This is a genomic window from Daejeonella sp. (assembly GCF_030684675.1).
GTDB lineage: Bacteria > Bacteroidota > Bacteroidia > Sphingobacteriales > Sphingobacteriaceae > Daejeonella.
The window spans coordinates 1-57671 of sequence record NZ_JAUXXZ010000013.1 but is presented as its reverse complement, the minus strand read 5'-3'; the positions used below and the strand labels follow the sequence as shown (position 1 = coordinate 57671).

The window sequence follows — 57671 nt, the reverse complement described above, 5'->3', positions numbered from 1 at the left end:
TTTATTGCAAAATAAACCAGGTAGACAAAGCAAAGGAATGGAACGATATATGAAAAGTGAATGCCACTTGTATCAGCCAGAATTCCCTGTACCGGTGGAATGATTGCTCCACCCAATATCATCATGATCAGGAATGCTGAGCCCTGAGAGGTATATTTACCTAAACCCGTAATGGCAAGTGCAAAAATACATGGCCACATAATCGAACAGCAAAGTCCACCACTTAAAAACGCATAAATAGCAACCTGCCCTTCAGTCATTAGTCCGATGATCATTGCAATGGATCCCAAAACGCTAAAAGTAAGTAAGGTCTTTGCGGGTTTATCCTGACTATAAAAGAATCCGGCGATTAGAATCACAATACATACTCCGTAAATAAGGAACTGCTCAATAGATGCACCATTTAAATGATTTGCAAGCAGGATAACCGCAAAGGCAATAAAAGGAACGACTATAGTCAAAATAGTTTTCGTACGTTTTTCAAGTTTAAAGATGCTCACTGCACCTGCCCAGCGGCCAATCATCATACTTCCCCAGTAGAGTGAAATAAATGGTGCGATTTCAGATCCGGTCAGTCCGCCAAATTCGGGTAGCGCCAGTAAGGCTCCCATATTACTTTGAATCGTTACTTCCACCCCTACATAGGTAAAAATAGCGATCATTCCGAGAATAAGCTGTGGATAACCCATTGCACCCCAACCTGTTTTGTCCTTCCCTGCAGACCTAAGTGCTAAAAGTAAGGTAGCTACCATAATGAAAAGTGACAGATAAACAAATATATTCATGGCTATACCTGTCGCTGCGGCAATTGGATCAGCTGCTAAAATCAATAAGAAGGCTACAAAAATAACGAATAGTGGCATATTGGTCTTGCCACTTGATTCAACCTTTTCATCGCTGGTCACCTTAGGTAATTTTGCCATCCAGAAATACAATGCAACTGCCAAAAACAACCCTGCCAGGATATAGTATAGCATATTGATCGACTCTATTTCAACTTCTTTTGGAGCTGCACTTGTAGCTGTTCCGAAGAGAATAATACTGACAGCGATCGGACCTAAAATTCCACCCAGATTATTAACACCTCCGGCCAGATTTAAGCGATTGGCACCCGTTACAGGACTTCCAAGAGCAACCACAAAGGGGTTTGCTGCTGTTTGCTGAAGTGAAAAGCCAATTGCAACCACAAAAAAGGCAGCCAGAATGAAAGCAAAAGAACCTGAACCTACAGCAGGAATCATCAACAATGCTCCACCGGCAGATACAACAAGTCCGATAGCAATACTGTTCTTGTATCCCAGATAATTCAGAATATCAACTTTAATGATCTTGGATGCATAAAATAAAATAAGGGAACCTATAAAATACCCCCCATAAAAAGTAAAGTCAATCAATTGAGACTCAAATTGTGTCAAATCAAAATGTGTCTTACAAAAAGGAATAAAAATCCCATTACTGGCAGCCAGAAAGCCCCAAAAGAAAAACACTGTAATCAGTGTATATAAAGCCGAGGAATAATTTTTTTGCGAATTGTTATCCATAACAGGTTTCTATTGTTAAATAATTATCTAACATAAATTAAATTTCTCACATCTCTAAGTTTTAAATGTTTTTATCAATCTTACTATATATTTCTTTGTTTTTAGGTTAATTTGCGAAACTAACTTATAGGAATATATATTCGGAATGATAGAATCAATCGTTTCAGGAATAGGATTGGGATTTGTGCTTTCGTTTCTAACCGGACCTGTATTTTTTGCTCTGATAAAAACCAGTATTGAAAAAGGGTTTGCTGCGGGTGTTTCACTTGCAGGTGGTGTGGTTCTCAGTGATGTTTTTTATGTTGGCATCAGTTTGTACGGCACATCATTTATAGCACTTGAAAACACCTACCGACTTCAAATAGGAATTGCCGGCAGTACGATTCTGTTCGCAATTGGACTTTATTATCTTTTTAAGAAAGTAAAAGTGAATTATGAGCAGACAAGCTCTAAACGGAAAAACACTGGTTATTTTATCAAAGGATTTTTGATGTGCATTTTCAACCCGGCTATCCTGCTTTACTGGCTGAGCGTAACCAGCAGCGTTATATCGATTTCAGGAGAAATTAAATCATCTGAAATTATTCCATTCTTTGGGTCAATTCTGATCACTCAATTTAGCCTGGATGTGTTAAAGGCATACTATGCTAATAAGCTGAGATACAGGATTAAGGAAAAAAATATTGCCCGACTAAATCGTATTGCGGGAGTATTGATACTAATCTTTGCTGCCCGTTTGATTTATAATCTGTTGACAGGGCACTCACTTATTTAGTTGAGAGTAGAGTATTGAGTAGTTAGTATTGAGTATTGAGACTAAATTCGGGTTCAGCTAAAATTCCATTTTAAAGAAGCTTGTGAAAGAAAGAATCTTAATTTCAATTGAAAGAAATAGTTCTACTGAAGTAGTTTTATCAATTCTCAACTTTCAATTCTCAATTATCAACTTCTTTAGTATGCCCGTTGATTCTTCCCCTCCATCCAATTCATAAAGGCTTTATTTACTACCTTATTACCGCCAGGTGTTGGATAATTGCCAGAGAAGTACCAATCTCCAAGATGAGCTGGAATTGCTTTATGAAGATTGTCTAGTGTTTGGTAAATTACCTTTACTTCTGTTTTTATTTCCTTTGGAGTGATGATTTTGGCAATCCTGTCAGAAATTTCCTGATCAGTAAACTGGCTGTAAATTTCCTGAACAAAATTTTCAGTCTGCATATTCCCAAGTTTCTCAGATTCAATACAATTCTGATAAACCCTGTTAATAATATCTTCCCGGCCAGTTTCCCTCAAAAGTGAAATGGAAGCCTCAAATGCGACAAACTCACCCATTCTTGACATATCAATCCCATAACAATCAGGATACCTGATTTGAGGTGCTGAAGAAACAACGATAATTCGTTTAGGGCCTAGTCTGTCAAGTATTTTAAGAATACTCTGCTTTAAAGTGGTTCCTCTTACGATAGAATCGTCTAATACAACCAAATTATCAGCCCCCTTATTGATCAGGCCATAGGTAGTATCATAGACGTGTGCTACCATATCCTGCCGGTCGGCATCCTGGGTTATAAAGGTGCGAAGCTTTACATCTTTTATCGCAATTTTCTCGATTCTGGCCGACATGTTCAGCACTTCTTCAAGTTCGGCATCCGAAATTTTATCTGCCCGGTTTAAAAGAATATCCTTTTGATAATCCCTGAGGTATTTATGAACCCCTTCAACCATCCCATAGAAAGCAACTTCTGCGGTATTGGGAATGTATGAAAAAACGGTATTATTCAGATCATAGTTAATCTCATTGAATATTTGCGGACAAAGGAACAGTCCGAGTTGCTTTCTTTCACGATAAATGTCAGCATCACTTCCTCTCGAAAAATAGATACGTTCGAAGGAACATGATTTTTGCACTTCCGGTTCACGGAACTGCTCTTCAGTTACATTTCCGTTCTTTTTTATAATGAGGGCATGCCCGGGCTTAATCTCCTTTACCAATTCAAGAGGAATATTAAATGCGGTTTGTATGGCGGGGCGTTCAGACGTAACGATCACTATTTCATCATCATGATAATAAAAGGCTGGTCTGATACCAACCGGATCACGCATCACAAAAGCGTCTCCGTGTCCCAAAATACCACTGATGGTATATCCTCCATCCCAGGTCTTTGCTGAGCGGCGCAGGATCGACGCCACATCAATATGCTCAGCGATCTGGTGACTTATTTGCTCGTTAGAAAAACCTTCATTTTTATATTTATCAAACAACTCCTGATTTTCTGTATCAAGAAAGTGTCCAATCTTTTCGAGCACTGTAACAGTATCCGTTCTTTCTTTAGGATGTTGTCCCAGTTCAAACAACTGTTCAAGCAATTCATCAACGTTGGTCATATTGAAATTACCACTTACAACCAGGTTTCTGGTCATCCAGTTATTCTGACGTAAAAAAGGATGGCAGCTCTCAATACTATTTTTTCCATGAGTACCGTAACGTAAATGTCCCATCAATACCTCACCGGTAAAACTCACATGTTCTTTCAGCCAATCAGTATCCTGTAATAATTCGGGTGATTCATTGTGAACATCCGCGAATTTTTTTTGAACATATTCAAAGATCTCTGCTACTGCATTTGCGCCCATCGCACGATGACGACTTATATAACGCTTACCAGGCTGGACATCCAGTTTGATCGTAGCAATCCCGGCACCATCCTGCCCCCTGTTATGCTGCTTTTCCATCAGCAAATACAATTTGTTCAGCCCATAAAGTGCTGTTCCATATTTTTGCTGATAATAAGATAAAGGCTTTAAAAGACGGATAAGTGCAATACCACACTCATGTTTGATCGAATCACTCATAGTAAGTTCTGAGATTGCAAAAGTAGCTATTTAATACCTAAGAAGCCAATGAAATCATTCTTAAATCTTCAGGAAAATGCCATATTTACTAACATTGTACCTGAACTAAATAAGTTGCTCAAGCATTGAAGGAAAGACAATCAAAAGCAGGAGCAGAAAAGCCAGAAATATACCCATATATACTTTTGCAGACCGGATCGAAAGCTTAACCGGATCAGGCGATTCTCTTAAAAATGCATTCAGAGGAACCTTGAAATAATAAAACAGTGATACTACAGTGCTTAACGATGCTATCATGATCATGATCAGCAGAATTGCTGAACCTGACAAATTATAAGCCTCCAAAGCCGAAGAGAATACTAAAAATTTCGCCGTAAACCCAACTGTTGGTGGCAAACCTGTCAGCGATATCAGAATAATCAGCAAACTGATCATCAGTAAGCTATTCTGTTTCCCCAAACCTTTATATTCATCAATATTTTGCTTTCCTGTTTTTTCTTCTATTTCATCAACTATCATAAATGCAGCCATATTCATGATCACATAAATGGCCATGTAGAATATGATCGCTTTAAATCCACTGGTTGAAAAAATAAATAGCGCCATCAGCATGAACCCGGTATGACCAATTGATGAATAAGCTAACATGCGTTTAACATTATTCTGCCATATAGCTACAAAATTCCCGAGCAGCATACTCAAAATAGCCAGAAATGCAAGGATATAATTCAAATCCAGCATAGAAGAACTCAATGTCTTTGATCCCGGATCATAGAATATTTCCAAAAACTTAACCAGAACAGCAAATCCTGCAATTTTTGGTGCAGTTGACAAAAAAGCAGTGACCGGTGTCGGGGCTCCTTCGTAAACATCAGGCGACCAGAAATGAAGGGGTACGAGTGATAGTTTAAATGCTATTCCAATAAACACCATGATAAGGGCAAGGCCAGATGCCATTACAGGAACGCTATTCAATCCTGAAAGAAATGCTGGATCGTTTAAATAAAGTGTGCCCGTAAATCCATACAGCAATGACATTCCATAAAGCATAATGGCTGAACAAACAGCACCAAACAAGGCATATTTCATCGCAGCTTCTGTTTGCCGCTGCCCCGTAGAAAGATAGCCTACCATCAAATAAGATCCAAGAGATACCATTTCAAGGGATAGATATACCATCAGCAAATTTGCTGACATAGCCATCAGATTAAGTCCCAGATGAACAGCAAGCAGAATAGCATACATATCTCCAAAACCCTTATCATGATTCTGGAAAGCCCGGTTAAACCGGATAAATAAAACAAACAGTATACTGGCCAGACAAAAGAGAAGCTTAAATAGTATGGACAAATGATCCATAATGATCATTCCTCCGAACATCGGAGTGCTGTCAATTTTCAGAAATCCGCTGCTTTGATAGGCGACCAGTAATAAAGTAAGAAGTGCGAGGATAAAACTTAGCTGGGGATATCGTTTGCTAAAAAAGAGATCAGCAAGAATTACCAAAAGGAAACCCAAAATCAAACTAATCTCGGCGCTAAAAAAAGACAAACTTGCTAATGAATCCCTGATGGATGATGGAATATATGGAATCAGATCATTCATTATCCGGTAATTAACTGAACTAATGCCAGAACTGAAGCATTCATTTTATCAAATAGAAGGGATGGAAATATCCCCAAAAGCAGAGCAAGCACTGCCAGGGGTACCAATGCAAATTTTTCTCTTGTATTAACATCTACAAGCTGATCTTTCCAGGTATCTCCCCCCTTCAAACGGACCTGACCGAAGAACATCCGCTGCAATGTCCAAAGGAAATAGGCAGCACTGAGTAAAATCCCGACTGAAGCTCCTATTGCCATCCATCTTGGTAAAAGACCATTTACATCCTCTGATGTAAAAGCACCAATCAGGCTGAAAGCTTCGGCCATGAATGCAGAGAATCCCGGCAAACCAAGAGAAGCAAAGAAAGCAATCATCACAAAAAATGTAAATTGAGGCATCAATTCTGCTAAACCTCTGAAATTAGAAATTTCACGGTCATGAACCCGGTTGTAAATCATTCCTACGAGAAAGAAAAGCATAGCCGACAGCGCACCATGGCTAATCATCTGAAGCATCGCACCACTTAGTCCTTCGGTTGTTACCGAAGCAATACCAAGCAGAACAAAACCCATATGTGAAATAGAAGAATAGGCAATCAGTCGCTTTAAATCAGTTTGAGCCAATGCATTCATGGCTCCATAAATGATTGAAATAAGTCCGATCAGGCCAATCCACCAGGCCGATTGAATGGCGGCATCAGGAAAGATACTAAAGCATATCCTGAGGATACCGTAACCCCCTACTTTCAGCAGCAGACCAGCCAGAATAATTGAAACAGGGGTTGGAGCCTCCACATGGGCATCAGGTAACCAGGTATGAAGCGGAACGATAGGAACCTTGATCGCAAAAGCAATAAAAAGCACGATAAAAGCAAGTAATCTGGCAGATATACCCAAAATGCTTTGCCCTGCCATTGCTGAAAATACTGAACCATTGATGTAATTCCCCGGATCCATCATCAGCACCATGTTAAAAGTATGGTTGCCGGTAGCAGGATTCAATACAGAGAAGTACAATCCAATAATTACAAGCAGCATAAATACCGAACCGAAAAGTGTATAAAGGAAGAATTTAATGGCTGCATATTCTCTCCTGGCACCACCCCACATCCCAATCAGGAAATAAAGAGGTAAGAGCATCAATTCATAAAAAATATAAAAAAGGAAAAAGTCGAGGGCACAAAAAACTCCCATTACTGCCGTGTTCAGCAATAGGAACAAGGAGAAATATGCTTTTAGATTCGTTTTAATTTCCCAGGATGCCAGGGAGGCTACAAACATGACCAGGGCACTCAGCATTAAAAATGGCATAGATAAACCATCAATACCTAAGAAATAATCGATCTCCAGTTTGCCGATACTTCCAAGGTCGAGACGGATCCAGGGTAATTTTTCAATAAGTTGAAACTGTTCTTCCCTGTTTATTCCTGCTGCAGTGTTGTTGAAGTGGGTATAGATAAAGACACTTAATACAAATTGGATCATACTGACGCCAAGACTAATGTACTTAAACCTCTGCTGAAAGCCTGATGGAAGGACCAGAATCAGCAAGGCTGCTGCAATTGGCAGGAATATGAGTATTGAAAGCAGGTTCATATTGACCCTCCCCTTAGCCCTTTTGCGGAGATGAATAATTGAATTAATCTCATATCAGATAGCTTAAAATAAAAAATGAGAGCACAGCAAGCAACATTGTCGTAAGATAATGCTGTAATCTGCCCGATTGAAAATTTCTGAAAAACCGACCAATGTATTTTGAAAATGAGCCGGTAGCATTGACCAAACCGTCAATGATTTTTCTGTCAAACCAGTCGATAATAAAAGATATTGTTGTTGTTAATGTTGCCATACTGATAACCAAACCATCAATTACAGTACGGTCAAATCTATAAGTGAGCAGGGAAATCCTTTCAACAGATCTGATGAACATAAAATTATAAATCTCATTAAAATACCATTCCCGGTTTGAAATGCGATAAAACCAGGTTCCTTCGATTGATTGGAGTCCTTTATCAAGAACATAGATTTTGTAGGTGATAAAGATCAATACGAAAGATCCAAAATTCAATATCAAAGGAACCATCCAGTGAAAAATACTGATCTCTTCAATCACTGATACCTGGAAGCCTTTCCAAAGCCAGGACGACTCGAAAGAGGCAGGATTAAAAGCAAAGACAATAAAAGTGCAAAAAAATGAAAGTATGAGTAAAACATACGTCATCTGAACCGGCGAATCATTTAGGTGGCCAAGTTTATCCTCTTTAATCTCTCTGGATTCTCCAAAAAAGACTTTAAAAACCAATCTGAAAATGTAAAAAGCAGTTAACCAGGATGTTAATACCATTAGCCAGGGAAGGATCACAACTACCCCTTCACGTGTAGCCGCCCATTCAAAAGCTCTGATTAATATAGAATCTTTTGACAGAAAACCTGAAGTCAAGGGTAATCCAACCAGAGCCGCTGAAGCAAGACACATCCCCAAAAATGCAAATGGCATTCTTTTCCTCAAACCGCCCATCAGGCGGATATCCTGATAATCGAAATCATGACTATTTTTTTCACAATAATGGTGGATCTGATGAATCACAGACCCTGCGGCAAGAAACAATAAACATTTAAAGAACGCATGTGTAGTTAAATGAAAAATGCTTTCAGAATAAGCCCCGATTCCGAGAGCCATAACCATAAAGCCTAATTGCGAAATTGTGGAATAGGCCAATATCCGTTTAATATCATTTTGGGTTAAAGCAATTGTTGCAGCCATAAAGGCCGTAAAGGCACCAATCCAAACCATTACATCCAATACCAGCGGATCAAAAACAGGATAGATCCTGGCGATCAGGAAAACTCCGGCAGCAACCATTGTAGCGGCATGTATCAGCGACGAAACTGAAGTAGGCCCCTCCATCGCATCGGGAAGCCAGGTATGTAATGGGAATTGTGCAGATTTAGCCATCGCCCCCAGGAAAAAAGCGAATCCCGCTATACTTAGCCAGATTACCGGCATTTGTTGAGATCCGCTTATCCATAAACCATTTTCAACTGAAGAAGTACTTATCAGACCCCCATCTCCAAAAAGTCTGGCCAAATCAAGTGTCTGAAACTGGGTGTAAATGATCATTATTCCAGTCAGAAAACCCAAATCACCAATTCTGTTTATGACAAATGCCTTCTTAGCAGCCTGTGATGCTGCATGTTTGCTAAACCAGAAACCAATCAGGAGATAGGATGAAAAACCAACCAGTTCCCAGAAAAGATAGATCAATAATAAACTGTCTGAAATCACCAGGCCAAGCATGGAGAAGCAAAACAATCCCAAATAGGCCCAATACCTGTGAATATTGAGATCGCTCTTCATATACTCACGTGAATAAATATGAACCAAAACTGAGATTCCGGAGACCAGAACCATCATCAAAACGCTAAGATTATTCAAAAGTATCCCTGCATAAAACTGAACTTTACCAATCAGAAACCAGGACAATTGCTTATGCTCAGGCTCTGCATTCCAGACCTGTGAGAACAGATAAATTGACAAAAGGAAAGACAGTGAAATAGTTGACAATGCGAAGTTGGCACCCCCACCCTTTTTCGAAGCAAGAATAAAAACAAAAGAAAACAAGGGCAATATCGCAGCCAAAAGTGCAATCAAACTTCTATTTTCTGTAAAGTTTAGTCCTTCCATTAATCCCTCAATGTATCGGTTTTAGTCGGGTTTATCGACTTGAAATATTTATACACATTTAAAATGATCGCAAGGGCAACTGCAACTCCTGCTGCTGCAAGAACAATTGCAAATAAAGCAAACATCTGACCTCCACCTGATATTTTATCATACCTCCCAAAAGCGACAAAATTCAAAACTGCAGCATTGATCATAAACTCGATACCAATCAGAACCTGAATTGCATTTCTCCTGGTTAATACTGCGTAAAGTCCGATACAAAAAAGGCCTGCACTAATTAGCATAAAGTGAGAAATTGGAATCATGCCTTATTCCCCCTTCTGGCCAGATGTGCTGCACCAATCAATGCCATCATCAGAAATACCGAAAGTATTTCAAAAGGAAGCAGATAAGTTGTCATTGTATGGATACCTATCTGATGCGTTGTGTTATCACTTGCATTGATTGGCACCCTTTCCTGCATCCAGTCTAATTGATTGAAATCAATTTTAATTATAACAGTAAACAATATAAAAAGGAATAAAAGACTGATTAAAATTCCGGCAAAATGATTAATCTTAAAGCCTGAAGCTGTTGGTTTGAGACTATTGAGCAATTCCCTGTTGGATAACATGAAGGCAAAAAGCATAAGTACCAGTACTCCCCCGGCATAAATAACTACCTGAGCCAATGCAATAAAATCAGCCAGTGCAAATAAATAAAGAGCCGCAAGTGAAAATAGAGTTACAAAAAACAGAAAAATACTTCTGACCAGATTCTTCATAACTACCACACATAGCGCAGAAATGAGTACCGAAGCAGCAAAGAAGTAAAATATAATCTGTTCCTGTCCCATAATCAATTTTGAGTTTTCTGTTGCATTGCAGCTTCTTTTGCAGCCAATCGTTCTGCGTTAAGCTTTTCCAGGGCTGCCCGCTTTTCTTCAGCTTCTTCCGGCTTCATGTCCGAAAATTTATAGATCATTTCTTTCAAATCAGGCATACTTCTGTCGTAAGTATCTGTCATGACAATGCACTCAGTAGGGCAAACTACGGTACACAAACCACAATACATGCATTTTGCCATATCGATATCAAACTTTGCGGCATAGAGACGCTTAGTTGTACCATCTGAAGTTTTTCCAATAGCCTCAGTTGCTTTTATACTTTCAATCTCAATACAATCAACCGGACAGATCTTGGCACATAGATCACAAACAATACAATCATCCATTTCCACATCCAGCTGGTACCTTCCCAACTCGGGTACAGGTAGTTTCTGATGAGGGTATTGGATGGTTGTCATGCCACTGGTTTGAGCAAAATAATCCTTATCCGTAATAGAAAGTACTTTCCTACTCTCTCTTGCTGCAAAGAAATGACCCATGGTCAGGCCTAAACCTTTAAATACAGTTTTGAAAGCATGTAATACCTTTTTAATCATCTTATGACAGGATATATCTGCATTTTCTTCTAAAAATCATATTATTGCATCACACCCAGCCTCCACAAGCCTGAGATTAGCATACATAAAAATGCCAAAGGAGTTAAAACCTTCCAGCAAAAGCTCATAAGCTGATCAACCCTTAGTCTTGGAAGGGTCCACCTTATCCAGATCTGTACTGCAACAACTGCCAGGGTCTTGATCAGAATCCAGAAGATCCCCCATCCTATCCCGCTGGTCCATATTGCCAATTTAGCAGTACCAATATTAGGCAGAGGAGTATTCCATCCGCCAAGAAACAAGACTACACCGATCATGCCGACAAGAAACATCATCGAATATTCGGCAAGAAAAATGAAAGCAAACCTCAATCCTGAATATTCAACATGGAAACCTCCAACAAGCTCTGATTCGGCCTCCGGAATATCAAATGGAGCACGATTGCATTCAGCCAGTGAAGCAATAAAATAAATAATATAAGCAAGGATCAGATGTGGTGCCTGAAAAATATTCCAGGCAAGGAAACCGCCAATAGACTTCACTTCCCAGATTCCAAGAAAATAAACATGCTCTGTAGTTAGAATCCCCTGCTTGACACTGATTTCCTGGAGATTCAGACTTTGTGCGATCATAACAGCAGAAATCAATGCGACACCAGCAGGAATCTCATAAGAAATCATCTGAGCCACAGAGCGCATGGAACCTAAAAGGGCATATTTATTATTTGAACCCCAGCCTGCCATTAATATTCCAAGAGTTTCTATTGAAAGTATCGCAAAAATGTAAAAAAGGCCCAAATTAAGTGAGGAAGGAATAATTCCCGGTGCCCAGGGCAATGCTCCAAAACCAAGGTAAACTGAAACGAAAATAACTATAGGAGCGAGTATAAATAGAATTTTATCAGCGGCTGTCGGAATAATAAATTCCTTTTGAAGCATCTTTATGATGTCGGCAAATGCCTGGAGGGTCCCATATTTGCCAACCTCCATTGGCCCGATGCGATCCTGAATGAATGCAGAAATTTTTCGTTCAGAATATAAAGCAAACAGAGTAAACAGGGCTGTAAATGCAAATAATGCCGTAGCAACTAGTACATATGTCAGATAGAAAGTCAATTTACCGGGCTTATGTACGCAAACTTAAGTATTATGCTTATAAATGCAGACTAAATCTATCTATTATAAAGAATTTAATTTAATCCCAGATAGGTTTATAAGAAAGATGAATCTTCTCTCCAAAAAATAAACGGGTACTTTTTGCGAAAGAAGGGGTATAATCTGAAACAAAAAACTGATGGCGTTTTGCAGGACCATCATTTAGTAAATCAAGCTTTGTCAGACGTTCTTTAAGGTCTTCGGCAACTATTTCTGCAGTATTGATAATATCAACCTTACCGCCGTAAAATGAAGATATTTCGGGCTTTATCAAGGGGTAATGTGTACAGGCAAGTATCAGGCTATCAATTTTCTTGAGTTTTGGAGAGGTCAGGTATGAATTGATCACTGTTTTACTGATATTATTATTAAAAAAACCCTCCTCGATCATAGGTGCCAGCAAAGGAGTTGCCAGTGAAGAAACCTCAATATTGGGATCTATTATCTTAAATTTTTTAGCATAAATATCAGAGCGTATAGTTGATTTCGTAGCAATTACCCCTATTTTTTTATACTTCCCCTTACTAAGCATCGCATTTACCACCGGATCAATCACATTGATGATAGGCACTCTGTCGCCAAGAAAATGCACAAGTTCATGATAGGCATGAGCTGATGCTGTATTGCAGGCAATAAGAATGAGTTTACAATTTTTATCCAGCAGGAACTTAGCAATCTTCAGGCTGTAGAATTTAATTGCTTCGGGTGATTTATCACCGTATGGCATATGAGCGGTATCACCAAAATAGATGATCTGTTCATTTGGTAAAATTTTTCGGATAGCATTTGCAACCGTAAGGCCTCCGATTCCGGAATCGAAAATTCCAATGGGAAGTGCTGAACTCATATTTCAAAAATAGAATAATATTTCGAGCAGTTGTGTTGAATTGTTTGAACAAAAAAAATGCGAAGCATTTAGCTTCGCATTAGATTTCATTTTAAATTAAATCCTTATTTAGCTGCAGTTGTGATACCTAATTTAGTTTTCACATCATTGATCAGATCAGTTCCTCCATCAAAATAAACTACACCCGGTTGAGAAACATCGAAAACATAAGCAAAGCCTTTTTCTTTAGCTACTGCTTTAACTGCATCTTCTGCCTTTTTAAATACAGGCTGATAGATTTCGGTACGCTTGGCAGTTAGCTCTTCCTGAGCCTTTTCCTGAGCATCTGTAATACGTTTCTCAAGATCCTGGATACTTGCTCCAAGTGTGGTTAATTCTTTCTCTAAAGTAGCTCTGTTAGCCTCGCTAAGTGTTTTATATTTTTCTTCGTAAGAAGTAACTAATTTCTGACGTTCTGCGCCCATCAATTCAAGAGATGTTTGTTTTGCCTTTGCAAAGGTCTGGAAAGTTGCATCAGCTGTTTTCATTTCAGGCATTGATTGCAATAGATCAGCAGAATTGATGTGACCAAATTTTTGCTGAGCATTTGCAGTACCTACTGCAAGAAACATTCCAAGTGCAACAACTCCTATTTTTAATAAATTTTTCATTTTTTCTTGTATTCTGTTTTTTGTTTATAATTTGTGAGAGATCTTATTTATTTATTGTTCCGGGTTTATAACCTAACCTGGTAATTACATCATTACTTTTGTCTAAACGCGGACTTGCATACAATAGTGTAATCTCGCTGTTTTTATCAAATATCATATCCAGTTGTTGAGCGTCTGCAACAGCCTGAACTGCTTTAGAAACACGATCCTGGATAGGTTTTATCAATTTAGTCCTGACCTGAAAAAGTTCACCTTCAAAGCCAAATTTAAGTCTTTGAAATTCCTTTGCTTCCTTTTCCTTTTCAATTATTTCATTTTCCCTTGTCTTTCTCATCACTTCGGTGAGTAAAACCTGATCGGCCTGATAAGCTTTAAAAAGTCCTTCAATCGCGATAAACTTTGCATCCACCTCCTTCTGCCATTGTGCAGAAAGTGCATCTAATTGCTTTTGAGAGGAATTATATTCAGGGATATGCTTCAGAATATAATCGCTATCCACATAAGCAAAACGCTGTGCAGATGCCTCTAAGCCCGTAAAGACCAATAATAACGCTATAATAAGAATTCTTTTCATATTCCTTAATTAAATCCCCCATTTAAGGCCTGTGAAATACTGAATGTAAATGGATTTCTTCCACTATCCGGCAAACCAGGTATCTTATCGAAGGCGATGCCATAATCAATCCCAAGAAGCCCAAAAATAGGTAAAAATACTCTTGCTCCAACTCCTGCCGTACGTCTGATGTTAAATGGTGCGAAATCACGGAACGAATTCCAGGTATTTCCGCCTTCAGCAAAAGCCAGTACGAAAATGGTTGCAGTCTGACTGGCGGTAATCGGATGCCTTAATTCCAGAACATATTTATTAAACAAGGGACTTCCTGATCCTTGTGCAATCGTTGGGTTAGATCCGGCAGGAATAATGGCATTGTTTGCATAACCACGCATTGCAATGATCTCAGATCCCTGAAGGAAATCAAATCCCTGCATACCATCCCCACCAAGTTTAAATCGCTCGAAAGCCGACTGCCCGACCGCCTGATTGTAAATACCAAGGAAACCGAATTGAGCCTGAGCCTTAAGTATCAACTTACCATAGATACGCTGAAACCATTGAGACTCAAATTTCCATTTATGATACTCAGTGAATCTGTATTTTTCCTTATCTGTTGCGATTGCATAATTCTTATTATTCAATAATGAATAAGGAGGGGTTGCCTGAACAGTTAATTTTAAATTTGAACCTGAAGTAGGGAAGATAGGTGCATCGACTGAGCTTCTGCTAATCTCCTGAGTTAAGTTAAAGTTATAGGAAGTACCTGTCGAAAAAATGAATGCATTATAATTGTTAAGGATGTATTGCTGTAGATTAATTGAGGTATTCGCCTGAAAATAATCATCCGGCCATTTTAAACGCTTACCCAAACTATAGGTCATACCATTCATGCGAATCTTCTGTTGATTCGCATCCCCGTTTCTAAGTCCGTTGGATTGTAGGGAAGTAAAGGCGCTTATACCAAAATAAATAGGCTTCTTTCCACCCAACCATGGTTCAGAGAACGAAAAACTATACGACTGATAGAATTTACCATTGGTTTGTCCCCTGATGCTCAACTTTTGACCATCTCCTTTAGGTAATGGCTTCCATGCACTTTTATTGAAGAGGTTGCGCGCAGAGAAATTATTAAAAGTTAAGCCTAAAGTACCGACCACACGTCCCCCACCGAAACCTCCGGACAATTCAATCTGATCAGAAGGTTTTTCGACTACATTATATTCGATGTCAACCGTACCATCATTAGGATTGATATTGATAGGTTTAGGGTCAGTTTTAGTATCGTCAAAATTTCCTAATTGTGCAATTTCGCGTGTACTTCTTACAATAAGCTCTTTGGAAAATTTCTGGCCTGGTTTGGTCCGGATCTCTCTTAAAATTACTTTATCATTGGTTAGCTCATTACCCTTGACCTTAATATTGTTAATGGTGTATTGCGGACCTTCGTACATTCTCATTTCCAGGTCGATGGTATCACCGTAAACCTTGGTTTGAACCGGATCCACGTTGAAAGTAAGATAACCATCGTTCATATAAAGTGAGGATACATCGTCTCCTCCCGGACTACTGGTAAGTTTTCTTTGAAGCTTTTTCTCACTGAACACCTCTCCTTTATTGATTGCCAGAATTGTCTCCAGAACTTTGGTAGAATACTTCGCATTTCCTGCCCATGTTATATTCCCGAAATAATACTTAGGTCCCTCATGCAGGTCAATTTTGACACCAATGGTACTTTTACCGGTCCGGTAAGTGGTGTCTTTGACTATTTCAGCATCGCGATAGCCCTTTTCATGCATCTTAGATATAAGGTTCAGCTTATCCTCATCATACTTATTCTGCAGAAATTTACCCGACCCGAATACCTTGTAAATAGCTTTTTCTTTGGTCTTTTTGAGATATTTCTTTAAACTTTTGTTTTTAAAGTCTTTATTCCCGGTAAAGACGATTTCACTTATTTTAACCCGGTCGTTCTTTTCAACTGTAATATCCAGAATCTTATTATTCGCTTCCGAAGTATCCTTTCTTTCGGCAATCAAAACATCCGCGAAGAGATAACCCTTTTCAGTAAAATGCTTCTTGATAATATCAGTAGTTGTTTTTAATAAATTTTCATTGACAACTTTTCCTGTTTTATCATTTAATTTTTCGCGGACATCCGCTACTTCGCCTTTTTTTAGCCCGATCAATTCGATTCTCGTCAAACGCGGGCGTTCCACAACCTCGATCTCAAAAAAGATCGAATCAGACCTGATTTCGGCAATATTTAATTTTACGTCATCAAATAATCCCTGAGCCCATAAATTTTTAACTGCATTGGAAGTAGCATCTCCCGGCACGGTTATCCTGTCGCCCTTGGTTAATTTAGAAATGGTAATCAAAACATCCTTATCCAAAAATTCTGTTCCTAGAATAGTTGTTCCGCCGATAACGAAATCTTTAGGATTCAGATAGCTAAGTTCATCATTAGATGCAGCAGGTCTCGCTGGTGTTGGAGTTCCAGTTCTCCCAAACTGGGCCATTGCAGAAGTACCGGATATAAGTAGTAAAAACAGTATGAGAATGCGATTCATTTGGTGTATTAAAGGTGCTAAATTAAGCTAATAGCTTGTTAAAAAGTGTTAAAAGTGAAAATTAGTTCAACTGTTCACTTGTCATCCCGAATCGTCTCTCGCGTTTCTGATAATCTAATACGGCTTCAAAGAGATCCTGCCGTCTGAAATCAGGCCATAATTTTGAAGTAAAGTACAATTCAGCATAAGCAATTTGCCATAAAAGATAATTGCTGATCCTGTGTTCCCCGCTGGTCCGGATCATCAGCTCCGGATCAGGAATACCAGCTGTATTCAAATGAGAGCCAAAAATGTCCTCGGTAATTTCCTCGGCTTTTAACTCACCATCCCTGACTTTTACAGCTATTCTTTTGGCTGCATCGGTAATTTCCCATCTTGAACTGTAGCTGAGCGCAAGAGTGAGTGTGCAATTTGTATTTAATGCGGTCTTCTTTATTGTCTCAATTAATTGTTTTCGGCATTTTTCTGGCAGAGAAGATAAATTTCCAATAGCATTTAAACGCACCCCATTATCCATTAAAGTTTTAGTTTCTTTACTTATAGTTGAAACAAGCAGTTCCATCAAAGCCATTACCTCAAGCTTTGGTCTGTTCCAGTTCTCGGTTGAAAATGCATAGAGTGTCAGATATTTGATACCCAGTTCAACTGCACCTTCTACCGTATCGCGAACGGCAACAACTCCATTCTGATGACCGAATACCCGCAGTTTTCCCTTTTCCTTTGCCCAACGGCCATTTCCATCCATAATTACTGCTACATGTTGTGGCAATTTATCCTTATCTATCTGTTCAATCAGGCTCATTTACTAAGTTTAACATTCAAAACCGGAACAAATTCTATATGCTTAATCCCGAAAAATTGTTCCAAAATTTCGCGATGCAAAGTTATGACTTAATTGCGTTAATCTGTTACAAGAAATAAAACAGATTTTCATTGGTAATAAATTGTTTTTAATGACCAAAAAGCTTAAAAGGTAGGACACTTAATCGGGATGAAGGTATAAGTAAGTCCAACACCTGCAAACATATACGTATCCCTTGGCCTGAAGTCACCCCTTTGTGTTCCCGGCGTTCCAATTTGTGGAACAACGATCGAGCGGTCAGCCAAAGCTTGTGTTAAAGAACTCGCAGGAGAAACAACATTAAAATCAATATATCTGCCACTGATATCATCCAGATAATCTGTAAAAGCTGTACGATAGCCGAGCTCGGCAATGATTGTCCATTTTCCGCTAATGTTATATTTCACCCCTGCTCCATAAGGCACACTGATTGCACTTTTCTTGTAAGCAACATTCTCAGTCTGCAGAAGCCGGAGTTCAAGCTCATCACCATTATAATTAGTCAGGGGATTATAAGAAAAGGAAGCTACACCAGTAAATAGATAAGGACTCAATTTTCTGGTTGCATAACCAAAATCCGCACCAGCCATATATCTGAATAGATTGAATTCTATCTGCATGGATAACTCAGACACCGGGGAATGAAAATCAAGATTCCGCTCAATCTGATAGGTATTAGAAGAAGAAGCATCACTTGCCCGAACCTTGCCATACATGTAATTCAGCTTTGCGGACCAGTAACCATCAAAATTTCGTTTGATCTGAACACCAATGGCCGGATCTGTTAGTTTATATGCTTTAACAGGATTAATATCGCCCATATAACCTGCACCGCCTAAAAATCCACCAAATTCCCAGGTTTGGGCTGAGCTAATGAAGCTTCCGGAAAGCAATGTAATAACAAGTACTAATCTACGCATGAATGCAAAAGCTGTTCTTAATAATTTCTGGTATCTATTCCCCAGAGCAATTTATTCCTTAACGTAGATAAATAGTTTTCATTATTTAGTCTGATCAAATTGATCCCAAAACCAGCCTTTTTCACTTTAACTTTTATGGATGTATCGATTACCTCTGTTCGGGAATCGCAGGTTAAAAGGTATTTCGAACTTCTGCCTTCGATTTCGAAAGAAAGAATATTAGTATCTGATAAGACTATTGGCCGAACATTCAGATTATGAGGGGAAATTGGGGTAACAACCATATTTCCGGAACCTGGGAATATAATAGGACCACCACAACTCAGAGAATAGGCTGTTGATCCGGTTGGTGTAGCTACGATAATACCATCTGCCCAATAGGAATTCAAAAAATCTCCATTGAGATAGGCATGCACAATCATCATGGCCGAGGTATCCCGTTTATGAATTGTTACATCATTCAAGGCAAAATTTTCATTTCCAAACAGTTTCAGTTCTGATTCTATACAAAGCTGAACGCGCTTGTCCAGTGTAAAGTCCTTGTTAACCAGACTAATCATCGCATTGGCAATATCACTCTTGTTGATACTGGCCAAAAACCCTAAACGTCCGAAGTTTATCCCGATAACCGGAATGTTTGAATCACGAATCAGGGTAACAGTATCGAGCAATGTGCCGTCACCTCCCAGGCTGATCATCACATCTACCTTCGCGTCGATAAGATCCTGAGAATTTCTAAAGATTTGAAACTTCCTGGGGAAAAATATTTTGCCTGAGATGAAGTGATTATATTTATCATAGACAAAGGCTTCAACAGCATGTTCTGCGAGGCTGTCGAAAACCTGCTGAACATGTGGTAATACAGTATTATTGAATTGCCTGCCGTAAATTGCAATCTTCATGTTGTGCTTTTAGATATCGAGATAGTTCATTAGCTGATCATATCTGTCTGAAGTACCATCGTCTGATTTGGTATCATTAAAGGTAGCCTTGACATGATAATCATATCTAAGAAAAGAAGCTATAATAGAGGATAAATCTGTACGATTGAGTTTTAATGTAATTTCAAGTTTAGTAGAATCAGGAAATGATTGAACATAAGAGCTCAGAATTTGGGCATTATCTGATTCTACAATCTGTGAAATATGCGCAAGTGAATTATTCCTGTTCGTAATCTCGAGAATAATGATCCCTCCGGGCTCTTTCACTGAGGTAATTGTGGCAACATATTCCATCATAGTATTTATGGAAATAAGTCCCTTGTAGTTTTTATTGGAATCGAGAACAGGTACCAGACTTAATTTCTGCTCATAGAATAAACGAATTACATCATAAATATGCTGTTCTTCGTATACAAAAGGATTATGAAGAGCCAAGCTTAAACTGCCCACAGGAGCATTTGAATCCTGAACCTCAACCAGGTCTTCATCCGAAACGAGTCCCAAAAATTGCTTGTCATTAACTATCGGAAGGTGATTCACACGAAACTCAGCCATCCTTTCATGCACCTTCTGAACAGTATCAGAAGTTCTTAAAGATGGGATACTATCCGATATGAGTTCGTGTGCAAACATATAGCTCTGCTAGTATATACGATCTAAAAACCTTTTTAAATGTGCATTAAATTCAACAGGCCGTTCCATCATTGGAGCATGACCACATAGATCAACCCAGTTCAATTCAGAATCGGGCAATAACTGATTAAACTCCGCAGCTACTTCCGGCGGAGTTATTTTATCATCTTTTCCCCAGATAAGGCAAACCGGAACTTTGATCTTATAAATGTCTTTTGACATGTTATGCCTGATGGCTGATTTGGCCATAGCAAGGATCTTAATCACCTTTATCCTGTCATTCACTATCTGGTAAACCTCATCAACTAGTTCCTTTGTCGCTGTAGCAGGATCATAAAACGTAAATTCAACCTTTTCCTTTATGAAATCATAACTTTCACGTCTGGGGAAAGATCCTCCGAAAGCATTTTCATACAAACCAGAACTGCCGGTCAAAACCAAAGCTTTTACTTCTTCCTGATGATTGAGTGTATATATTAAGCCTACATGACCGCCAAGGGAATTACCAAGAACGGTTATATTTTTCAGCTTTTTATATTTTACAAACTTATGAATAAACTTGGCAAGCGTTTTTACCCCTGTGGTTAGCAATGGAAGATCATATAATGGTAACAAGGGTATAATCACCCTGTAATCCTTTTTAAATTCTTGAACAACATCAGTCCAGTTACTAAGTGCACCCATTAAGCCATGAAGCAATAAGAGCACTTCTCCTTCTCCCTCTTCAATGTATTTAAAACCGTTTTCTTCTTTTATCTCGAACTCCATAGAATCTTTAAGTACATTTTTCTTTTACCTGCTAAGGTATAAGTCTAAAAGTTAAATCAATATAAAAACTTATTTTATTAGAAAGAAAATAAGCCTTAATTATCAATTCACTCCTGGATGATCCAATAATTAACCAAGAAGCTCCTTTACAAGCTCAGAAACAGTTTTGCCATCGGCCTTTCCAGCCAGATCCTTACTTACAACTCCCATCACTTTACCCATATCTTTCATGCCTGAAGCACCAGTTTGAGAAATTACTGTTTTAATAAAAGCAGTAATTGCATCTTTGTCCAACTGCTTTGGCAGATAGGCTTCAATGACCTGTAGCTCTTCCTGTTCTATCTGATACAGATCCGGTCGATTTTGAGACTGATAGATATCCGCAGACTCTTTACGTTGCTTTGCCAGCTTTTGCAGAACCTTAAGTTCTGCTTCTTCTGTAAGTACATCCTGGGCACCCTTTTCTGTTTTGGCAACCAGTAAAGCAGCTTTTATAGCCCTTAGTCCACGCAAACGGGTACTATCCTTACTCAACATGGCGGATTTAATATCCTGATCAATATTTTGTTGCAGAGGCATTTCCTGAAATGATTTTAATTTGGTTAGTGATTAATGCAAAACTACATAATCCTGACTAGTTGGGAGTAAATTTTACATTTATTCCAGCAGCATGCCTTTCCCCTATTCTTTTAAATGATGAGAAGTGCTCGCCTGTGCTGTTGGCATCACGATCATATCGTTTATGTTTACATGTACGGGACGGGACACTGCAAACCAGATAGTTTCGGCAATATCCTGTGCATGCAGAGGCTCATATCCTTCGTAAACTTTTTTAGCACGTTCCCGATCTCCATGAAAACGAACTTGCGAAAATTCTGTATCCACAGCTCCCGGGTGTACACCTGTTACTTTAATCTTATGAGGCAGAAGATCAATCCGCATTGCTTTATTCAGGGAATCAACTGCATGTTTAGTTGCACAATACACATTTCCGTTCAGATAGGTTTCCTTTCCGGCAATTGAACCAAGGTTGATTATGTGTCCGGATTTATGTTTGATCATCCAGTTTGAAACAACTTTGGTTACGTATAATAAGCCTTTGATATTGGTATCGATCATCACTTCCCAATCAGTGGTACTTCCGGCATTGATTGGATCCATGCCCTGCGATAAACCGGCATTGTTAATCAATACATCAACTTTTTTCCAATCATCCGATAAAGTCTCCAGTTTTCCAACCTCCTCTTTATTTCTAACATCCATAGTCAGTGTATTAACCCGAATACCATATTCATTAACCAGATCCTGAGCCAGGGCATCTAAACGTTCAGTCCGGCGACCGGTAATAATAAGGTCGTAATTTTGTTGGGCAAAGAGGCGGGCGCATGCTTCGCCAATTCCGGCAGTTGCACCGGTAATTAAAGCTATTTTTGACATAATTATTTGAAAACCCGAAATTAAGGAATTCTTAGGAAATGCTATTCAAAATACAGGCTGAACTGAAAATTTCGGATAAATAATTTATCTATAGGTGATGTATAGGGGTTTTCAAGTCTGTCATCATCCCTGAGTACACTTTTCATTGATTGAGCGAACTTGATCTCCGGAGACATTTTGAAAAATTCAAAGTAGAGGTCAAATCCAACTCCTGCTTCATACCAAACGGTATTTTTATTGTTTTTAAGATATTTTGCTTCGGGACTTAATGCTATATCATCTGTTTTCTTTTTCGAAGTAATATCGACTGAATATTTTGCACCGGCTATCATATAAGCCCTGAAATTCCGCCTTCTGTCTGATTTTAGTTTTATACCCAAAGGTAAATCCATCAACGTTGCCTGAACCTTTTTCTGTACGTTAAAAGTCGGATCAGCAAATTCATAATTAACAATTCTATCAGAAAATACCATTCCCGGTGTAAAACGCAGATTGGCATTATCTCCGAGTCGGTAATCAGAAACAAAGCCTAATCCAAATCCGGGAGTAACAGGAGATGAAAGGCTTCTCATTTCACTGTTTATCATTGGAAGTCCGTTAAACGGATCGATAAAAGGGCCCTTCCATTGCGCCAGCTTTAAGATTTTAAACTCTGAGGCAACGTACTGAAATGTAAAACCAAAATGCAGTTGTTCTCCATCAACACCCCCGCCCCAGCTCTCCTGTGCGGACAATCTATTTATTGAAAAAATAAAAAAAATACACAGAATGAGGGTTTTCTTCATTTGATACCGGTGTAAATGGAACAAATTCCAAACGTCAGCGGACGGTATTTCGTATTTTTGAATCCAACTTTTTGCATCAAATTGTCAAAACTCGCTCCATCTGGGAATGAAGCCACAGATTCAGGAAGATAGGTGTATGCACTGCTATCTTTTGAAAAAATTCTCCCGATTGTAGGAGTTATGTATTTGAAGTAGAAATTATATCCCTGTTTAACCGGAAATACCTTCGGTTTAGAAAACTCCAGAATCACTGCCTTTCCTCCGGGCTTTAATACCCGCAGCATATCACTAAGTCCCTTTTCAATGTCCTCAAAATTACGGACACCGAAGGCCACAGTTACCGCATCAAAAGAGTCATCATCAAACAATAGTTTTTCAGAGTCACCCAAACGAACCTCAAAAACATCCTGCATTTTCCGCTTTATAATTTTCTGATCTGCAATTCCAAGCATGCCTGCAGAGATATCCACCCCCACTACCTTTCGGGGCTTAAGAATTTTTATCGCCTCAAATGCAAAATCACCGGTGCCGGTCGCAACGTCCAGAATGTACGAAGATTTATCGCTAAGCAACTCTTTAATCGCTTTTTTTCTCCAAATCCTGTCAATACCCATTGAGAGAAAATGGTTCAAAAAATCATATGTACCTGATATATTATTAAACATGCTCGCTACCTGTTCTTTTTTGGTAGCTTCTGAATCCTGATAAGGCCTTACTGTTTTTGACATACAGCGCAAAGATAATGGAATTAAGGAAGCGTCTACAGCCAAGATTAGTCCTTCAATCAAAATTCATCAAAATCATCGAAAATATGACGCTCTGCAGATTGAATTAAAATCATGGGTTTTAAACATTGCAAGCAATGTCCTACCTTTGCAGGATGATTATTAAAAGCGCAGAATTTCAATGCAGTAATACCAGAACTGATAAACTACCGGCTCCTGAATTACCTGAATATGCCTTTATTGGTCGTTCAAACGTAGGTAAATCCTCGCTGATCAATATGCTTGTACAGCGAAAAGGGCTTGCAAAAACCTCTCAAACTCCCGGTAAAACCCAGTTAATTAACCATTTCCTGATCAATGAAAACTGGCAGTTGGTTGATCTTCCGGGATATGGATATGCAAGAACTTCTAAAAGTAACCGGGGTGAATGGTCAAAATTCATCAGCTTCTATCTCCGGAACCGTGAAAATTTGCAATGCGTTTTTGTCCTGATTGACAGCCGTTTGGATCCGCAAAAGATTGATATTGAATTTTGTACCTGGCTGGGTGAAAACGGCCTGCCTTTCCAGCTAATTTTTACAAAAGCTGATAAGCAATCGGGTGTAAAGACCGATCAATGCATAGCAAAATTCAGAAAAGCCCTTCTGGAGATCTTCGAAGAGGTGCCACGGCATTATATTACCTCTGCAGAAACACAGGAAGGTCGTGATGACCTGCTAAATTTTATAAATGATCTGAATAAGAAATTTACCCGGTAATCTCCATTAGAGGAACAAAAACTGAAATTTTATTTTCAGAATCCGGTATAAAAAAGACAGATAACCGAATGAACAAATATTTTTCCCTTGTATTATTTGCCCATACTGTTTTTGCGATGCCTTTTGCTATTATCGGCTTTTTTCTTGCCATAACTACCACAACGCATGAGTTTAACTGGCTGAAACTATTTCTGATGCTGCTCTGTATGATTTTTGCCCGCAATGCAGCAATGGCATTCAACCGCTATCTCGACCGGGATATCGATGCTCAAAATCCAAGAACTGCAATCAGGGATATACCTTCAGGGCGCATCAGCTCCAATGAAGCATTACTCTTTACTATTGCTAACAGCCTTTTATTTATCCTGACAACCCTGCTGATCAACAAGCTTTGTTTTTACCTGTCTCCTATTGCACTTTCGGTAGTTTTAGGCTATAGTTTTACCAAAAGGTTCACTCCTCTCTGCCACCTTATTTTAGGCCTTGGTCTTGCGCTTGCACCAATCGGAGCCTATCTGGTAGTTACCGGTGAATTTGCGATGCTCCCAATTTATTTTTCACTGGCCGTTTTATGCTGGGTAAGTGGCTTTGATATAATTTATGCACTTCAGGATGAAGAATTTGACAGGCAAAATAATCTGAATTCCATTCCGGCCTGGCTTGGAAAGAAGAATGCCTTAAAAGTATCGTCCTTTTTGCATTTTCTGGCTGTTGCATTTGTAAGTCTGCCCTATCTGTTTACTGATCTCTCCTGGTTTTACCTTGCCGGAGTCCTGTTCTTTATCCTGCTACTGGTCTACCAGCATCAGCTTGTAAAGCCAGATGATCTGTCGAAAGTAGATCGTGCCTTCTTCACCACAAATGGAATTGCTTCGGTAGTATTTGCAGTATTTTTTTTATTGGATGCTTATCTAAGAAATCAATTATAAATTTTAATATGAAAGATCTTAAAATCTCAAAAAAACCAAGAACCTATATCCCGGCAGAACTAAATATACAATGGGAAAATCTTGAACCAATATTTAATGAGCTGATTAACAGATCTTTAAACTCAGTTAATGACCTGGAGCAATGGCTTCGCGACAGAAGTGAAATTGAAGCTGCCCTGGAAGAGGACTTTGCCTGGAGATATATCCGCATGACCTGCGATACAACAGATGAAAAATTATTGACTGACTTTCAATTTTTCGCAACAGAAATCGAACCGAAAATTGCACCACTCAATAATGAAATAAATAAAAAATTTATTCAGAGTCCTTTTGCTGAACAATTGGATGAGGCAAAATACTATGTCTATGTCCGCGGAATAAAAAAGGCACTCGAACTCTTTAGGGAAGAAAATATACCTCTATTGACCCAAATACAGGTCGAACAACAAAAATATCAGGGAATTACCGGATCAATGTCGGTTAAACTGGGAGGACAGGAATATACACTTGAACAGGCTGCAGTATTCTTAAAGGATACCAACCGCCATGTGAGGCAGGAGGCCTGGGAAGCCATCACAGCGCGAAGACTGGAAGACAAGGAAAAACTGGATGAATTATTCAATTCATTGTTAAAACTTCGTCACCAGGTTGCCCTTAATGCCGGCTTTGAAAACTTCAGGGACTATATGTTTCAGGCTCTCGGACGTTTTGACTATACCCCCGGGGACTGTTATGACTTCCATAAAGCTATTCAGGAGGAAATCGTCCCTCTTTTAAAGCTACAGGCTGAAAAGCGTCTTAAAGCACTGAATTTAAATGAATTAAAACCATGGGACATGGATGTTGACATTTCCGGAAAGCCGGCTTTGAAACCATTCAGCAATGGTGAAGAATTGATTGAAAAGTCTATTAAATGTTTCCGGGGACTAAGTCCATACATCGGCGAAAGGTTAGAAATAATGAAAGCAAATGGCTTTTTCGATGTGGACAGTCGTAAAGGTAAAGCTCCGGGTGGTTATAATTATCCACTTGCAGAAAGTGGTGCCCCTTTTATTTTCATGAACTCTGCAGGAACATTCCGAGACCTGACCACCATGGTTCATGAAGGCGGACATGCAGTTCATACTTTTGTTTCTGCAGGACTTGAATTAAATGACTTTAAGCATCTTCCATCAGAGGTTGCTGAACTTGCTTCTATGAGCATGGAACTAATTTCGATGGATCATTGGGATAAATTCTTTGACAATTCTGAAGATCTGATTCGTGCAAAGAAAGACCAGCTAAAAGATGTCTTAAAAACGCTCCCATGGGTTGCAGTAGTAGATCAGTTTCAGCACTGGATTTATACCAATCCCAATCATACCAGTGAAGAGCGGGCAGAGGCATGGACAAAAATATTTGAACCATTTGGAAATAATTTCACCGAATGGTCTGAGCATCAGCATGCATTAGAAAACCTTTGGCAAAAACAACTACATATTTTTGAAGTCCCTTTCTACTATATCGAATATGGAATTGCTCAACTGGGAGCTATTGCTGTCTGGAAAAACTACAAAAATGACCCTGGAAAAGGGCTTTCCAACTATCTGGATGCATTAAAGCTTGGTTATACTAAAACGATTAAGGAAATCTATGAAACTGCCGGAATCGAATTTAACTTCACTGCTGCTTATGTGAAAGAACTGGCAGATTTCGTTCAGAAAGAATTGGATAAACTGGAGTAATTTTGAGCATTCTGAGGTTCTGTTTTTTGTACAGTTTCAAAGAAATAAAAGAATAGCACACTTTTTGTATCTCTTTCAGTATGAAAAAATTAATCATACTGCTCGCAATATATTTGATTCCTTTCTTATCCCAGGCCCAAACCTGGGATACTTTTAGAATTGACAGTGTCGTTTCTGTGGGGCTTCCTAAAGGGTATACCAAAACAGAAACCAGAAAGCAATTTAGCCTGGTAGCCAGAAGCTCATTTGGAACAATTTTAATATTCAAAGTCCCTGATAATCCCCAAATAACACCAGACATTGAAAAGGACAGGCATCTGAAGAACTATTACGAAAATTACATCAAAAGTGTCAAGCAATCCTCAAACTCTGGTATTATTACAGATGAAAAAGATAACCGGATTGGCGAACTAAAAGTTAAAGATTTTACACTAAAGATTGATACCGGCAGCGGGGTTTTGTTAAGGGATTTCAGAGTTTTACATACCAATGGTGCAACCTATGCTTTTGAATTTCTTCATGAGAATGTTCATAAGGAATTCGCTGTTCCTGAGCGTGAGAAATTCTTTAATTCAATTGAAGTCAATGAAACTATAAGCAGCTCAGACCAGTATACGAGCCAGGGTCCCAATTCTGACAGCCCTGACAATTCTAAATATCTCATCTGGCTCATCATGATAGGTCTATTGGCAATTGGCCTGACTATTCTGAGAATTTTGTTAAAAAAGGCTCAGCGAACTGACTTGTAAATTACAGTTATTGGGTTTTCGAAGGTATCTTTCTGTTCAAAAACAGGAACCATGTCCCCTGAAGCAAGTATCTCCTCCTCGAATTGCTTTCGTGAAATCACCAAAGCATCAGGATGCTTTTTGAGATAAATTGAGAGGCTATCCTGACTTTGAATTGCAGGCACCAATCGCTGCATATTAAAAATATAAGCTGAATTCATCATTTTATAGTAAACCAGATTCGGCTTGTTTTTTAGCAGTTCCAATGAGCCTGCCACAGGATTGATCCCATAAACCCCGGGATATGCTTTCGCAAAAAAAAGAAAATTGCTCAGTATAAATGAAAAGGCCATGCTGAGTATAAATTTGCTGATTTCATTCTTCCGCATAAAGTACCAGCCCATCAAGGCTCCAACTGGTATAGGGACAAACCAGATCCAAACACCTGCTGCATCCTGAACATTCTTATCTGCCTTAAGTCCGAAATAAACTGCCGCAGGAAGAGCAAATGCCATTACGGTGTAAAACCCAAAAGCCCATTTTACTTTTTTCAATGAAAGATTCATCCCTTCCAGTTCCGACAACAAAAATCCAAGCAGGATTGCAATGAAAGGGTATGCAGGAGCTGTATAATTCGGAAGTTTTGTCTGTGAAAATGAAAAAAAGATAATGATCCCCAGAACAATGCTCAGACAATACAATAAAACCTCATTCGCACGCTGTTTCCAGGCAAGGAATATTGCCTGAATGCAAAAAACACTTAAAGGAAGTAAGCCGGCGATGACCATTATCAATGGCAGAAGGAAAAAACCTCCATGACCTTCCATTGTGTCAGAGAACCTTTGCAGATTGTGTTTAAAAAAGAAACCCTCAGTCCAAAGTCCATTGCTTGCATTATAATTCAGCCAATACCAGGGTAATGAAATCAGCAAAACTATAATTATCCCTGCAGGAATTTGAAAAGAACGGATCATTGCCCAATTAAACCGTTTTGTCCAGATAAGGAATACCAGCATAATCAAGCCTGGCAATGCGACTGCTATTGGGCCTTTGGTTAATAAGCCAAGTCCGAAACATACATACATCAGCCAGATCCAAAACTTCCCTTTTTCAATCAGGAAGGCATAAAAGCACATGAAACCAGAAGTCATAAAGAATATTAGGTAGGGATCTGGCACGGACATCCGCATCTGAAAATTAAAATGTAATGAGGATAACAAAACCATCGCAGTCAGCCAGCCTGCCCTTTCCCCTAAATATTTTCTGCAGAACAAAAAACTGATCAGGATGGTTAAAGCCCCAAATACAACTGAGAAAAACCGGGCACTGAATGCCGATACTCCGAATATCTTATAAGCCAATGCCATAAAAAAGTAATGCAGCGGCGGTTTATCAGTTCTTAATTGTCCGTTAAAATAGGGCATAATATAATCGCCCGATACCAACATCTCACGGGCACATTCTGCATTCTTGGCTTCATCAAGAATATAGATCATCGGTTTATCCAGATTCTGCAGAAGCAGCATCAGACTAACAATAAACAAGAGAATACCCTTGGTTCTCAGATTAAGCCTTTCCAAACAACCTCCCTTCTAATTTTGATGAATTATACCATTTGGTATTTCCCAGCCACCAGATCATATGAAAGGTCATAAGCACAGCAATAATTGACCCCGCAACTATATCCTCCATAAAATGCTGAGCAAGATAAACCCTTGAGAATGCGGTTAAGGCAGCTAATGGTATAATTACCCAGTGGCGTTGTCTATGGGGAAGCAAATAAGTTAATACCACTGCAAGCGTAAATGCAGCAGCTGCATGTCCTGAAGGGAAACTGTTCCATTCATGTACCGGATAGCCTTCAATAGTTCGGATTGGTATTATATTTTCAAAATATTTAGCCGGTCTTGGGGCTTTGAAAAGATATTTTAGTACCTGGATAGCGAGGGAACTGTAAGCAAATGCGATGGCGGCAAGCACTGAATAACGAAATTTAAAGAAGAGTAAAACCAAAACCACAATAACCGTTATTATGCCGTCTCCTAACAAAGTGATTAGCTTAAAAAATCCATCAAAAAAACTATTGTGGTGTCGGTTGATCCATAAAAACAGTTCAGCTTTTGAATTCAATAGCAGAAGAATAAAACCAATCAGAAGCAATATCAAAAACGGGATCAGAAAGTATCGCTGAGGATAAAGGATTTCGGAGAGGCTTTTCTTCATTATTTGGTTTGGATGCGGATTCAAAACTAAATAATTTTTATGTTTGATTGCTAAACCAATCTAATTGAACGACAATATGTCAAGAAACCTTTTTAGAAAGAAATCTATTGAGTTGATCATGAAAGACCGACAGGCGGGATTTTCGGATGCCGAAATCGAAGATCAGGAGTTAAGAAGAGTTCTTTCTGTTAAAGACCTTACCCTGATGGGTATCGCTGCAGTAATTGGTGCCGGGATATTTTCTACAATTGGAAACGCAGCCTTCAATGGAGGTCCCGGGGTAAGTATTCTCTTTGTCATTACTGCCATCACCTGCGGATTTTCTGCCTTATGTTATGCAGAGTTTGCTTCAAGAATTCCGGTCGCAGGAAGTGCATATACCTATGCCTATGCTTCTTTCGGAGAGTTAATTGCCTGGATAATCGGATGGGATTTACTTATGGAGTACGCCATTGGTAATATTGCGGTTGCAATATCCTGGAGTGAATATTTCACCAATTTACTCGAGGGTTTCAATATCCATATACCTGCCTATCTGACCATGGATTATCTTTCTGCCTTCAGAGCGTATAAAGAAGTGCTGGCAGCTGGAACAGATCTGAGTGGGATTAGTGCGAAGGTTCAATATGCTGCCGGGGCTTGGGAATCGGCCCCAGGATCAGGCAACTTAAAATTCATTGCAGACATTCCGGCATTGGGCATCGTTTTTTTGATAACCTACCTGGTTTATATCGGGATTCGTGAGACAAAAAGAGCAACCAATGCAATGGTCTTCCTGAAAATTGCTGTAGTGATTGGTGTTATTGTACTCGGGTTTTTCTATGTGCAACCTGCAAACTGGAGCCCTTTTCTGCCAAATGGTTTTGAAGGGATGATGAAAGGGGTTTCGGGAGTTTTCTTTGCATACATAGGCTTTGACGCCATTTCTACGACCGCAGAAGAATGCAAAAATCCGCAAAGGGATTTGCCTAAAGGCATGATTTACTCATTAATTATCTGTACCGTCCTGTACATCCTGGTGGCATTGGTCTTAACCGGAATGGTAAGCTACAAAGAACTGCAGGTTGAAGATCCATTGGCATTTGTCTTCAAAAATGTCGGACTTGACAATATAAGTTATATCATATCAATAAGTGCAGTAATTGCAACGGCAAGTGTATTACTGATATTTCAGATGGGACAGCCGCGTATCTGGATGAGCATGAGCCGGGATGGCTTATTACCAAAGAAATTTTCAAGTATTCACCCGAAATACAAGACACCGTGGTTTGCGACACTAATCACCGGAATTGTCGTGTCTGTGCCTGCATTGTTCATGAACCTTACTGAGGTTACTGACCTGACCAGCATCGGTACTCTCTTTGCTTTTGTACTGGTCTGTGCCGGAGTCTTGCTGCTTCCCAAAGAAGAAATAAATGATTCGAACCGCAAACGTTTCCGCATCCCATATGTTAATTCGAAATACATCGTTCCTGCATTGCTTATTGTAATTTTTATAAGTTTCAGAGAGCCCATTCTATCCTTATTTGAGTACAAGGGCGACTGGCATGTGTATAAAGATAAATTACCCTATTTTCTGTTCATTCTGGCAGCAATAATAATGGCTATACTTTCGTTCAGAAAAAATTTATCCCTGATTCCTGTTCTGGGAATGCTGAGTTGTTTATATCTGATGACTGAACTGGGATATACCAACTGGCTTCGGTTTCTGATCTGGCTTGGTTTGGGTCTGATTATTTATTTTTCATATAGTTATCACAAAAGCAATCTGAATAAATAAAATCCTGATACCCACCCCGGTATTAATTTAACGAGAGTTCGATATTAAACTATCTAAAGATTAATATTTAACCACATAGATTGACTTTATTATGCTTTAAAGGAAACATAGATTGTAAATCTTATAGATTAAAGCGAAGCTTCAGGGCTATCTGTGTCTAAAATCTAGGTTAGAAGCTATAAAATGCTATGTTTCCCTGCCTGAAGCAGGCAGCTATGTGGGTTTTAAAATATTATTTCGAGTTCACCTTAATTTAGGGGAATAATCTTGGAGATTATTTTAAAATTAAACCAGACACAAACAAAAGAGGGCAATTTCCGATTAGAAAATTGCCCTCTTTTGTTTGCCTCGTCAGGCTTCACCATGATCTAAATCTAGTCTCGTCAACTCACTGTTGTCCTGAGTTGAAATAATCAGAGGTACCCGCTCGATCGTAACAAAACTAATGTCCAGGCCAAATCCGCGTTCTTCCGAAAGCGAGAATTTCTTCAGGATGAAATAATAGTCCATAATGAACCTGTCAATAAAGCTTAGGACATTTGAACGTGATATTACTTTTTCTAATACAACAAACCTGAAATCGCCGATGATTTTGTACTTATTCAGGGAAGTATATTTACTGGTTATATCCACCTCATTGTTTCTTACCAATTCTTCAACTACCTTCCTAAAGAGCACATTAATCTGTTGTTCGACGCGGAATCCCAGTTTAAAATCGATTCGGATAAGTTTATTTGGAACCAGAAACTCTACCTTATAATCTCTCGTAAAAGGTTCGTCAGTTACATCAACGTGTACCAGCCAATAAACATCCGCCCTTTTAGGCTGCTTCTGCAAGATCGAATACATGATCTTGGATTCGATTTCAGAATTAAAATTGGAACTGGTCAGATAAACCAGTTGAGAAGCATATTTAGGAACAGATTCATCCTCACTCAACTCCTTTAGAATAGGGTAGTAGGAATCAACTTCAACGAATTTTACAAAGCGATTTTTAATCTTTCTGGCAGAGTACCATGCCCACATGATTGATAATAAGAAAGATGCAAGTAAGATAGTAAACCAACCTCCATGGAGAAATTTAGCCATATTCGCCACTAAAAATCCTATTTCAATCAGTCCGTATATCGTAACAAAAATAATAATGATATAATTTGGAAATTTCTTCCGTTTAAGAAATACTGCTACCAGTATGGTGGTCATCAGGAAAGTCAGATTTATTGCCAGGCCGTATGCACCTTCCATATTCTGAGATTCACGGAAAATCAAAACTACTACAATACAGCCAATCCAAAGCAATATATTGATTGAGGGTACATATAATTGCCCCTTTTGATTACTTGGATAGTTAATTTTAACCTTTGGCCATAAATTAAGTCTTACCGCCTCAGAGATCAGGGTAAAGGAACCTGAGATCATCGCCTGACTGGCAATGATTGCAGCAGAAGTGGCTATACTGATTCCTGCGATAAGAAACCACTCTGGCATAATGCTGAAAAATGGATTATCACCCGGAGTCAAACGGCTACCCTGATGCTGCCATAACCATACTCCCTGGCCGAAATAATTTAGCAATAAACAGGTCTTAACATAGATCCAACTGATACGAATATTTGAACGTCCACAATGGCCCAAATCTGAATACAAAGCCTCTGCTCCTGTTGTACAAAGGAATACAGCACCTAAAATAAATAAGGCATTGGGGTTAGTTGAAAGTAGTGAATATGCATAATAAGGACTGATAGCTTTCAGAATCTCAGGGAACTGAATCAGGTAAAAGCCACCCAAAACCGCCATCATAGTGAACCAAACAAACATTATCGGGCCAAAGGCTTTACCCACTATGAACGTCCCAAATTGCTGTATCAAAAACAATAATGAAATGATTACAATTACTATAGGAACAGTCGGAATATCCGCATAAAATATTCTCAAACCCTCGATTGCAGCAGATACTGTAATTGGAGGGGTGATCATACCATCTGCAAGCAAGGCGGAGCCTCCGATCATTGCCGGAATGACCAACCATTTGCCTTTCTTTTTGACTAAAGAAAACAATGAAAGAATTCCACCCTCACCCTTGTTGTCTGCGCGCAACGTAATTATTACATATTTTATTGTGGTCTGCAGAGTTAGTGTCCAGAATATACAGGACAGCCCACCCAGGATTAAGTCGCTCGTAATTATACGGTCGGCGACAATCGCCTTAAACACATATAACGGAGAGGTTCCAATATCGCCGTAAATTATGCCCAAACTGATTAATAAACCAGCTGCAGAAAGCTTATGAAGATTTTTTAGATTCGACACAGTGAAAAATTTAGAGAACAAAAGTACATCTTAAAATCAATTTCATACATGCAATATAATATTGTTGAATTTTTCTCATTTATTTATAAATTTATACTAACATTTCAGGCAAACAAACGTATAGAAAGGAATTTTAGTTAAAAATTGTTAAAAAAAAGCCATCTAACTATGGGTATACATTAATATGCCTTATATTTATACCATCATCTATTTTGCGTATGATAAACTCTTACCTGAGAACATTAGTTGTATTCATAGTTTTAGGCATAACAATGTCCCTGAACAGCTATGCATATAACTCTTCTTTTTCTCAGGTATCACGCCCGGATTCGCTTAAAGCCAAAGCAAAAGTTATCACCAAGATTACAGATACCAGATTAAATAAGCCTGCAGATCCAAAAGCTGGTGTCAAATTAAGCTTTACGCCCTTTAAACCATCAAAAGAAAAACTACTGATTCAAAACAAAATTATGTCAGGGCCTAAAAACCCGCTTCCTGGTGATAAAATTCTGGCTAACGTAAAAGTTTATCCGAATCCGGTTTCTGATTATCTGAATATGACCTATTCAATCAGTAAGGATTCCAATGTAACTATCCGGATTATGGATGTTTTAGGCAATGAAATAACAACACTTTTCTCAGAAAGACAGAGTATCGGTGAACACAGTAATACATTCAGTATTTCTTCAAGGATCAGCAGTGGATTCTATTTTATACGTGTAAGTGTAGGCAGTGAGATCATTACCAAACGTATTTCCGTATTGTAAAATCTATCCCATATTCCTCTTCTTAGATTCAGTATGTTTATATTCGCGGAATGAAGATAATCGCTATAGGCCGTAATTACGCCGAACATGCCAAAGAACTGAATAATCCTGTGCCTGCAGTGCCTGTTATATTCATGAAACCTGATACTGCAATCCTTAAAGACAATAAACCATTCTATCATCCTGAATTCTCTACTGATATACATCATGAAGTAGAGCTTGTTCTGAAAGTATCAAAAGAAGGAAAACATATTGCTCAAAAATTTGCTGCTTCATACTTTGACGAGATTGGCCTCGGAATTGACTTTACGGCAAGGGATATACAACAAAAACATAAGGAAAAGGGACTTCCATGGGAACTGGCTAAAGCTTTCGATAATTCGGCACCTGTCAGCAAGTTTATCCCAAAATCAGAGTTTAAGGACCTGAACAATCTTAATATAAGACTCGACCTGAATGAAATTACTGTTCAGGATGGCAACACTAAAGACCTTCTTTTTTCGTTTGAATATATAATTGCCTTTGTTTCCCAGTACATCACCCTAAAAAAAGGTGACCTGATCTTTACCGGCACCCCAAAAGGAGTAGGTAAGGTAAATATTGGTGATCATCTATGCGGCTATCTCGAGGATCAAAAATTACTCGATTTTTATATCCGATAGAAATCCATTTCTATGCTCAAATACTTCTTTACCTTATCCTTACTGACCTTACTATGCACTTTTGCCATGGGCCAGGAAGTAACATCACCCCAATACCCGCAAAATTATTTCATTCGTCCTCTTGACCTCCCTCCTATTATTTCAGGAAACTTTGGCGAAATAAGAACGAATCATTTTCATTCCGGGCTTGATCTGAAAACTAATCAGCGGGAAGGTTATCCGGTTTATGCAAGTGCAGATGGTTTCATATCCAGAATAAGGGTTCAGATTGGAGGCGGAGGGAATGCTCTGTACATCAGCCATCCAAATGGCTACACGACCGTCTACATGCATTTAAGGAACTTCAATGATCGCATCAGCATGACTTCAAAGACCTACCAATACCGGATGCAAAAGTTCGATGTCGATTTTCCTTTACTTTCAGTTGAAATCCCTGTAAAAAGAGGCGATATAATCGGCTGGTCAGGAAATACCGGTAGCTCCGGGGGACCGCACCTTCATTTTGAGATTCGCGATACAAAAACAGAGGAACCGATCAATCCCCAGCTTTTCGGCATCAGAATCCCCGATAAGGTTAAACCTGTGATTACAGGATTGTATCTCTATCATTTGAATGGAGAACCTTTCAGTGAGCATACTCCCAAACAGTTATATCCGGTAAGTGGAAGTGCTGGCAATTACAGTCTTAGTCCACAAACTATTGTCACCATCGGTGGTGAATCGGGACTTGGAATTGCTAGTTCCGATAAGAACTCAGCTTCTGAGAATAGTAATGGCCCGTATTCAATGGAGCTTCGGGTTGAGGATCAAGCAATCTACACTGCGGTATGGGAAAGATTTTCATTTGATAATTCGCGGGGGATGAATTCCCATGTTGATTATCCTACAATGATCGTCACCGGCAGACGTATTCAGAAAAGTTTTCTCGAACCGGGCAACCCTTTGAAAATTTATAAAAATGTGCTGAATAATGGTCTTCTGAATTTTTCTGATCAGAATATCCGCAATGCTCAGTACATTATAAAGGATATTGCCGGGAACCAGAGTGTACTCAATTTCAAAATTAAATACAGTCAGGGGGCTGCAAAACCATCTAAAGCAATTGAAGGAAAGATATTTAAATTCGATCAGGTTAATGAATTCGATACTGCCGGTCTGAAGCTTAACATCCCGCTGAAAACACTATACAGTAATTTTAATTTTGTTTATAAAACCGCTGCCAAACCTGCCGGCGCCTATTCTCCGATTCATCATATACATAACCGCCTGATACCGCTAAACGGCCCGGTCACTTTATCAATAAAAGCTGATGACAATTTGCCTGTCGAATTACAAAGCAAAGCTATTATTGTAAATCTTCTCAAAAAAACACAGGGAGGCATATTTGAAAATGGATATGTAAAAACAGAAATTCGCAATTTCGATAGCTTTTATATCATGACCGATACTTTGGCACCAAGGATCGTTCCGGTAAACATTAGTAATGGAGTATCAATGGTTAATATTCCAAGAATCCTGTTCCGTATTTCTGATAATCTATCAGGGATAAAAACCTTCAATGCAATGATTAACGGACAATGGGTTCTGATGGAATACGAGCCTAAAACGGGATCCTTATGGCATCGTTTTGACGAATTAACAGCTAAAGGCAAAAACGATTTTGTATTGACGGTAAGTGATATGAAAGACAACTTAAGTAGCTACAGGACTGTTTTTTATCGTTAAAGAGAATTATTCATTTCAGATAATTTATTTTGCTAATTTTAGCCCCATAAATCGAGTAAAAAATGACTGAGCTTACTGAGGGGCAGAAAGCTCCTGATTTCAAGGCAAAAGACCAAAATGGAAAAAGTATCAGCCTGAGTGATTTTTCAGGAAAAGATGTAATCCTATATTTTTATCCTAAAGATGATACTCCGGGTTGCACTGCGGAAGCATGCAGTTTCAGGGATAATTACCAATCCCTGTTAAAAGAAGGCTTCGAAGTTTTAGGCGTAAGCACTGATGATGAAAAGTCGCACCAAAAGTTCATTACTAAATACAGCCTGCCTTTCTCTCTGATTGCCGATACCGATAAGAAAATCGTTGAGGCTTATGGCGTATGGGTTGAAAAGAATATGTACGGTAAAAAATACATGGGGGTAGCCAGAAAAACATTCATTATTGACAAGAACGGACTGATTCAAAAGATCATTGATAAAGTTGATACTAAAAACTCTTCCGGACAGGTTTTGGATTCAATTAAATAAAGTCGGTTTATCCAGCTTAAATATTCTCAAAATCAAATAATTTTAAAATAACCCCTTCCTTTCAAAGAACATGGCTATTTTAGCAAGGCCATTAAGCACAAATTATGACTCCAGATATTGATAAATTAACAAAAATTGCCTCACAGGTTCGACGTGATATTTTAAGAATGGTTCATGCCTGCCAATCCGGACATCCGGGCGGATCCCTGGGCTGCACTGATTATTTAGTAGCTCTTTACTTTCATACCCTAAAACACAATACCAAATTTGATATGGATGGATCTGGTGAAGATCTGTTCTTCCTTTCTAACGGACATATTTCACCGGTATGGTACAGTGTTCTGGCACGCTCCGGATATTTTGAGGTATCTGAGCTGGCAACTTTCAGAAAGATCAATACCAGGCTGCAGGGGCATCCTACAACCCACGAAAAATTACCGGGAATACGGGTTGCATCCGGCTCTTTAGGTCAGGGTATGTCGGTGGCGATTGGTGCTGCTATCGCTAAAAAGCTAAACGAGGATAACAGACTTGTATTTTCATTGCATGGCGATGGAGAACTTCAGGAAGGTCAAACCTGGGAAGCAGCAATGTATGCGAGCCATAATAAAATTGACAATCTGATATCTACTATTGATGTTAACGGGCAGCAAATTGACGGACCAACAGATGCTATTTTATCTTTAGGAAATTTAAGAGCTAAATGGGAAGCTTTTGGATGGGAAGTACTTGAAATGAGTGGAAATGATATGGGCGATGTTGTACGAGTCCTTGATCTTGCAATCAGCAAAACATTTAAAGGAAAACCGATCATGATATTGATGCAAACCATGATGGGCAATGGTGTTGACTTCATGATGCATACTCATAAATGGCATGGCTCTGCTCCTAATGATGATCAGCTCGCACTTGCCCTGGGTCAACTGGAAGAAACTCTTGGCGATTATTAAGGATTTCTAAAAGGTAATCCGAATTCAAAAACACAATTAAAAAATTCAGCCTGTATAATTTCAGGCCCTTTGCTTTGTTATATGAAGAAATACACATACACCGAGAAAAAAGATACCCGTTCAGGTTTTGGAGCAGGTTTACTTGAAGTAGGACAAAAGAACGATAAAGTAGTCGCTTTATGTGCCGATTTGATCGGTTCATTAAAAATGGATGCTTTTATCAAGGAGTTTCCTGAACGCTTTTTTCAGATCGGAATTGCAGAAGCAAATATGATGGGAATTGCGGCTGGTTTAACAATCGGTGGTAAAATTCCTTATACAGGTACTTTTGCTAACTTCTCAACGGGTCGTGTGTACGATCAGATCAGACAGTCTATCGCCTATTCAGACAAGAACGTAAAAATTTGTGCTTCACATGCCGGACTTACCCTCGGTGAAGATGGTGCAACGCATCAGATTCTGGAGGACATCGGTATGATGAAAATGCTTCCCGGAATGGTGGTAATCAATCCTTGCGATTATAACCAGACGAAAGCCGCAACTATTGCCATTGCCGATCATCACGGTCCGGTTTATTTAAGATTTGGAAGACCTGCAGTACCTGTTTTTACAGATCCCGATCAAAAATTCGAGATTGGTAAGGCATGGATGGTTAATGAAGGAACTGACGTAAGTATTTTCGCTACTGGCCACATGGTCTGGAAGGCTATTGAGGCTGGTGAAAAGCTCGCAGAAGCAGGAATCAGTGCTGAAATAATTAATATCCATACCATTAAACCTTTGGATGAAGCTGCAGTCTTAAAATCAGTCGCGAAGACCGGTTGTGTAGTTACTTGTGAAGAGCATAACCGCTATGGTGGTTTAGGTGACAGTATTGCACAGGTGCTAACAAGAAACAATCCTGTTCCGCAGGAATACGTTGCAGTTAACGATAGTTTCGGAGAAAGTGGTACTCCTGATCAACTGATGAAAAAATACGGTTTGGATACCGAGGATATTATCAATGCGGTAAACTGGGTAATTAAACGTAAATAATTACCCTGAATTCAGGAATCCAAACCAAAAACAAAGATATGCAGGTAGAGGATTCCGAAATTTTAGAAAAATTTTCCGGGGAAAGCACCCGCAATGAGGCCTTCAATTTGCTGCTGAAAAAGTATCAGCAGAAAATATACTGGCATATCCGCAGGCTGGTCATTGACCACGATGATACCGATGATCTGGTTCAGGATGTATTCATTAAGGTCTGGAAGAATCTGGCAAACTTCAGAAGTGATTCACAATTATTTACTTGGATCTACCGCATAGCCACTAATGAAAGTATCACCTTTCTGAACCGCAAAAAATTAAGGAACAGCGTATCCTTAGATGATTCAAACGGTCTGGATTTAGCTGAAACACTCGCTGATAGTCCGTATTTTGACGGCGATAAAGCACAGATGGAGCTTCAAAAAGCTCTATTGACCCTGCCCGAAAAACAAAGGCTGGTGTTTAACATGAAATACTTTGATGATTTGAAATACGAAGAGATCTCTGAAATTCTGGGTACCAGTGTCGGCGCCCTGAAGGCATCTTTTCATATTGCAGTTAAAAAAATTGAACAGATATTATTAAATTCAGATTAAACCTTTCTATCCCAGGTGTATCAAAGGAATATGAAAACAGAGAATTCAGATAAGGATTGGTTAAAAGAGGCTCCAACTCTTGCTAAAATTAGCAGAGAGAACCCCTTTGCTGTGCCTCCCGCCTATTTTGAATCTCTAAATGAAAACCTGAATACTCTGGCCAAACTCGAAAGCTTTCGATTTGAAAATGAAGATGAATTCAGCTTGCCTAAAAATTATTTCAATCAATTGGCAGGAAGAATTGAAGATCGAATAGCCATTGAAACTATTCAGAATCTGGCTCCGGCCGATGGGTTTAAGGTCCCGGATGCCTATTTTACCAGCCTTGCTGAGCGCATAAATTCAAGAATTGAGGAGAAGAAAGCACCTGCAAAGCTGAAAACTATGTTTCCATCATGGATGCGTTATTCTGCAGCGGCAAGCGTCGTATTTGTCATCGGGATATTCTTTTATTTTAATTCATCCGGCTACGTTTTCAATCAGCAGTTATCAAAAGTTCCGGATCAGGATATCATCAATTACCTTCAGTTTCACAGTACGGTGAATGACAACCAATTCATTATAGAAAATGTCACTGAGGATGGTCTGCAGCAAGTATCCACCGACGTTCCAGAAGAAGATATTGAACAGTATATTAACAGTACAACATTATGATAGGATTAGTAAAGAAAGGGATTTTGGGTATAATAATGTGTCTGACAATGAACACAATATTGGTAGCTCAGGATCGCCGTGGGCATTATGAACGAATTGAAGCAATTAAAGTCGCCTTTATTACAAAGAAACTCGATCTGACTACAGAAGAAGCTCAGAAATTCTGGCCGGTATACAATAATTACCAAAAAGAGCTGATGGAACTGATGCGAAAGAGAAGGGAAGACAGACAGAAAACTGATATTGCTCCAAATGATAAGATCAACGCCGACCTAACTTATGAAAGCAGGATGTTGGACTTGAAAAAAAAGTATAAAAAACTCTATTTAAAGGCTATTCCAGCAGAAAAAGTTTTGCTATTATACCAGGCAGAGCGGGAATTCAGAGAGCATCTGATTAAGCAGTTAAATCATCGGAGAAGGGAATAGTTTAACTTCCCCTGCATCCACACATATCTAAACACTCCCACATCCACAGGGGACAGGGTCGTATCTAAGGAATTTAAGTGAAGAGGAAAATATTTTCTTTTAGCAATATTCCTAGGCGCCCAGTATCCCCCGCTTGAGGGGGAATTAAAGGGGGAGGTTTATACTATTTCTCTTCTTAAAATCAATCATATACTCCCTTATCAGATAAGATACATTATCAATATGATTCAAAACATCATTATCATCAAAACGTAATACCGTAAATCCAATTCCCTTCAAATCTTGTTCACGCTTAAAATCATTCAATGCAACCTCCTCCCATTGGTGTGTAAGACCATCAACTTCAATAATTAGCATAAGTTCTTTACACATGAAATCTGCAATATAACTCAATACAGGTCTTTGCCTCAAAAACTGGTATCCTTCCATTTGCCTTTTGCTTAGAGAATATTTCCATAAACAGGCCTCAGCTTTGGTCATTGCTTTTCTATTCATGTTAGAATAAGTACGCAAAGCTTTATTATAACACCAAAGATTGGATGAATTTGCCTTTCCCATTACTAGATAAAATGCTGAATTAAACTTATTTAAAACTTTCGATGAAAACCGTTTACTCATTGAGATTGAGCTTTTGTGATGGCTGACCTCCCCCTGCTATCACACAAGGCTAAACGCGCCCCCCTCCGAAGGGGGACAGCGTGGTGTCTAAGAAATTCGAGTGAAGAGGGAAATATTTATGAAAAGCTATTTTCCATTCATCTAATCAATTGCCTGCATTTTATTTATGTATTTTTGTACATGCTTAGCCCGCGTCAGCTTTTTCTGTTAAATACTGCTCAAACATCCCCATTCCCCCGTTTACTCGAAATTGAAAGAGCCGAAGGTATGTATCTTTACGATCATTCCGGGAAAAACTATATGGATCTGGTTTCCGGATTTGCTGTTAGTAATATCGGTCATCGTCATCCAAGAGTGGTACAGGCAATAAAAGATCAGGCCGATAAATACCTTCACCTCACCGTTTATGGGGAGTATGTGCAATCACCACAGGTCAAGTTTGCAGAAAAACTATCCTCAATCCTGCCTGATTCCCTCAACTCTGTCTATTTTGTAAACTCGGGTGCCGAAGCCACTGAAGGTGCGATGAAACTGGCGAAGCGCTATACCAGGAGATCAGAAATTATAGCCTGCAGAAATTCTTACCATGGCAGTACACAGGGAGCGCTTAGTGTGATGGGGAACGAATATTATAAACAGGCCTACCGTCCGCTGCTGCCGGGAATCCGGTTTATTGAATTCAACAATTTGTGTGATCTTGAGCAAATAAACTTAGAAACCGCTGCCATCATAATAGAAACTATACAAGGAGAAGCAGGCGTTTGTGTACCTGATCCTGAATATATGCAGGCTTTGCGCAAGCGATGCAATCAGACCGGCACATTGCTGATTCTGGATGAAATACAAACCGGCTTCGGCCGTACAGGTAAACTATTTGGTTTTGAGAACTTTAATATTAAACCCGACATCCTCCTACTGGCTAAAGGTATGGGAGGAGGAATGCCCATCGGCGCATTTATTTCAAGCAATGAAATCATGTCCGTACTTAAAGATAATCCAATCCTTGGGCATATCACCACATTTGGCGGTCACCCGGTAAGCTGTGCTGCCGGACTTGCCAATCTGGAAGTAATATTGGAGGAAAACCTTTACAAGGATGTTGCTGTGAAGGAATCATTGTTCAAAAAACACCTGCAGCATCCCGAAATAAAAGAAATACGAGGTAAAGGATTGATGCTGAGCATACAGCTAAGTACCTTCGAACAGGTAGAATATGTGAGTAATTATTGCTCCGATAAGGGCATCATCATCGACTGGTTTTTACATTGCGATACAGCGATGCGCATCGCTCCACCATTGATCATATCTGAAGAAGAGATTAAGCTTGCCTGTACAATTATCCTGGAAGCACTGGATTCATACCAGTCCTGAAAGACTACAATTATCAGGAGATATACATTATCATTTTAAACCCGTACCTTTGCCGCAATATAAAATTGCCGGCATTTTTAACGGCAATGTAAAATCATTACATGTTATTCGAAGAATTAAATATTATTGAGCCGATTTTAAAGGCTTTAAAAACAGAAGGTTATACTGCCCCTACTCCTATTCAGGAACAATCCATACCAATCATTTTAGAACGCAAAGATCTTTTGGGATGTGCGCAAACAGGTACAGGTAAGACTGCTGCTTTCGCAATTCCAATTATTCAAATTCTGGAAGGCGGTAAAATATATGACAAAGGGCCCAGAGCAATCAAATGCCTTATTTTAACCCCTACACGTGAACTTGCCATACAAATCGGCGAAAGCTTTGCTGCTTATGGCCGCCACACCGGTATGAAACATGCCGTCATCTTTGGTGGCGTTTCTCAGGGTTCTCAGGTATCTGCATTAAAATCGGGAATAGATATACTCATTGCAACTCCCGGTAGGTTATTAGACCTGATCAATCAGAAGTTTGTTCATTTACATTATCTCAAAATATTTGTACTTGATGAAGCAGACAGGATGCTGGATATGGGATTTATCCATGATGTAAAAAAGATCATCACCAAGATCCCGCAAAAACGTCAAACCTTGTTTTTCTCAGCAACCATGCCACCTGAAATTCAAAAACTGGCCAATACGATCCTTGTAGATCCCGAAAAAGTAGAGGTTACGCCTCCTTCAACTACTGCCGACACCATTGATCAATCCCTCTTTTTCGTCGAAAAAGGTGATAAGAAAAAATTACTGATCCACCTGCTGAATGATAAGAGCATCAAATCTGCACTGATCTTTACCCGCACCAAACATGGTGCCGATAAGATCACGAAGGATCTGGTTAAAGCCGGAATTAAAACAGAAGCGATTCATGGAAATAAATCCCAGAATGCGCGTCAAAAGGCATTATCCAATTTCAAAAGCGGACAAATCAAAGCCTTAATTGCAACTGATATTGCTGCCAGAGGAATTGATATTGATGAGCTTTCGCATGTGATCAATTATGAATTACCCAACGTTCCCGAAACCTATGTCCACCGCATCGGCCGTACCGGTCGCGCAGGATCGAGTGGCATTGCATTATCATTCTGCGATGAGGAGGAAATGGAATACCTGAAAGATATTCAGAAACTGATCGGCAGGGAGATACCAGTTACCGAAGATCAACCTTATCATATGCGCGCTGCATCCCATATTTTTAGTCAATCGACCAAAAAGAAAGGCAGTTCAGGTAAAAAACCTGCTCCTGATTCAGCAAGGGGTGCAACAAGCGGGAGTCCGAGAAGGCGCTTCGGCAATAAAAGAAGATAAAAAAAGCTAAAAAGGCTCCGGAATCAAACCCGGAGCTTTTTTACTTTTCGGATAATGCCTTAATCATCAGATCAGCAACCAGCTTATTCCCCGCAGGATTCAAATGCACCCTGTCTGTGGTCAAAATCCCGGATTCCTTATTCTCAGGATTATTTTTAAGATTATAATCCAAAAATGCCTTTCTCAGGTCGACTAAACCACAAGAGTATTTTTGGGCTAATTCGCGAATGATATTACTGTAGCGGTTCAGATCGCCATCCTGCGCATTACTAAAGTCTGTACGCTCTCCAATAGCTGCAGGGGTGCAAACGATAACCCTGATACCGGCAGCCTGCAATTTTTCAATCATCGCAGTATAAAATGCAATGAATTTATCCGGGTCGGTACCTGTTTGTGAGCTTTGTTTATGCCAAACATCGTTTACACCAACATACATCACAACAACATCCGGTTTTTTGCTCAAAACATCGTCTTCAAACCTGAGAAACAGATCATAGACCTTGTTTCCTCCAATTCCGGCACCAATCAGTTCATATTCAGGATTTGTTTTCCCGCGTAGCGCTTCCTGCATCAGGGTAATATAACCTCCGGGATTAACACCCGCCCGGGTAATTGAATCACCAAAGAATATTACTTTAACAGGCTTTTGAATTTGCATGGAACACATTAAAATAATCACAGCGAAGGAGATTAGTACTTTTTTCATGTTTCTTATTATGATTGGTTTATTTTTTTACCGGTTTTCTGTTGTCGGTTGCCAGAAATTTATAATTCATTTTTATGAGAGTAGTCAATGACTAAGCTATTAATTCTCAACTGTCAATTATCAATTATCACCTCCCCATCTTCCCCCTCTTAATCAAATACGAATGCAAGACCTGATAAAACCCATCATGAATATCCGCATCAATCAGATCAATCTTATATTGCGCACACTTTAGTTTCAGTTCTTTATGATAAGCATCAAAAGCTTCTATATAGGCTTCCTTTACATTATTGGGATGGACTTTTAACTCCTCTCCGTTTTCAATATCTATAAAATGATAAGGGCGGTTTCCGAAATCAAAGTCCATTTCCATTTTATGATCCAGAACGTTGAATATAATTACTTCGTGTTTATTGTGTTTTAGGTGCTGCAAGGCTGAAAATATCTCCAACAAACCCTCTTCCGACTCTCCCACGAGCATATCACTAAAAATAATGACCAGCGAACGCTTATGAATCAGTTCTGCAATCTGATGCAAAGCAGAAGCTACAGCCGTACGACTGTCCCTGCCCTTTCTGTTCATTAAACTCTCAAGCTCTGAGAATAAGTATTTCTGATGTACCGCTGTTGATTTAGCTGCTGTCGATAGTTCCAGCTTATCTGAGAATAAACTTAGGCCAAAGGCATCCCTTTGTTTTTTAAACAGGTACATCAAAGATGCTGCCGAATAAACAGAAAACAATAGTTTATTAAAATCCTTTTCGGGATAATACATAGAAGATGAGACATCCAGAACAATTTGACAACGCAGATTGGTTTCCTCCTCAAAGCGCTTCACAAATAATTTATCTGTCCGCCCAAAGAGTTTCCAATCTACATTCTTTATCGAATCACCCGTATTGTAAAGCCGGTGCTCAGCAAATTCAACAGAAAAACCATGAAAAGGACTTTTATGGAGGCCTGTTATAAAACCTTCAACCACCTGCTTTGAAAGCAGCTCGAGGTTTCCAAAATCCTGAAGGTCTTTATAATTTGTAAGATTGGGTTCCATATCCTAAAATAGCATAAAATTCACTCCCTGAAGAAAAAAAGCATTATTCTTCAATCACATAAGACAGATTGGCCAAATCTTACAGGTTCAATGTCATGACGATTACTCCTACAAGTTGGAATTATAAATACTGACCCTGAAGGGGTCGTTTGTGAGAATTATCAATAAGTTCACAATGGATACAGCTTACATGTCCTTGAAAAGGTGCCGTTCTTTTAAAATCAACCAGAATATTTTACGCAGAAATAATTTTAGCCAAACCATTTTCACAAAAAAAGCCCCTCAGAAAACCTGAAGAGCTTTTTTGTGATTTATAGGGAATTAAAGTTGCTTGATCAATTTCTCAGCCAGAACCGATTTTGGCACTGCACCAATCTGTTTGTCAACAATTTCACCACCTTTGAAATATAATAAAGCCGGGATATTCCGGATTCCGAATTTCATTGAAATACCAGGATTGTTATCGACGTTTACTTTTCCGATAATTGCTTTTCCTTCATACTCTTTTGCCAGTTCTTCAACAACAGGACCTACCATACGGCAAGGACCACACCATTCTGCCCAAAAATCAACCAATACAGGTTTATCAGACTTAAGGACTAATTCATCGAAGTTTGCATCTGTTAATTCTAATGCCATAATAATGAGATTTACTGTTTATAATTCAAAGATAGTATTCAATATTCCTGCCACAAAATACTGCTGCTAATGTGACACTAATTCAACTTATACCGAACGCCAAGCAATTTAGAAATATCTTCCAGAAATTCATTGCTCGGATTTATTTTTACTGACTTTGACGGCATCTCAAGTGTCGTTTCTCCTTCAAAATCCATGATCATGAATTTCAGCTGACAATTGCGCTGCGGATTCTGTTCGGTATTTTGTTTCACAATCTCATCCATCTTCGTCATAAATGTCTCAGACAGTTCAGTCAGAGGCAATTGAATGGTCAGACATTTTGACATTTTATCGCGCAGTTCTGATAGCAGAACGATACTATTTACCTTAAATTCCCAGTTATCTTTTTGCTTAAAGCGCTCCATAACAGTGCCCCTCACCTGTAAAAATAAGCCCACAACCAGATATTGCTTTAATTTGATATAATCTTCTCCAAACAAGGCAATCTCAAAGGTCTCGCCATAATCTTCAAGCATAAAAGAGCCGAAAGGTTTACCAGTTTTAGTAGTACCATGCCTGCATGCTGATACCAAACCGCCTATAACCAAATCCCGGTTACTGATTTTCTTAAACTCCTCCTGATCTTCGGGCAGCGCTTCAGTACTCTTCATTCTGTTAATCAGGCTCAGGTGTTTCACCTTGTGAGAGCAGAAATTCTCAAGTTCAAACTTATAATTATCGAGCGGATGCCCTGTCAGATAAATTCCGATAGATTCCTTCTCGTATTTCAGCTTCTCAATCAATCCCCATTCTTCACATTCAGAAAGCTGAGGTTCTGTAATTTCGGCATCATTGGTACCACCAAACAAAGAGGCCTGTGAGGAATTTAGATTATTCTGAAAATCATTCGTGTACTTCACTAAACGCTCAATTCCATTATAAAAACCACCATCCGGTTTAAAGAAAAACTGGGCCCGATTAAAGCCAAAGCAGTCAAATGCACCACCGTAAACGAGGTTTTCATATACTTTCTTACTCACGGCACGTGAATTGGTCCGGCGTGCAAAATCATAGACACTGGCATACAATCCGTTTGCCTCGCGCTCCTCCACAATACTTTCTACGGCCTTCTCTCCGACACCTTTCATTCCCGACATGCCAAAGCGAACCTCGCCCTTTTTATTTACGGTAAAGCTCAGTTCAGATTCGTTGATATCCGGCCCCAGAACAGGGACACCCATCTTTTTACACTCCTCCATAAAGAAGGAGATCTTTTCGATGTTATTCTGATTGTTCAATACCGCAGCCATGTATTCTGCGGGATAATTGGCCTTAAGATAAGCCGTTTGATAGGCAACAAATGCATAACAGGTCGAATGCGATTTATTGAAGGCATATTGTGCAAAAGCCTCCCAGTCGGTCCATACCTTTTCGGCAATTTTCGGATCATGACCATTGGTATTACAGCCCTCCATAAACTGGGCTTTCATCTTATTCAGAACCTCAATCTGCTTCTTACCCATCGCCTTACGCAGCACATCCGCATCGCCCTTACTGAAACCAGCAAGCTTTTGCGACAGTAACATCACCTGCTCCTGGTAAACCGTAATTCCATAGGTTTCTTCCAGATGCTCCTGCATATCCATCAGGTCATAACTCACAGCCTCACGACCATGTTTACGGGAAATAAATTTGGGGATGTACTCAATTGGCCCCGGACGATAGAGCGCATTCATCGCAATCAGATCTTCAAACTTATCCGGCTTCAGATCGCGCAGGTACATTTGCATTCCGTCGCTCTCAAACTGGAAAGTTCCATTTGTATCGCCACGCTGGTAAAGCTCAAAAGTCTTCTGGTCTTCGAGCGAAATATAATCGATGTCGATGTCGACATGATGATTCTGCTTGATCAAACGCAGGGCATCCTTGATAATTGTCAGGGTTTTGAGTCCCAGAAAGTCCATCTTAATTACCCCCGCATCTTCAATCACCCTCCCGTCAAACTGGGTGACCAGCAAGTCAGATTCCTTGGAAGTCGCGACCGGAATAATATCAGTAAGATCGTATGGTGCAATGATGATACCTGCCGCATGAACACCCACGTTCCTCACCGAGCCTTCCAGGATCATCGCCTCTTTCAATACATCCGCCTGCAAAGATTTACCATCTTCCAGGATCTTCCTCAGGGTTTTAATATTCTCAAAATCTTCAGGATTCTGCTCCTTCTTAACCGTGTCAATCGGGGCTGTCATCACCTGTACAAGGTTGGTTCCCGGTCTGTCGGGGACCAGCTTAGCCAGCATATTCGACTCGGCCAGCGGCAGGTCAAGTACGCGAGCAACATCCTTAATACTCGATTTTGCGGCCATAGAGCCATAGGTAATGATCTGGGCCACCTGATTTTTACCGTATTTATCTACTACATAATCAATCACTTTCTGACGGCCTGCATCATCAAAGTCCGTATCAATATCGGGCATTGACTTACGGTCGGGGTTCAGAAAACGCTCAAACAGCAAATTGTATTTAATTGGATCGATATTGGTAATCCCGATGCAATAGGCAACCACAGAACCTGCGGCAGAACCACGCCCCGGACCGATAAACACACCCAAATCACGCCCGGCACGGATAAAATCAGCTACAATGAGGAAGTAACCCGCAAAACCCATCGTACGGATAGTAAATAGCTCAAAATTGAGGCGTTCTTCAACCTCCGGACTAATATCCACATAGCGATCTTTGGCACCTTTAAAGGTCAGGTCTTTGAGGTATTCCCACTGATTCATGTTATCCGATTCTGGGCCCTGATGGATCTTAAACTCATCAGGAATCGGAAAATTCGGAAGCATGATATCCCGCTTTAATTGAAGAATATCAACCTTGTCCACGATTTCATTTGTATTATCGAGTGATTCGGGAAGATCATGAAAAACCTTTCCCATTTCTTCCTGACTCTTGAAGAAGAACTGATCATTCGGGAATCCAAATCTAAAACCCTTTCCGCTCTCTTCATCCGTAGCGATCGGCGTACTTTTCATATCGCCCGTATTCACGCATAAAAGGATATCGTGTGCATTTGCATCCTCCTGATCCACATAATGCGAATCGTTGGAGCAGATCACCTTAACATTGTATTTCTTTGCAAATTTGAGCAAAACAGCATTGACTGTCTCCTGCTCAGGGATATTATGGCGCTGAAGTTCGATGTAATAATCCTCCCCAAAGAGGTCCAGCCACCATTTAAACTCAATTTCTGCCTCTTCCTCCCCTTTCTTCAAAATAGTTTGAGGTACCGAAGCACCCAGGCAACAGGTAGTCGCAATCAATCCTTTATGATGTTTGAGGATCAGTTCCTTATCGATACGTGGCCATTTACTGTACAAGCCTTCGATATAGCCCAGGGAGCATAGTTTTACGAGATTTTTATAGCCTTCAGCATTTTTAGCAAGCAAAAGCTGATGAAAACGCTGATCGCGTTTTTCCTTTGTAAACTGCTTGATATGCCGGTCGGCCACGACATAAAACTCACAACCCACAATCGGTTTTACCCCATGTTTACCGGCTTCGGCGACAAATTTAAATACCCCGAACATATTCCCATGATCGGTGATTGCCATCGCTTTCATGCCATCGGCTTTAGCCTTTTTGAAGAGACGCGAAATATCTGCCGCACCATCCAACAGTGAAAATTGTGTATGTACGTGGAGGTGCGAAAAATCAGGCATAAAAATATTTTTGGGATGAATCCAAATTTACAAATCTTTTAGGGTGGGAAGAAGGGTGTTGAAAAGTATAAAGATATTAACCATACCCAGCATATGTTTGTCATTGCTAGGAGGCACGACGAAGCAATCTCATCACGCTCAGTACTATTAGTGTGAAGATTGCCGCGCTGCGCTCGCAATGACAAAGCGTTACGCTTGCAATTACAAAGAGCTACACGCGTAATGACACCACGATTGTCATTGCGAGGAGGCACGACGAAGCAATCTCATCACGTTTAGTACCATTGCTAAGGGGATTGCCGCGCTGCGCTCGCAATGACAAAACGCTGCACTCGCAAGAACAATCAATAACAATTCTCCCCGGAAATTAAATCAAGGCATATTATTTGCTTCACACAAATCCAATGTAAATCCAATCAGAATGAATACGATCAGATCCATCAGCATCATTACATTAGTAATAGTATTAAACAGCTGTGCTTCACTCTACATGCCCAATGTACCAAACACCCCGATGCTGAGTGCTAAGGATGAAGTACATGCATCCGGTCATCTGACTTTAAAAGGAAATTTTTCATTCAACTCTGCCTATGCATTTTCAGAACACTGGGGAGTACTTCTGAATGCTTCTGTAACCAATCAGGAAAGGGCAAGAAAAGAATTCAAACAGAATCTGCTTGAAAGTGGCATTGGCTATTTCACAAAAATTGGAACTGAGCAAAACCGCATTCTGGAAATTTACGCCGGACTTGGAACGGGAAATTCAGAACGTACTTACTTGACAAATACAAGCAGTGGACTTATAGTAGATGAAACACAGGAGATTAATTTCGGCAAGAAATTCCTTCAGGTCAACTACAGCACTAAGAAAAAGAAAACCCTTAATTTATTCGGAGCCAGGTTCCCCTTAAACTATGGTACCGCCTTACGGATTAGCCATATCCGTTCAAACAAATTCCAGATAAACGGCCTGGAACAATTACCTGAAGACAATATTTTCTTTGAGCCTGTATTTTTTACCAGAATGGCAGTAAGCAAAAATCTGCAGCTGCAATACAGCAGCGGTAGTAATTTCGGCTTAAAGAACCGGAAATACCTGCAGGCGGGGAATGGGGTTTTGAGTATTGGATTGGTGTGGAATATGGGTGGGAATAATGTGCTAAGAGTTGATTGAGCGGGTTTTAAAGCTTTTTTATTTTTGGTTCCCCTCCCAAGGGATTAAAACCTATCTCACTGATTGATACCCTCCTAAGTTTTGTCGTTTAGTTAAAACAATGTGCCAAAGTTGATTATAGCGTGAGCGGAAAGTCGCCGCACTCGCACACAGGTAATAGCGCCACATGCGATAAAATGTTTCGTCATAGTCTGCCTTAATGCTATCCCAGCTTTCTTCAAAATTTTTGAGCCATGCCATTAATGTGGGGTCATAATAAAGGCCGAAATTATGCCAGTCTTCCAAAACAAAAAGTCCCTGCCAGGATTTGGATAGCTGACTTGCTGATGGAACCATACCATTAGGAAAAATATATTTATCTATCCATGGCTCTGTAGTTTTGGCATCATGACCACCTCCTATCGTATGAATGAGGAACAAGCCATCATCGTTAAGACATCTGCATGCAACTTCCATATACTCCCTGTAATTACGGTAGCCCACTGCCTCTAACATCGCAATGGATACCACCCGGTCAAATTTTTCATTCACATCACGGTAATCCTGTAACCTGATCTCAACAGGAAGCCCTTCATTTAATTCGCGGGCAAGAATAGCCTGCTGTTCAGATATGGTTATCGCTATAACCGAAACACCGTAATTTTCAGCGGCATATTTAGCAAAACCACCCCAGCCACAACCTATCTCCAACACGCTCATGCCTTTTTCCAGTTTCAACTTTCGGCAAATCAGATCAAGCTTGGCCTCCTGAGCTTCCTCAAGATTGTTAGCCTTTTCCCAATAGCCACATGAGTACACCATTCGGGAATCAAGCATTTTTTCAAAAAGCTCATTACCTATATCATAATGTTTAAAAGCAACCTGCTTCGCCCGACTTTTGGATTGCAGGTTTTTAATTTTTGCTGCCACCGCTAACAAAAGGAAGCCGTAGTTAAACAAAGGCAATTTTTTATGCAGGCGATGATGAAACACCCTGAAGAAAAACTGATCCAGGGCTTCACAATCCCACCATCCTTCCATATAGGACTCTCCAAAAGCCAAACTACCGCCCCCTACAACCCGCTCATAAAATTTGGAATTATGCACTTGTATATCCCATGGCTTATCACCGTTAACAGTAACATCTATACCAGCAAATGCATCCCGAAAAATTTGCTCAAGTGATCTCATGGATTTTAAACCTTTAGGTGTGTATCAAAAATATAAATTTATTCAGTATTCCAATTTGTAACATAGAGAGCAGTTGAAGAAATTCGATTGCCTGAGTGAACATCACATTAGTTAAATAAAATATTTTATATTGAATTATAATTCATTCAATAACCTGATTATATTTATTTACCACATGATAAATCATTCATGTTTTCAAAATCAATATAAATAATTATATTTGCATGAATTATCATTCACTAACAAGTAAATAATCATTTATGACTGAAATATCATACATGAATTGGAATTCAATGAACGATAAGGCTTTGGCAGGACAGATTGCTGCATTTGTAAAGCATCATCGCCTGGAGCAGAACAAATCGCAGGAACAATTGGCCAATGCTGCGGGTATCAGTCGCTCTACTTTGAGTCTGCTGGAACGCGGAGAAACCGTTACACTCGCCACACTAATTCAGGTTTTGAGGGTATTGGACTTATTGCATATCATGGATGTGTTTACAGTTCAGCAGAGTATTAGTCCGCTTGCCCTTGCAAAAATGGAACGGAATAAACGTAAACGTGCGGGTGGTAGAAAACTGAATCCTTAATCTTCATAGAGATGAATGTAGCAGAAGTAAAAATTTGGAATGAACTGGTTGGGGCAGTTGCCTGGGATGAAAAAACCGGTCTGGCGAGTTTTGAATATGAGCCCAAATTTAAAAAGCTTGGCTGGGAATTAGCTCCGCTAAAAATGCCGCTAAATTCAGGCAGGAATGTGATCAGCTTTCCTGAATTGCGCCGGAATAAAAATACTGAACACGATACTTTCAAAGGCCTGCCCGGCTTACTGGCCGATGTATTGCCTGATAAATACGGAAACCAGCTCATCAACCTCTGGCTTGCACAGCAAGGCCGGCCACAGGACAGTATGAACCCCGTCGAAATGCTTTGCTTTATTGGCAGCAGAGGCATGGGTGCTCTGGAATTTGAGCCGACAAGCCTCAAAGAGAACGTCAGAACCTTCTCGATTGAAATAAACAATCTGGTTGATATTGCCCAAAAAATGCTCTACAGCAGAGAGTCCTTCGCGACAAATCTGCAAAAAGATGAAGAAAAAGCGGTGCTGGAGATCTTAAAAATTGGAACTTCTGCTGGTGGCGCCCGACCCAAAGCGGTTATTGCCTATAATGAAAAAACAGGAGAAGTTAAATCAGGACAAACAAAGGCTCCACAGGGATTTGAACATTGGCTGATCAAACTGGACGGGGTAAGTGATGTGCAACTGGGAGCAACAAAGGGCTACGGCCGCGTGGAGATGGCTTATTATAACATGGCCATCGCCTGCGGAATTGACATGATGCCCTCTATGCTCTTAGAAGAAAACGAGCGCGCACATTTCATGACCAAACGCTTTGACCGGGAAGGCGGAGAAACAAAACATCATATTCAAACTTTTTGTGCGCTGAAGCATTTTGATTTCAATCTGGTCAGCAGTTTTAGCTATGAGCAATTATTTCAAACCATGCGCGAGCTGAAACTTGATTACCAGGCTATGGAGCAATTATTCAGAAGAATGGCATTCAATGTGCTCGCCCGAAATTGTGACGACCATACAAAGAACTTCGCTTTCAGACTAAAAAAGGAAGACAAATGGGAGCTGGCTCCGGCTTATGATATTTGCCATGCCTACCGTCCCGGAAGTGATTGGGTGAGTCAGCATGCGCTGAGCATCAACAATAAAAGGAAGGATATTATAAAAGAAGACCTCCTCATCATTGGCGAATCGATTAAATGCAAAAAATCTGCTCATATCATTGAAGAGATAAGTGAAACTGTTGGCAGATGGAAGGAATTTGCGAAGGAGGTGGAGGTGAATAAGGGACTGGTGGATGCGATTGGGGGAACGTTGCTACGTTTTTAGTTATCTGTTGTCAGTTATCTGTTTCCAGGGATTGAAAAATCACGTTAATCAAAACAATCACGAGCCACCCCCCAGCCCCCTCTCCGAAGGAGTCCTTTGGACCGAAGGAGGGGGAGGCGTAGCGCCTAGAAATTTGAGTTCACTTGAGATAGATTATTTAGGCGGTGGGCATTAGCGGTAGTATCCCCCGCCGGCGGGGGAATGAAAGGGGGTGGTTGGAAGAAAGATTCTCATTGAAATTGAATAGCCTCCCCCTACCACTACACCAGGAGGCCTCCCCCCAGCCCCCTCCAAAAGAGGGGGAGGAGAGGCGCCTAGAAATTTTGAGTTCATTGGAAACAGATCTTTTTAGACAATATGTATTAGCGTCCTGAAAAAATCATCAAAATCACAATAATCAAAAGAATCACAGTTCAGACAGCTATCGGGTGTCTTGTCAACTATCACCCCCATTATCAACTGTCAACTATCAACTCATTAAACCTTCACCCTCTTCCACTTCCCCCTTTTAAACAATACATACCCCGCAATGGTGATCGCAATTTCTGTAACCGGAATTGCAATAAAAACACCTTGAGGTCCCATTTGGAAAAACTTAGCCAGCAGATAAGCCAACGGAATCTGGAAAAACCAGAAGCCAAAGAGATTGAGCCAGGTTGGGGTCCAGGTATCTCCTGCCCCATTAAAGGCATTGATTAAAACCATACCCACACCATAGAACACATAGCCGGCTCCGATAATTCGCAAAGCCTGCACCGCAACATCCTGCACACCCGGATCATTCGTAAAAAATGATACCATAATCCTTGCCCCGGGAATCGATACAAAAGAAATGAAGATCATGAAGATCACATTGTATTTGGCTGTTTTGATAACCGAAAGCTCGGCACGCTCAATCTGTTTGGCGCCAAGGTTCTGCCCGACAAGCGTAGATGCAGCATTACTCAGTCCCCAGGCCGGAAGCATAAAGAACATAAACAAGCGCAAAGCGGTCTGATAACCTGCTGAGCCCTCATCACCGCCTGTGGTTGCAACTAATTGTGCAAGGAAAATCCAGCTGCAGGATGCGATCACAAACTGCAAAACTCCGGGTCCCGAGATTTTTAAAAGTGCGACTATCTGCTCCCATTGCGGCTTTAGATAAGTCAGTTTCATTTTCAGGTATCCGCTGCCATCAAACAGATAGTAAAGCTGGTAGCAAACCCCCAAACCACGTCCCATAGTGGTTGCCATTGCAGCTCCGGTAAGTCCGAAAGCAGGTACCGGACCAAATCCATTGATAAAAATCGGACATAAAATAATATTGGCCAGATTAGCCAGCCAGAGACTTTTCATTGCAATTGCTGCATTTCCGGCCCCTCTGAAAATACCATTGATCAGAAACAAAAGCATAATGAAAATACTGCTTCCCATCATGATTTGGGTAAAGGCAGTCCCATGAGCTGCCGATTCTGCAGAGGCTCCCATCAGTATCAGGATATCGGTGGCATAGATAAATCCGGGGATACTGATGATTGTATTGATTAATATTGCAATCAGTATCGCCTGCATCCCCGCTTTGGAGGCTGCCTTCGGATCTTTTTCTCCGATACGCCTTGCGACCACAGCGGTTGCGGCCATGCTGATGCCTATTGCGATTGAATAAATGATGGTTAGTACCGATTCTGTTAAGCCAACAGTCTGGATTGCATAACTGCTGTTTTCGAGGTGACCCACAAAATAGAGATCAACCAGGGCAAAGACAGATTCCATGATCATTTCGAGCACCATCGGAATGGCGAGCAAAAGAACTGATAATCGAATGCTTCCCTGGGTATAATCGCGCTCTTCTCCTTTGAGCGATTGTTTTATAATAGATACTATAGCCGGAATCTTACCGGAATTTTGTACGGTTTCAGACATGATAAAAGAATGATGATTAAAATAAGATATAAGCAGATAAAATCTGCGTAATTAATTTTTGTGGAAGGGGAACCCTAGCGTATACGAAGGGTGGCTAATACTATCATCTTAATTAGCATTAAAATTGAAGAACAAATATATTATTTTTTTTATTTTTTGTAAGAGGGGGAGAATTTAATTCAGAGAAATGATGATTTTATTCTTCGACCCCGATTTCTATGATCTATGCAACTAATCTTTGATAATTTTTTTCATAGGGTCGGTTATTGTTGACACATGCAAAAATCCGGTGGATTAACTTGTTTCTAACTGCATTCAGCGTACTCATTTTATTCTTATTC

The 57671-nt window shown here is 39.8% G+C and carries 52 protein-coding genes (1 of these 52 running past the window's edge); 20 read left to right on the top strand and 32 right to left on the bottom strand.

What is annotated here, in order from left to right:
- On the bottom strand, positions 1-1541 hold the 5' portion of the coding sequence (locus tag Q8M41_RS02255; RefSeq protein ID WP_305363616.1) for an MFS transporter. It extends 67 nt beyond the left edge of the window; only the first 1541 of its 1608 coding nucleotides appear in the window; the start codon lies at positions 1539-1541; the stop codon falls past the left edge of the window.
- Between the two features lie 145 nt (positions 1542-1686).
- Here Q8M41_RS02255 and Q8M41_RS02250 point away from each other — a divergent pair, with 145 nt between their 5' ends.
- On the top strand, positions 1687-2316 hold the full coding sequence (locus tag Q8M41_RS02250; protein WP_305363615.1) for a LysE family translocator: 630 nt from the start codon (positions 1687-1689) through the stop codon (positions 2314-2316).
- A 176-nt stretch (positions 2317-2492) separates the two neighbouring features.
- Here the strand turns inward: Q8M41_RS02250 and Q8M41_RS02245 are convergent, their stop codons facing one another.
- The 21 genes from Q8M41_RS02245 to ubiE form a co-directional block, all read right to left on the bottom strand.
- Positions 2493-4394, bottom strand: a complete 1902-nt coding sequence (locus tag Q8M41_RS02245; protein WP_305363614.1) for an amidophosphoribosyltransferase — start codon at positions 4392-4394, stop codon at positions 2493-2495.
- Between the two features lie 105 nt (positions 4395-4499).
- A complete protein-coding gene (locus Q8M41_RS02240; RefSeq protein ID WP_305363613.1) occupies positions 4500-5999 on the bottom strand; it encodes an NADH-quinone oxidoreductase subunit N in 1500 nt (499 codons plus the stop codon).
- Positions 5999-7594, bottom strand: coding sequence for a NuoM family protein (locus Q8M41_RS02235; protein ID WP_305363612.1), 1596 nt, complete (start codon positions 7592-7594; stop codon positions 5999-6001). The genes Q8M41_RS02240 and Q8M41_RS02235 overlap by 1 nt, the downstream gene beginning before the upstream one ends.
- 49 nt (positions 7595-7643) lie before the next feature.
- Positions 7644-9683, bottom strand: coding sequence for an NADH-quinone oxidoreductase subunit L (gene nuoL, locus Q8M41_RS02230; RefSeq protein WP_305363611.1), 2040 nt, complete (start codon positions 9681-9683; stop codon positions 7644-7646).
- Positions 9683-9988: an NADH-quinone oxidoreductase subunit NuoK gene (gene nuoK / locus Q8M41_RS02225; protein ID WP_305363610.1), complete on the bottom strand. Its 306-nt coding sequence runs from the start codon at positions 9986-9988 to the stop codon at positions 9683-9685. Before nuoK ends, nuoL begins: the two co-directional genes overlap by 1 nt.
- Positions 9985-10518: an NADH-quinone oxidoreductase subunit J gene (locus Q8M41_RS02220; RefSeq protein WP_305363609.1), complete on the bottom strand. Its 534-nt coding sequence runs from the start codon at positions 10516-10518 to the stop codon at positions 9985-9987. Before Q8M41_RS02220 ends, nuoK begins: the two co-directional genes overlap by 4 nt.
- 2 nt (positions 10519-10520) lie before the next feature.
- Complete coding sequence (locus Q8M41_RS02215; protein WP_305363608.1) at positions 10521-11105, bottom strand: NADH-quinone oxidoreductase subunit I; 585 nt, start codon at positions 11103-11105, stop codon at positions 10521-10523.
- A gap of 41 nt (positions 11106-11146) precedes the next feature.
- Entirely contained in the window at positions 11147-12220 is a 1074-nt protein-coding gene (gene nuoH, locus Q8M41_RS02210) for an NADH-quinone oxidoreductase subunit NuoH (protein ID WP_305363607.1), read from the bottom strand.
- Positions 12221-12299: 79 nt separating this feature from the next.
- On the bottom strand, positions 12300-13106 hold the full coding sequence (murI, locus tag Q8M41_RS02205) for a glutamate racemase (RefSeq protein ID WP_305363606.1): 807 nt from the start codon (positions 13104-13106) through the stop codon (positions 12300-12302).
- A gap of 104 nt (positions 13107-13210) precedes the next feature.
- The gene (locus Q8M41_RS02200; protein WP_305363605.1) at positions 13211-13756 is read right to left on the bottom strand and encodes an OmpH family outer membrane protein; all 546 of its coding nucleotides are present in this window, start codon (positions 13754-13756) and stop codon (positions 13211-13213) included.
- A 43-nt stretch (positions 13757-13799) separates the two neighbouring features.
- Positions 13800-14330, bottom strand: coding sequence for an OmpH family outer membrane protein (locus Q8M41_RS02195; protein ID WP_305363604.1), 531 nt, complete (start codon positions 14328-14330; stop codon positions 13800-13802).
- Positions 14331-14335: 5 nt separating this feature from the next.
- A complete protein-coding gene (locus Q8M41_RS02190; protein ID WP_370870424.1) occupies positions 14336-16882 on the bottom strand; it encodes an outer membrane protein assembly factor in 2547 nt (848 codons plus the stop codon).
- A gap of 61 nt (positions 16883-16943) precedes the next feature.
- Positions 16944-17684 (bottom strand): isoprenyl transferase, encoded by a 741-nt coding sequence (locus Q8M41_RS02185; RefSeq protein WP_305363603.1) that lies wholly within the window; start codon positions 17682-17684, stop codon positions 16944-16946.
- 164 nt (positions 17685-17848) lie between these two features.
- Positions 17849-18643, bottom strand: coding sequence for a DUF6089 family protein (locus Q8M41_RS02180; protein WP_305363602.1), 795 nt, complete (start codon positions 18641-18643; stop codon positions 17849-17851).
- A 17-nt stretch (positions 18644-18660) separates the two neighbouring features.
- Positions 18661-19545: an NAD kinase gene (locus Q8M41_RS02175; protein ID WP_305363601.1), complete on the bottom strand. Its 885-nt coding sequence runs from the start codon at positions 19543-19545 to the stop codon at positions 18661-18663.
- A gap of 9 nt (positions 19546-19554) precedes the next feature.
- Complete coding sequence (locus tag Q8M41_RS02170; RefSeq protein WP_305363600.1) at positions 19555-20217, bottom strand: CBS domain-containing protein; 663 nt, start codon at positions 20215-20217, stop codon at positions 19555-19557.
- A gap of 9 nt (positions 20218-20226) precedes the next feature.
- On the bottom strand, positions 20227-20985 hold the full coding sequence (locus tag Q8M41_RS02165; protein WP_305363599.1) for an alpha/beta fold hydrolase: 759 nt from the start codon (positions 20983-20985) through the stop codon (positions 20227-20229).
- Between the two features lie 129 nt (positions 20986-21114).
- The gene (locus Q8M41_RS02160) at positions 21115-21564 is read right to left on the bottom strand and encodes a GatB/YqeY domain-containing protein (protein WP_305363598.1); all 450 of its coding nucleotides are present in this window, start codon (positions 21562-21564) and stop codon (positions 21115-21117) included.
- 102 nt (positions 21565-21666) lie between these two features.
- On the bottom strand, positions 21667-22422 hold the full coding sequence (locus Q8M41_RS02155; protein WP_305363597.1) for an SDR family NAD(P)-dependent oxidoreductase: 756 nt from the start codon (positions 22420-22422) through the stop codon (positions 21667-21669).
- A gap of 41 nt (positions 22423-22463) precedes the next feature.
- Positions 22464-23207 (bottom strand): outer membrane beta-barrel protein, encoded by a 744-nt coding sequence (locus Q8M41_RS02150; RefSeq protein WP_305363596.1) that lies wholly within the window; start codon positions 23205-23207, stop codon positions 22464-22466.
- Positions 23204-23935 (bottom strand): bifunctional demethylmenaquinone methyltransferase/2-methoxy-6-polyprenyl-1,4-benzoquinol methylase UbiE, encoded by a 732-nt coding sequence (ubiE, locus tag Q8M41_RS02145; protein ID WP_305363595.1) that lies wholly within the window; start codon positions 23933-23935, stop codon positions 23204-23206. Before ubiE ends, Q8M41_RS02150 begins: the two co-directional genes overlap by 4 nt.
- 152 nt (positions 23936-24087) lie before the next feature.
- On the opposite strand from ubiE, the gene yihA reads away from it, so the two are divergent.
- The 4 genes from yihA (at position 24088) to Q8M41_RS02125 (ending at position 28092) form a co-directional block, all read left to right on the top strand.
- Positions 24088-24690: a ribosome biogenesis GTP-binding protein YihA/YsxC gene (gene yihA / locus Q8M41_RS02140; protein WP_305363594.1), complete on the top strand. Its 603-nt coding sequence runs from the start codon at positions 24088-24090 to the stop codon at positions 24688-24690.
- Between the two features lie 68 nt (positions 24691-24758).
- The gene (locus Q8M41_RS02135; RefSeq protein ID WP_305363593.1) at positions 24759-25619 is read left to right on the top strand and encodes a 4-hydroxybenzoate octaprenyltransferase; all 861 of its coding nucleotides are present in this window, start codon (positions 24759-24761) and stop codon (positions 25617-25619) included.
- Positions 25620-25627: 8 nt separating this feature from the next.
- Positions 25628-27343 (top strand): M3 family oligoendopeptidase, encoded by a 1716-nt coding sequence (locus tag Q8M41_RS02130; RefSeq protein ID WP_305363592.1) that lies wholly within the window; start codon positions 25628-25630, stop codon positions 27341-27343.
- An 80-nt stretch (positions 27344-27423) separates the two neighbouring features.
- Positions 27424-28092 carry a hypothetical protein gene (locus Q8M41_RS02125; RefSeq protein WP_305363591.1) on the top strand — a complete coding sequence of 223 codons (669 nt, stop codon included), beginning with the start codon at positions 27424-27426 and terminating at the stop codon, positions 28090-28092.
- Here the strand turns inward: Q8M41_RS02125 and Q8M41_RS02120 are convergent.
- Positions 28074-29651, bottom strand: a complete 1578-nt coding sequence (locus tag Q8M41_RS02120; protein WP_305363590.1) for a glycosyltransferase family 39 protein — start codon at positions 29649-29651, stop codon at positions 28074-28076. The two genes, Q8M41_RS02125 and Q8M41_RS02120, sit on opposite strands and share 19 nt — an antisense overlap.
- The gene (locus Q8M41_RS02115; protein WP_305363589.1) at positions 29638-30294 is read right to left on the bottom strand and encodes a phosphatase PAP2 family protein; all 657 of its coding nucleotides are present in this window, start codon (positions 30292-30294) and stop codon (positions 29638-29640) included. Before Q8M41_RS02115 ends, Q8M41_RS02120 begins: the two co-directional genes overlap by 14 nt.
- 76 nt (positions 30295-30370) lie before the next feature.
- Between Q8M41_RS02115 and Q8M41_RS02110 the strand changes: the two genes are divergently transcribed.
- Positions 30371-32074 carry an APC family permease gene (locus Q8M41_RS02110; RefSeq protein ID WP_305363588.1) on the top strand — a complete coding sequence of 568 codons (1704 nt, stop codon included), beginning with the start codon at positions 30371-30373 and terminating at the stop codon, positions 32072-32074.
- 351 nt (positions 32075-32425) lie between these two features.
- Here Q8M41_RS02110 and Q8M41_RS02105 read toward each other — a convergent pair whose 3' ends face one another.
- Positions 32426-34384, bottom strand: a complete 1959-nt coding sequence (locus Q8M41_RS02105) for a KUP/HAK/KT family potassium transporter (RefSeq protein ID WP_305363587.1) — start codon at positions 34382-34384, stop codon at positions 32426-32428.
- A 218-nt stretch (positions 34385-34602) separates the two neighbouring features.
- Here Q8M41_RS02105 and Q8M41_RS02100 point away from each other — a divergent pair, with 218 nt between their 5' ends.
- From Q8M41_RS02100 to Q8M41_RS02060, 9 genes are all read left to right on the top strand, one after another.
- On the top strand, positions 34603-35151 hold the full coding sequence (locus Q8M41_RS02100; RefSeq protein WP_305363586.1) for a T9SS type A sorting domain-containing protein: 549 nt from the start codon (positions 34603-34605) through the stop codon (positions 35149-35151).
- A 50-nt stretch (positions 35152-35201) separates the two neighbouring features.
- The gene (locus tag Q8M41_RS02095; RefSeq protein ID WP_305363585.1) at positions 35202-35813 is read left to right on the top strand and encodes a fumarylacetoacetate hydrolase family protein; all 612 of its coding nucleotides are present in this window, start codon (positions 35202-35204) and stop codon (positions 35811-35813) included.
- Between the two features lie 12 nt (positions 35814-35825).
- Positions 35826-37538, top strand: coding sequence for a M23 family metallopeptidase (locus Q8M41_RS02090; protein WP_305363584.1), 1713 nt, complete (start codon positions 35826-35828; stop codon positions 37536-37538).
- Between the two features lie 62 nt (positions 37539-37600).
- Positions 37601-38062: a thioredoxin-dependent thiol peroxidase gene (bcp, locus tag Q8M41_RS02085; protein ID WP_305363583.1), complete on the top strand. Its 462-nt coding sequence runs from the start codon at positions 37601-37603 to the stop codon at positions 38060-38062.
- A 104-nt stretch (positions 38063-38166) separates the two neighbouring features.
- Positions 38167-39012, top strand: coding sequence for a transketolase (locus Q8M41_RS02080; RefSeq protein WP_305363582.1), 846 nt, complete (start codon positions 38167-38169; stop codon positions 39010-39012).
- 81 nt (positions 39013-39093) lie between these two features.
- Positions 39094-40047: a transketolase family protein gene (locus tag Q8M41_RS02075; protein WP_305363581.1), complete on the top strand. Its 954-nt coding sequence runs from the start codon at positions 39094-39096 to the stop codon at positions 40045-40047.
- Between the two features lie 38 nt (positions 40048-40085).
- Positions 40086-40637, top strand: a complete 552-nt coding sequence (locus Q8M41_RS02070; RefSeq protein ID WP_305363580.1) for an RNA polymerase sigma factor — start codon at positions 40086-40088, stop codon at positions 40635-40637.
- A 30-nt stretch (positions 40638-40667) separates the two neighbouring features.
- Positions 40668-41291, top strand: a complete 624-nt coding sequence (locus tag Q8M41_RS02065) for a hypothetical protein (protein ID WP_305363579.1) — start codon at positions 40668-40670, stop codon at positions 41289-41291.
- Positions 41292-41338: 47 nt separating this feature from the next.
- Positions 41339-41719: a hypothetical protein gene (locus Q8M41_RS02060; protein WP_305363578.1), complete on the top strand. Its 381-nt coding sequence runs from the start codon at positions 41339-41341 to the stop codon at positions 41717-41719.
- Between the two features lie 144 nt (positions 41720-41863).
- On the opposite strand, the gene Q8M41_RS02055 is transcribed toward Q8M41_RS02060, so the two are convergent.
- Positions 41864-42277: an endonuclease domain-containing protein gene (locus Q8M41_RS02055; RefSeq protein ID WP_305363577.1), complete on the bottom strand. Its 414-nt coding sequence runs from the start codon at positions 42275-42277 to the stop codon at positions 41864-41866.
- A gap of 240 nt (positions 42278-42517) precedes the next feature.
- Here Q8M41_RS02055 and Q8M41_RS02050 point away from each other — a divergent pair, with 240 nt between their 5' ends.
- Both Q8M41_RS02050 and Q8M41_RS02045 read left to right on the top strand, forming a co-directional pair.
- Positions 42518-43708: an aspartate aminotransferase family protein gene (locus Q8M41_RS02050; RefSeq protein WP_305363576.1), complete on the top strand. Its 1191-nt coding sequence runs from the start codon at positions 42518-42520 to the stop codon at positions 43706-43708.
- Positions 43709-43809: 101 nt separating this feature from the next.
- Positions 43810-45075: a DEAD/DEAH box helicase gene (locus Q8M41_RS02045; protein ID WP_305363575.1), complete on the top strand. Its 1266-nt coding sequence runs from the start codon at positions 43810-43812 to the stop codon at positions 45073-45075.
- A 40-nt stretch (positions 45076-45115) separates the two neighbouring features.
- On the opposite strand, the gene Q8M41_RS02040 is transcribed toward Q8M41_RS02045, so the two are convergent.
- The 4 genes from Q8M41_RS02040 to dnaE form a co-directional block, all read right to left on the bottom strand.
- Positions 45116-45781 (bottom strand): SGNH/GDSL hydrolase family protein, encoded by a 666-nt coding sequence (locus Q8M41_RS02040; RefSeq protein ID WP_305363574.1) that lies wholly within the window; start codon positions 45779-45781, stop codon positions 45116-45118.
- Between the two features lie 127 nt (positions 45782-45908).
- Complete coding sequence (locus tag Q8M41_RS02035) at positions 45909-46832, bottom strand: DUF58 domain-containing protein (RefSeq protein WP_305363573.1); 924 nt, start codon at positions 46830-46832, stop codon at positions 45909-45911.
- Positions 46833-47153: 321 nt separating this feature from the next.
- Positions 47154-47471 (bottom strand): thioredoxin, encoded by a 318-nt coding sequence (trxA, locus tag Q8M41_RS02030; protein ID WP_305363572.1) that lies wholly within the window; start codon positions 47469-47471, stop codon positions 47154-47156.
- Between the two features lie 77 nt (positions 47472-47548).
- On the bottom strand, positions 47549-51181 hold the full coding sequence (gene dnaE, locus Q8M41_RS02025) for a DNA polymerase III subunit alpha (protein ID WP_305363571.1): 3633 nt from the start codon (positions 51179-51181) through the stop codon (positions 47549-47551).
- Positions 51182-51602: 421 nt separating this feature from the next.
- Between dnaE and Q8M41_RS02020 the strand changes: the two genes are divergently transcribed.
- Positions 51603-52355 carry a hypothetical protein gene (locus Q8M41_RS02020; RefSeq protein WP_305363570.1) on the top strand — a complete coding sequence of 251 codons (753 nt, stop codon included), beginning with the start codon at positions 51603-51605 and terminating at the stop codon, positions 52353-52355.
- A gap of 51 nt (positions 52356-52406) precedes the next feature.
- Here the strand turns inward: Q8M41_RS02020 and cfa are convergent, their stop codons facing one another.
- On the bottom strand, positions 52407-53525 hold the full coding sequence (gene cfa / locus Q8M41_RS02015) for a cyclopropane fatty acyl phospholipid synthase (protein WP_305363569.1): 1119 nt from the start codon (positions 53523-53525) through the stop codon (positions 52407-52409).
- A gap of 260 nt (positions 53526-53785) precedes the next feature.
- Between cfa and Q8M41_RS02010 the strand changes: the two genes are divergently transcribed.
- Positions 53786-54115: a helix-turn-helix domain-containing protein gene (locus Q8M41_RS02010; protein ID WP_305363568.1), complete on the top strand. Its 330-nt coding sequence runs from the start codon at positions 53786-53788 to the stop codon at positions 54113-54115.
- Between the two features lie 11 nt (positions 54116-54126).
- Positions 54127-55428 (top strand): type II toxin-antitoxin system HipA family toxin, encoded by a 1302-nt coding sequence (locus Q8M41_RS02005; RefSeq protein ID WP_305363567.1) that lies wholly within the window; start codon positions 54127-54129, stop codon positions 55426-55428.
- A 477-nt stretch (positions 55429-55905) separates the two neighbouring features.
- Here Q8M41_RS02005 and Q8M41_RS02000 read toward each other — a convergent pair whose 3' ends face one another.
- Positions 55906-57330, bottom strand: a complete 1425-nt coding sequence (locus tag Q8M41_RS02000; protein ID WP_305363566.1) for an MATE family efflux transporter — start codon at positions 57328-57330, stop codon at positions 55906-55908.
- Between the last annotated feature and the right edge of the window lie 341 nt (positions 57331-57671).

Coding starts and splice junctions, on each gene's coding strand:
- Q8M41_RS02250 (WP_305363615.1), top strand. CDS start 1,687: ATGATAGAATCAATCGTTTCAGGAATAGGATTGGGATTTGTGCTTTCG.
- Q8M41_RS02245 (WP_305363614.1), bottom strand. CDS start 4,394: ATGAGTGATTCGATCAAACATGAGTGTGGTATTGCACTTATCCGTCTT.
- Q8M41_RS02240 (WP_305363613.1), bottom strand. CDS start 5,999: ATGAATGATCTGATTCCATATATTCCATCATCCATCAGGGATTCATTA.
- Q8M41_RS02235 (WP_305363612.1), bottom strand. CDS start 7,594: ATGAACCTGCTTTCAATACTCATATTCCTGCCAATTGCAGCAGCCTTG.
- nuoL (WP_305363611.1), bottom strand. CDS start 9,683: ATGGAAGGACTAAACTTTACAGAAAATAGAAGTTTGATTGCACTTTTG.
- nuoK (WP_305363610.1), bottom strand. CDS start 9,988: ATGATTCCAATTTCTCACTTTATGCTAATTAGTGCAGGCCTTTTTTGT.
- Q8M41_RS02220 (WP_305363609.1), bottom strand. CDS start 10,518: ATGGGACAGGAACAGATTATATTTTACTTCTTTGCTGCTTCGGTACTC.
- Q8M41_RS02215 (WP_305363608.1), bottom strand. CDS start 11,105: ATGATTAAAAAGGTATTACATGCTTTCAAAACTGTATTTAAAGGTTTA.
- murI (WP_305363606.1), bottom strand. CDS start 13,106: ATGAGTTCAGCACTTCCCATTGGAATTTTCGATTCCGGAATCGGAGGC.
- Q8M41_RS02200 (WP_305363605.1), bottom strand. CDS start 13,756: ATGAAAAATTTATTAAAAATAGGAGTTGTTGCACTTGGAATGTTTCTT.
- Q8M41_RS02195 (WP_305363604.1), bottom strand. CDS start 14,330: ATGAAAAGAATTCTTATTATAGCGTTATTATTGGTCTTTACGGGCTTA.
- Q8M41_RS02190 (WP_370870424.1), bottom strand. CDS start 16,882: ATGAATCGCATTCTCATACTGTTTTTACTACTTATATCCGGTACTTCT.
- Q8M41_RS02185 (WP_305363603.1), bottom strand. CDS start 17,684: ATGAGCCTGATTGAACAGATAGATAAGGATAAATTGCCACAACATGTA.
- Q8M41_RS02180 (WP_305363602.1), bottom strand. CDS start 18,643: ATGCGTAGATTAGTACTTGTTATTACATTGCTTTCCGGAAGCTTCATT.
- Q8M41_RS02175 (WP_305363601.1), bottom strand. CDS start 19,545: ATGAAGATTGCAATTTACGGCAGGCAATTCAATAATACTGTATTACCA.
- Q8M41_RS02170 (WP_305363600.1), bottom strand. CDS start 20,217: ATGTTTGCACACGAACTCATATCGGATAGTATCCCATCTTTAAGAACT.
- Q8M41_RS02165 (WP_305363599.1), bottom strand. CDS start 20,985: ATGGAGTTCGAGATAAAAGAAGAAAACGGTTTTAAATACATTGAAGAG.
- Q8M41_RS02160 (WP_305363598.1), bottom strand. CDS start 21,564: ATGCCTCTGCAACAAAATATTGATCAGGATATTAAATCCGCCATGTTG.
- Q8M41_RS02155 (WP_305363597.1), bottom strand. CDS start 22,422: ATGTCAAAAATAGCTTTAATTACCGGTGCAACTGCCGGAATTGGCGAA.
- Q8M41_RS02150 (WP_305363596.1), bottom strand. CDS start 23,207: ATGAAGAAAACCCTCATTCTGTGTATTTTTTTTATTTTTTCAATAAAT.
- ubiE (WP_305363595.1), bottom strand. CDS start 23,935: ATGTCAAAAACAGTAAGGCCTTATCAGGATTCAGAAGCTACCAAAAAA.
- yihA (WP_305363594.1), top strand. CDS start 24,088: ATGATTATTAAAAGCGCAGAATTTCAATGCAGTAATACCAGAACTGAT.
- Q8M41_RS02135 (WP_305363593.1), top strand. CDS start 24,759: ATGAACAAATATTTTTCCCTTGTATTATTTGCCCATACTGTTTTTGCG.
- Q8M41_RS02130 (WP_305363592.1), top strand. CDS start 25,628: ATGAAAGATCTTAAAATCTCAAAAAAACCAAGAACCTATATCCCGGCA.
- Q8M41_RS02125 (WP_305363591.1), top strand. CDS start 27,424: ATGAAAAAATTAATCATACTGCTCGCAATATATTTGATTCCTTTCTTA.
- Q8M41_RS02115 (WP_305363589.1), bottom strand. CDS start 30,294: ATGAAGAAAAGCCTCTCCGAAATCCTTTATCCTCAGCGATACTTTCTG.
- Q8M41_RS02110 (WP_305363588.1), top strand. CDS start 30,371: ATGTCAAGAAACCTTTTTAGAAAGAAATCTATTGAGTTGATCATGAAA.
- Q8M41_RS02100 (WP_305363586.1), top strand. CDS start 34,603: ATGATAAACTCTTACCTGAGAACATTAGTTGTATTCATAGTTTTAGGC.
- Q8M41_RS02095 (WP_305363585.1), top strand. CDS start 35,202: ATGAAGATAATCGCTATAGGCCGTAATTACGCCGAACATGCCAAAGAA.
- Q8M41_RS02090 (WP_305363584.1), top strand. CDS start 35,826: ATGCTCAAATACTTCTTTACCTTATCCTTACTGACCTTACTATGCACT.
- bcp (WP_305363583.1), top strand. CDS start 37,601: ATGACTGAGCTTACTGAGGGGCAGAAAGCTCCTGATTTCAAGGCAAAA.
- Q8M41_RS02080 (WP_305363582.1), top strand. CDS start 38,167: ATGACTCCAGATATTGATAAATTAACAAAAATTGCCTCACAGGTTCGA.
- Q8M41_RS02075 (WP_305363581.1), top strand. CDS start 39,094: ATGAAGAAATACACATACACCGAGAAAAAAGATACCCGTTCAGGTTTT.
- Q8M41_RS02070 (WP_305363580.1), top strand. CDS start 40,086: ATGCAGGTAGAGGATTCCGAAATTTTAGAAAAATTTTCCGGGGAAAGC.
- Q8M41_RS02065 (WP_305363579.1), top strand. CDS start 40,668: ATGAAAACAGAGAATTCAGATAAGGATTGGTTAAAAGAGGCTCCAACT.
- Q8M41_RS02060 (WP_305363578.1), top strand. CDS start 41,339: ATGAACACAATATTGGTAGCTCAGGATCGCCGTGGGCATTATGAACGA.
- Q8M41_RS02055 (WP_305363577.1), bottom strand. CDS start 42,277: ATGGGAAAGGCAAATTCATCCAATCTTTGGTGTTATAATAAAGCTTTG.
- Q8M41_RS02050 (WP_305363576.1), top strand. CDS start 42,518: ATGCTTAGCCCGCGTCAGCTTTTTCTGTTAAATACTGCTCAAACATCC.
- Q8M41_RS02045 (WP_305363575.1), top strand. CDS start 43,810: ATGTTATTCGAAGAATTAAATATTATTGAGCCGATTTTAAAGGCTTTA.
- Q8M41_RS02040 (WP_305363574.1), bottom strand. CDS start 45,781: ATGAAAAAAGTACTAATCTCCTTCGCTGTGATTATTTTAATGTGTTCC.
- Q8M41_RS02035 (WP_305363573.1), bottom strand. CDS start 46,832: ATGGAACCCAATCTTACAAATTATAAAGACCTTCAGGATTTTGGAAAC.
- trxA (WP_305363572.1), bottom strand. CDS start 47,471: ATGGCATTAGAATTAACAGATGCAAACTTCGATGAATTAGTCCTTAAG.
- dnaE (WP_305363571.1), bottom strand. CDS start 51,181: ATGCCTGATTTTTCGCACCTCCACGTACATACACAATTTTCACTGTTG.
- Q8M41_RS02020 (WP_305363570.1), top strand. CDS start 51,603: ATGAATACGATCAGATCCATCAGCATCATTACATTAGTAATAGTATTA.
- cfa (WP_305363569.1), bottom strand. CDS start 53,525: ATGAGATCACTTGAGCAAATTTTTCGGGATGCATTTGCTGGTATAGAT.
- Q8M41_RS02010 (WP_305363568.1), top strand. CDS start 53,786: ATGACTGAAATATCATACATGAATTGGAATTCAATGAACGATAAGGCT.
- Q8M41_RS02005 (WP_305363567.1), top strand. CDS start 54,127: ATGAATGTAGCAGAAGTAAAAATTTGGAATGAACTGGTTGGGGCAGTT.
- Q8M41_RS02000 (WP_305363566.1), bottom strand. CDS start 57,330: ATGTCTGAAACCGTACAAAATTCCGGTAAGATTCCGGCTATAGTATCT.